At 73.2% G+C, this 56,563-nt stretch carries 51 protein-coding genes (1 of these 51 cut by a window edge); 27 read left to right on the top strand and 24 right to left on the bottom strand.

Annotation, left to right across the window (positions count from 1 at the left end; translation table 11 throughout):
* Window positions 1-660, bottom strand: the 5' portion of a protein-coding gene (gene pucL / locus ASL10_RS02115) for a factor-independent urate hydroxylase (protein WP_056043854.1). Its footprint begins 234 nt before the window's first position; the window shows 660 of its 894 coding nt (coding positions 1-660); its start codon is at window positions 658-660; the stop codon falls past the left edge of the window.
* Between the two features lie 113 nt (window positions 661-773).
* On the opposite strand from pucL, the gene ASL10_RS02110 reads away from it, so the two are divergent.
* From ASL10_RS02110 to ASL10_RS02085, 6 genes are all read left to right on the top strand, one after another.
* Complete coding sequence (locus ASL10_RS02110; protein ID WP_056044549.1) at window positions 774-1,919, top strand: acetamidase/formamidase family protein; 1,146 nt, start codon at window positions 774-776, stop codon at window positions 1,917-1,919.
* On the top strand, window positions 1,912-3,570 hold the full coding sequence (locus ASL10_RS02105; protein ID WP_235452299.1) for an AtzH-like domain-containing protein: 1,659 nt from the start codon (window positions 1,912-1,914) through the stop codon (window positions 3,568-3,570). Before ASL10_RS02110 ends, ASL10_RS02105 begins: the two co-directional genes overlap by 8 nt.
* Window positions 3,571-3,681: 111 nt before the next feature.
* Window positions 3,682-4,884: an alanine--glyoxylate aminotransferase family protein gene (locus tag ASL10_RS02100; RefSeq protein ID WP_056044545.1), complete on the top strand. Its 1,203-nt coding sequence runs from the start codon at window positions 3,682-3,684 to the stop codon at window positions 4,882-4,884.
* A complete protein-coding gene (locus ASL10_RS02095; RefSeq protein ID WP_056043849.1) occupies window positions 4,881-6,137 on the top strand; it encodes an allantoate amidohydrolase in 1,257 nt (418 codons plus the stop codon). The genes ASL10_RS02100 and ASL10_RS02095 overlap by 4 nt, the downstream gene beginning before the upstream one ends.
* On the top strand, window positions 6,134-7,084 hold the full coding sequence (locus tag ASL10_RS02090) for a MurR/RpiR family transcriptional regulator (RefSeq protein WP_233568466.1): 951 nt from the start codon (window positions 6,134-6,136) through the stop codon (window positions 7,082-7,084). Before ASL10_RS02095 ends, ASL10_RS02090 begins: the two co-directional genes overlap by 4 nt.
* 196 nt (window positions 7,085-7,280) lie before the next feature.
* The gene (locus tag ASL10_RS02085) at window positions 7,281-8,495 is read left to right on the top strand and encodes a cell wall-binding repeat-containing protein (protein WP_157485186.1); all 1,215 of its coding nucleotides are present in this window, start codon (window positions 7,281-7,283) and stop codon (window positions 8,493-8,495) included.
* A 70-nt stretch (window positions 8,496-8,565) separates the two neighbouring features.
* On the opposite strand, the gene ASL10_RS02080 is transcribed toward ASL10_RS02085, so the two are convergent.
* The 4 genes from ASL10_RS02080 to ASL10_RS02065 all read right to left on the bottom strand — a co-directional run bounded on the left by ASL10_RS02080 (window position 8,566) and on the right by ASL10_RS02065 (window position 13,113).
* Entirely contained in the window at window positions 8,566-9,297 is a 732-nt protein-coding gene (locus tag ASL10_RS02080; protein WP_056043843.1) for an MBL fold metallo-hydrolase, read from the bottom strand.
* Between the two features lie 34 nt (window positions 9,298-9,331).
* A complete protein-coding gene (allB, locus tag ASL10_RS02075; protein ID WP_235452288.1) occupies window positions 9,332-10,750 on the bottom strand; it encodes an allantoinase AllB in 1,419 nt (472 codons plus the stop codon).
* On the bottom strand, window positions 10,743-11,492 hold the full coding sequence (locus tag ASL10_RS02070; RefSeq protein WP_235452286.1) for a DUF1275 family protein: 750 nt from the start codon (window positions 11,490-11,492) through the stop codon (window positions 10,743-10,745). Before ASL10_RS02070 ends, allB begins: the two co-directional genes overlap by 8 nt.
* Window positions 11,493-11,706: 214 nt before the next feature.
* Window positions 11,707-13,113: a carboxylesterase family protein gene (locus ASL10_RS02065; protein WP_082460074.1), complete on the bottom strand. Its 1,407-nt coding sequence runs from the start codon at window positions 13,111-13,113 to the stop codon at window positions 11,707-11,709.
* Window positions 13,114-13,153: 40 nt separating this feature from the next.
* On the opposite strand from ASL10_RS02065, the gene ASL10_RS02060 reads away from it, so the two are divergent.
* The 3 genes from ASL10_RS02060 to ASL10_RS16290 all read left to right on the top strand — a co-directional run bounded on the left by ASL10_RS02060 (window position 13,154) and on the right by ASL10_RS16290 (window position 15,996).
* Entirely contained in the window at window positions 13,154-13,375 is a 222-nt protein-coding gene (locus ASL10_RS02060) for a DUF1653 domain-containing protein (RefSeq protein WP_055975322.1), read from the top strand.
* Between the two features lie 126 nt (window positions 13,376-13,501).
* A complete protein-coding gene (locus ASL10_RS02055; protein WP_235452284.1) occupies window positions 13,502-14,725 on the top strand; it encodes an AI-2E family transporter in 1,224 nt (407 codons plus the stop codon).
* A 374-nt stretch (window positions 14,726-15,099) separates the two neighbouring features.
* Window positions 15,100-15,996 (top strand): hypothetical protein, encoded by an 897-nt coding sequence (locus tag ASL10_RS16290; RefSeq protein WP_082460073.1) that lies wholly within the window; start codon window positions 15,100-15,102, stop codon window positions 15,994-15,996.
* 169 nt (window positions 15,997-16,165) lie between these two features.
* Here the strand turns inward: ASL10_RS16290 and ASL10_RS02045 are convergent, their stop codons facing one another.
* Together ASL10_RS02045 and ASL10_RS02040 are read right to left on the bottom strand one after the other, a co-directional pair.
* On the bottom strand, window positions 16,166-16,465 hold the full coding sequence (locus ASL10_RS02045; protein ID WP_157485185.1) for a hypothetical protein: 300 nt from the start codon (window positions 16,463-16,465) through the stop codon (window positions 16,166-16,168).
* 62 nt (window positions 16,466-16,527) lie between these two features.
* On the bottom strand, window positions 16,528-16,824 hold the full coding sequence (locus tag ASL10_RS02040; protein ID WP_043596776.1) for a hypothetical protein: 297 nt from the start codon (window positions 16,822-16,824) through the stop codon (window positions 16,528-16,530).
* A 113-nt stretch (window positions 16,825-16,937) separates the two neighbouring features.
* Between ASL10_RS02040 and ASL10_RS02035 the strand changes: the two genes are divergently transcribed.
* Window positions 16,938-17,768, top strand: coding sequence for a transglutaminase family protein (locus ASL10_RS02035; RefSeq protein ID WP_056043838.1), 831 nt, complete (start codon window positions 16,938-16,940; stop codon window positions 17,766-17,768).
* A 181-nt stretch (window positions 17,769-17,949) separates the two neighbouring features.
* On the opposite strand, the gene ASL10_RS02030 is transcribed toward ASL10_RS02035, so the two are convergent.
* A complete protein-coding gene (locus tag ASL10_RS02030; protein ID WP_082460072.1) occupies window positions 17,950-19,398 on the bottom strand; it encodes a glucose-6-phosphate dehydrogenase in 1,449 nt (482 codons plus the stop codon).
* A gap of 87 nt (window positions 19,399-19,485) precedes the next feature.
* Here ASL10_RS02030 and ASL10_RS02025 point away from each other — a divergent pair, with 87 nt between their 5' ends.
* Complete coding sequence (locus ASL10_RS02025; RefSeq protein ID WP_043596779.1) at window positions 19,486-19,698, top strand: hypothetical protein; 213 nt, start codon at window positions 19,486-19,488, stop codon at window positions 19,696-19,698.
* Window positions 19,699-19,869: 171 nt separating this feature from the next.
* Here ASL10_RS02025 and ASL10_RS02020 read toward each other — a convergent pair whose 3' ends face one another.
* Window positions 19,870-20,544, bottom strand: a complete 675-nt coding sequence (locus ASL10_RS02020; RefSeq protein ID WP_056043834.1) for an SDR family oxidoreductase — start codon at window positions 20,542-20,544, stop codon at window positions 19,870-19,872.
* A gap of 57 nt (window positions 20,545-20,601) precedes the next feature.
* Window positions 20,602-20,931 (bottom strand): DUF3140 domain-containing protein, encoded by a 330-nt coding sequence (locus ASL10_RS02015; RefSeq protein WP_056043833.1) that lies wholly within the window; start codon window positions 20,929-20,931, stop codon window positions 20,602-20,604.
* A gap of 74 nt (window positions 20,932-21,005) precedes the next feature.
* On the opposite strand from ASL10_RS02015, the gene ASL10_RS02010 reads away from it, so the two are divergent.
* Entirely contained in the window at window positions 21,006-22,046 is a 1,041-nt protein-coding gene (locus ASL10_RS02010) for a glycosyl hydrolase family 18 protein (RefSeq protein ID WP_056043825.1), read from the top strand.
* A 68-nt stretch (window positions 22,047-22,114) separates the two neighbouring features.
* On the opposite strand, the gene ASL10_RS02005 is transcribed toward ASL10_RS02010, so the two are convergent.
* Window positions 22,115-22,558, bottom strand: coding sequence for a hypothetical protein (locus ASL10_RS02005; RefSeq protein WP_043596785.1), 444 nt, complete (start codon window positions 22,556-22,558; stop codon window positions 22,115-22,117).
* Window positions 22,559-22,736: 178 nt separating this feature from the next.
* On the opposite strand from ASL10_RS02005, the gene ASL10_RS02000 reads away from it, so the two are divergent.
* The 5 genes from ASL10_RS02000 (at window position 22,737) to ASL10_RS01980 (ending at window position 29,878) form a co-directional block, all read left to right on the top strand.
* Window positions 22,737-23,420: a hypothetical protein gene (locus ASL10_RS02000; protein WP_056043822.1), complete on the top strand. Its 684-nt coding sequence runs from the start codon at window positions 22,737-22,739 to the stop codon at window positions 23,418-23,420.
* A 25-nt stretch (window positions 23,421-23,445) separates the two neighbouring features.
* The gene (locus tag ASL10_RS01995) at window positions 23,446-24,336 is read left to right on the top strand and encodes a hypothetical protein (protein WP_056043817.1); all 891 of its coding nucleotides are present in this window, start codon (window positions 23,446-23,448) and stop codon (window positions 24,334-24,336) included.
* Window positions 24,337-24,873: 537 nt separating this feature from the next.
* Complete coding sequence (locus ASL10_RS01990) at window positions 24,874-26,949, top strand: glycosyltransferase (RefSeq protein ID WP_235452281.1); 2,076 nt, start codon at window positions 24,874-24,876, stop codon at window positions 26,947-26,949.
* Window positions 26,946-27,677 carry an efflux RND transporter periplasmic adaptor subunit gene (locus tag ASL10_RS01985; protein WP_056043811.1) on the top strand — a complete coding sequence of 244 codons (732 nt, stop codon included), beginning with the start codon at window positions 26,946-26,948 and terminating at the stop codon, window positions 27,675-27,677. The genes ASL10_RS01990 and ASL10_RS01985 overlap by 4 nt, the downstream gene beginning before the upstream one ends.
* 179 nt (window positions 27,678-27,856) lie before the next feature.
* Entirely contained in the window at window positions 27,857-29,878 is a 2,022-nt protein-coding gene (locus tag ASL10_RS01980) for a glycosyl hydrolase (RefSeq protein ID WP_056043808.1), read from the top strand.
* A 64-nt stretch (window positions 29,879-29,942) separates the two neighbouring features.
* On the opposite strand, the gene ASL10_RS01975 is transcribed toward ASL10_RS01980, so the two are convergent.
* Window positions 29,943-31,601: a PQQ-binding-like beta-propeller repeat protein gene (locus ASL10_RS01975; RefSeq protein ID WP_056043805.1), complete on the bottom strand. Its 1,659-nt coding sequence runs from the start codon at window positions 31,599-31,601 to the stop codon at window positions 29,943-29,945.
* Window positions 31,602-31,831: 230 nt separating this feature from the next.
* Here ASL10_RS01975 and ASL10_RS15805 point away from each other — a divergent pair, with 230 nt between their 5' ends.
* Both ASL10_RS15805 and ASL10_RS01970 read left to right on the top strand, forming a co-directional pair.
* On the top strand, window positions 31,832-31,987 hold the full coding sequence (locus ASL10_RS15805) for a hypothetical protein (protein WP_156155614.1): 156 nt from the start codon (window positions 31,832-31,834) through the stop codon (window positions 31,985-31,987).
* 67 nt (window positions 31,988-32,054) lie between these two features.
* A complete protein-coding gene (locus ASL10_RS01970; protein WP_162234587.1) occupies window positions 32,055-32,576 on the top strand; it encodes a GNAT family N-acetyltransferase in 522 nt (173 codons plus the stop codon).
* Window positions 32,577-32,606: 30 nt separating this feature from the next.
* On the opposite strand, the gene ASL10_RS01965 is transcribed toward ASL10_RS01970, so the two are convergent.
* Window positions 32,607-34,415, bottom strand: coding sequence for a PQQ-binding-like beta-propeller repeat protein (locus ASL10_RS01965; protein ID WP_157485183.1), 1,809 nt, complete (start codon window positions 34,413-34,415; stop codon window positions 32,607-32,609).
* 110 nt (window positions 34,416-34,525) lie between these two features.
* On the opposite strand from ASL10_RS01965, the gene ASL10_RS01960 reads away from it, so the two are divergent.
* On the top strand, window positions 34,526-36,073 hold the full coding sequence (locus ASL10_RS01960) for an APC family permease (RefSeq protein ID WP_056043796.1): 1,548 nt from the start codon (window positions 34,526-34,528) through the stop codon (window positions 36,071-36,073).
* Between the two features lie 228 nt (window positions 36,074-36,301).
* Here ASL10_RS01960 and ASL10_RS01955 read toward each other — a convergent pair whose 3' ends face one another.
* On the bottom strand, window positions 36,302-36,994 hold the full coding sequence (locus ASL10_RS01955) for a peroxiredoxin-like family protein (protein ID WP_056043793.1): 693 nt from the start codon (window positions 36,992-36,994) through the stop codon (window positions 36,302-36,304).
* A 197-nt stretch (window positions 36,995-37,191) separates the two neighbouring features.
* Between ASL10_RS01955 and ASL10_RS01950 the strand changes: the two genes are divergently transcribed.
* Window positions 37,192-37,656 (top strand): MSMEG_6728 family protein, encoded by a 465-nt coding sequence (locus ASL10_RS01950; RefSeq protein ID WP_056043790.1) that lies wholly within the window; start codon window positions 37,192-37,194, stop codon window positions 37,654-37,656.
* A gap of 89 nt (window positions 37,657-37,745) precedes the next feature.
* On the opposite strand, the gene ASL10_RS01945 is transcribed toward ASL10_RS01950, so the two are convergent.
* From ASL10_RS01945 to ASL10_RS01930, 4 genes are all read right to left on the bottom strand, one after another.
* Complete coding sequence (locus tag ASL10_RS01945; protein ID WP_056043787.1) at window positions 37,746-38,456, bottom strand: peroxiredoxin-like family protein; 711 nt, start codon at window positions 38,454-38,456, stop codon at window positions 37,746-37,748.
* Window positions 38,457-38,765: 309 nt separating this feature from the next.
* Complete coding sequence (locus ASL10_RS01940) at window positions 38,766-39,542, bottom strand: DNA-formamidopyrimidine glycosylase family protein (RefSeq protein WP_056043786.1); 777 nt, start codon at window positions 39,540-39,542, stop codon at window positions 38,766-38,768.
* 3 nt (window positions 39,543-39,545) lie between these two features.
* Entirely contained in the window at window positions 39,546-44,477 is a 4,932-nt protein-coding gene (locus tag ASL10_RS01935) for a DEAD/DEAH box helicase (RefSeq protein ID WP_056043783.1), read from the bottom strand.
* A 43-nt stretch (window positions 44,478-44,520) separates the two neighbouring features.
* Window positions 44,521-45,720, bottom strand: a complete 1,200-nt coding sequence (locus tag ASL10_RS01930; protein WP_056043780.1) for a Fic family protein — start codon at window positions 45,718-45,720, stop codon at window positions 44,521-44,523.
* A 141-nt stretch (window positions 45,721-45,861) separates the two neighbouring features.
* Here ASL10_RS01930 and ASL10_RS01925 point away from each other — a divergent pair, with 141 nt between their 5' ends.
* From ASL10_RS01925 to ASL10_RS01920, 3 genes are read left to right on the top strand one after another with little or no spacing between them, the layout of a single operon-like run.
* The gene (locus ASL10_RS01925; RefSeq protein ID WP_056044538.1) at window positions 45,862-46,506 is read left to right on the top strand and encodes an FMN-dependent NADH-azoreductase; all 645 of its coding nucleotides are present in this window, start codon (window positions 45,862-45,864) and stop codon (window positions 46,504-46,506) included.
* Window positions 46,507-46,556: 50 nt separating this feature from the next.
* Window positions 46,557-46,733, top strand: coding sequence for a hypothetical protein (locus tag ASL10_RS15800; RefSeq protein WP_157485182.1), 177 nt, complete (start codon window positions 46,557-46,559; stop codon window positions 46,731-46,733).
* 50 nt (window positions 46,734-46,783) lie between these two features.
* Window positions 46,784-47,782 carry an aldo/keto reductase gene (locus tag ASL10_RS01920; RefSeq protein WP_056043777.1) on the top strand — a complete coding sequence of 333 codons (999 nt, stop codon included), beginning with the start codon at window positions 46,784-46,786 and terminating at the stop codon, window positions 47,780-47,782.
* Between the two features lie 27 nt (window positions 47,783-47,809).
* On the opposite strand, the gene ASL10_RS01915 is transcribed toward ASL10_RS01920, so the two are convergent.
* A complete protein-coding gene (locus ASL10_RS01915; protein WP_056043774.1) occupies window positions 47,810-48,382 on the bottom strand; it encodes a phosphatase PAP2 family protein in 573 nt (190 codons plus the stop codon).
* Window positions 48,383-48,516: 134 nt separating this feature from the next.
* Here ASL10_RS01915 and ASL10_RS01910 point away from each other — a divergent pair, with 134 nt between their 5' ends.
* Window positions 48,517-49,410: an SDR family oxidoreductase gene (locus ASL10_RS01910; RefSeq protein WP_056043770.1), complete on the top strand. Its 894-nt coding sequence runs from the start codon at window positions 48,517-48,519 to the stop codon at window positions 49,408-49,410.
* A gap of 269 nt (window positions 49,411-49,679) precedes the next feature.
* Here the strand turns inward: ASL10_RS01910 and ASL10_RS01905 are convergent, their stop codons facing one another.
* From ASL10_RS01905 to ASL10_RS01895, 3 genes are all read right to left on the bottom strand, one after another.
* The gene (locus tag ASL10_RS01905; RefSeq protein ID WP_056043767.1) at window positions 49,680-50,537 is read right to left on the bottom strand and encodes an NAD-dependent epimerase/dehydratase family protein; all 858 of its coding nucleotides are present in this window, start codon (window positions 50,535-50,537) and stop codon (window positions 49,680-49,682) included.
* Window positions 50,534-51,529, bottom strand: a complete 996-nt coding sequence (gene pip / locus ASL10_RS01900; protein ID WP_056043764.1) for a prolyl aminopeptidase — start codon at window positions 51,527-51,529, stop codon at window positions 50,534-50,536. Before pip ends, ASL10_RS01905 begins: the two co-directional genes overlap by 4 nt.
* Window positions 51,530-51,648: 119 nt before the next feature.
* Window positions 51,649-52,074 (bottom strand): DUF1810 domain-containing protein, encoded by a 426-nt coding sequence (locus ASL10_RS01895; RefSeq protein ID WP_056043763.1) that lies wholly within the window; start codon window positions 52,072-52,074, stop codon window positions 51,649-51,651.
* 126 nt (window positions 52,075-52,200) lie between these two features.
* Between ASL10_RS01895 and ASL10_RS01890 the strand changes: the two genes are divergently transcribed.
* Entirely contained in the window at window positions 52,201-53,340 is a 1,140-nt protein-coding gene (locus tag ASL10_RS01890; protein ID WP_056043760.1) for a GNAT family N-acetyltransferase, read from the top strand.
* A 70-nt stretch (window positions 53,341-53,410) separates the two neighbouring features.
* Here the strand turns inward: ASL10_RS01890 and ASL10_RS01885 are convergent, their stop codons facing one another.
* On the bottom strand, window positions 53,411-54,088 hold the full coding sequence (locus ASL10_RS01885) for an SIMPL domain-containing protein (RefSeq protein ID WP_056043759.1): 678 nt from the start codon (window positions 54,086-54,088) through the stop codon (window positions 53,411-53,413).
* Between the two features lie 52 nt (window positions 54,089-54,140).
* Window positions 54,141-54,854, bottom strand: coding sequence for an alpha/beta hydrolase (locus tag ASL10_RS01880; RefSeq protein ID WP_082460069.1), 714 nt, complete (start codon window positions 54,852-54,854; stop codon window positions 54,141-54,143).
* Window positions 54,855-54,952: 98 nt separating this feature from the next.
* Between ASL10_RS01880 and ASL10_RS01875 the strand changes: the two genes are divergently transcribed.
* A complete protein-coding gene (locus ASL10_RS01875) occupies window positions 54,953-55,501 on the top strand; it encodes an NUDIX hydrolase family protein (RefSeq protein WP_056043756.1) in 549 nt (182 codons plus the stop codon).
* The last annotated feature ends 1,062 nt before the right edge of the window (window positions 55,502-56,563 follow it).

Raw genomic sequence — 56,563 nt, 5'->3', positions numbered from 1 at the left:
GGTCTGCTGCAGGGCGAGCGACTGCAGGGTGGCGAACTCGCGGACCATCAGGCGCTTGACCTCGGCGTACGTGGCCTCCCAGTCGACGTCGGTCGTGCCGAAGCGCCACTTCGCGTCGAGCGCCGTCGCCATGACCCGGTCGTGCGTCTCGGGCAGGGTCGTGAACTCGTCGGTCAGGAACCCGGCGAACTCGGAGCCGGTCGACTTGAGCAGGACCAGGTCTTTCAGCCCGCCCACGACGTACTCGCCGGTGCCGTCGACCGTGACGGCGGCGGTGCGCACCTCTTGACCCGAACGCAGCCAGGTGTGGTCGTGCTCGCTGCCGTCGACCACGGCCCGCTGCCAGTCGTACTGCTCGATCTCGATGCGGGCACCCGTCACGGGTTCGACGTCGTGGACGAAGTGGCGGGCGAGCTCGAGCCCGAAGCGCTCGACGGCTTCGACGCCCTTCGACTTCGCGAACGCGAACGCAGTGTTCTTCTGGGTGTCGGTCGGCAGGACAGCACTCTGGTCGCCGCGGAGGTACGCCGCGTCGAAGGGGCCCCGCAGTGCCGTCGTGACGTTGACGTCGCGGATCTCGTGTCGGGGCCCGTCGCGGTAGAAGCGCACGAGCCGCGACTCCGCCTTGCCGTACTGGTTGTCGCCGAGGATGATCGCCATGCGGCGATGATCACACAACCGTGTGAACGACTTGTTTCACGATCGGCGATTTGTGAACAACTCGTTTCAGAGGGCTTATCGGGACGAGGCGTCCACTCGCTACTGTGCTGGGCATGGCGAACTCCGAGGCGACCCCCGCACCTCCGTCGGGCCCCGTTCCCGCGACCCCGATCCTGCAACCCCTGTCGCCGGACGACCGTGGCGATGCCCTCCCCTACGTGCCGGCGACCCTGGCCACGACCCTGTGGGGGCGCCTGCCCTGTGCCTCTGACGAGCCCGTGCTCACCATCGACCCGGGCACGGCCGTCCTCATCGACACCCTCAGCCACGAGGGCGTGCTCGACGACCAGGGCCGTGATCCTCAGGCCTTCTTCGCCCGCCACGGGGTGCCCCCCGAGCACGTGCTCGACGACGCGGTCGCCCTGGCCGCCGCGAGCGACGACCAGCACGGTCGCGATCCGGGTGCCGACGGCCCGCACGTCGTGACGGGCCCCATCGCGATCCGCGGCTCCCAGCCCGGCGACGTCGTCACGATGACCCTGCTCGACGCGACACCTCGCGTGCCGTACGGCGTCATCTCCAACCGCCACGGTCGCGGGGCCCTCGCCGGCGAGTTCCCGCTCGGCGCCGATCCGGTCAGCGTCTTCGCGGCCGTCGACCACGAACCCGACGGCTCCCTGGTCGGCACGTTGCCGCTCGTGCCCGGTGCCGGCCATACGGTGCGGTTCCCGCTGCACCCGTTCCTCGGCATCATGGGGGTCGCCGTCGCGGGCGACGAGCGACCGCACTCGGTGCCACCGGGTCCGCACGGGGGCAACGTCGACATCGCCCTGCTGACCGAGGGTGCGTCCCTGCACCTGCCCGTCCAGGTGCCCGGGGCCCTCGCCTACGTGGGTGACCCGCACTTCGCCCAGGGCGACGGCGAGGTCGCACTCACCGCGATGGAGGCCAGCCTGCGCGTGACCGTCCGGTTCGACCTGGTGCCGCGCGCCGAGGCCGTGGCGCTGTTCGGCGAGATCTCCGGGCCGCTCGCCGAGACCGCCGAGTCGCTGGTGCCGACCGGCCTCGACGAAGACCTCGACGAGGCGGTCCGCGCCTGCGTCCGAGCGGCGATCGACCTGCTCGAGGCCCGCTACGGCATGGACCGCAGCCTCGCCTACGCCTACCTCTCGGCGGCGACCGACTTCGACATCTCGCAGGTCGTCGACCTCGTCAAGGGCGTCCACGCCCGCATCCGCAAGGCGGACTTCGGTGGCTGACGCGACCGGTACACCGCCGGGCCACCCCGAGGAGGCACGGGTCGGCTCGGGCACCGTCCCCACCTCGGTCGAAGGAGAACTGCCCGACGGCCTGCTCGAGGCGTTCGACGCCTACGAACGCGCACTCGCCGCCGACGACCAGGCCGCGCTCGCCGCGGCCTTCGAACCGACCGCCACCGTCATGCGCGCCGACGCCGGTGGGCTGCTGGTGGGGCACGACGCGATCACGGCCTTCCGGGGGAGGCGCGGGTCCGGTCCGGTCCGACGGGTGGTCGAGTGCCACGTCCGGGTCGTCACCGCCGACGTGGCGATCGTCGTGTCGGTCAACGCCCCGGCCGCCGGGGGTCGTGGTGTCATCACGCAGCTCTGGCGCCGCGATCCGGATGCGGGTCCGGTGGGTGCCCGCTCCTGGCGGATCGCCTCGGCCCAGGTGCAGGCGTCGCCGCCGGCGATCGACCGCCGGGTCTGGCGGGTCGTGGGCGAGCCGCTCGTCTCGGGAAGCCGAGGGGACGACTCGACCGGCACGGCGCCTCCTGCCCTCTCGGGCGAGACGGTCGCCGTGAAGGACTTGTTCGCGGTCGCAGGCCACGCGATCGGGGCAGGCGTGCCTGCCCGGCTCGCGGGTGCGGCCCCCGAGTCCCGGCACGCGGCCGCGGTGCAGCACCTGCTCGACGCCGGGGCCGACCTGCGCGGCATCGCGCAGACCGACGAGTTCGCGTACAGCATCGCCGGACGCAACTCGGCCTACGGCACCCCTCCCAACCCGGCCGTGCCGGGTGCGATCCCCGGCGGCTCGACCAGTGGCCCGGCGGCGGCCGTGGCCCTCGGGCAGGTGAGCATCGCCCTGGGCACCGACACCGGCGGATCGCTCCGCGTGCCCGCGTCCTACCAGGGGCTCTGGGGCATCCGCACCACCCACGGGGCGGTCGATCGCGCCGGGCTGCTCCCGCTCGCGCCGAGCTTCGACACGGTCGGCTGGCTGACCCGCGAGGTCGACACCCTCCGTCGGGCGGCCCGGGCGTCGCTGCCCCTGGCCGACCAGATGTCGGTCGAGCCGTCGTACGTCGTCGATCCGCGGGTGCTCGCGTCGGTCGAGCCCGGCGTGCGCGCCGAGTTCGTGAGGGCTCTCGACGAGGCGACCGCCGCGGGGCGGGTCGAGCGTCCCGAGGAAGTCGTGCTGGGCGACGTCGCCCACCTCTTCGAGCTGTTCCGCGTGCTGCAGGCCTTCGAGGCCTGGCAGTCCGACGGCGACTGGATCACCGAGCACCCGGGCGAACTCGCCGCCGACGTGTCGGCCCGCTTCGCGTTCGGCGCGACGGTCTCGCCTGGGCAGGCCGAGGAGGCGCGGGTCGCCCTCGGCCACGAACGTCGTCGTCTCGAGGCCCTGCTCGACGGCCGGGTGCTGCTCCTGCCCAGCGCGTCCTCGGCCGCGCCCGCGCTCGGTGCGACCGCTGCCGAGGTGGACGCAGTGCGCTCGGCGACCCTCGGGCTGACCTGCATCGCCGGCGTGCTCGGCGCCCCCGCCGTGTCGGCGCCGGTCCTCGAGGTGCCGCTCGCCTCCGGGCGGAGCGCGCCCGTCGGGCTGTGCCTCGTGGGCCCCCGCGGGGCGGACTTGTCCCTGCTCGATCTCGCGGCGACCTGGGCGACCTGATGCCCGCCCCGGCCTGTGCCCGACGAGTTCACCTGGCTGAAACACGGGTTGCGTAGGGTGGGACGGGTGAAACGCGTCTTCCAGCCGATCGACCCGCCCGCCCGCCTCCTGATGGGCCCCGGCCCGATCAACGCCGATCCCCGGGTGCTCCGGGCGATGTCGGCGCAGCTCGTGGGGCAGTACGACCCGGCCATGACCGCCTACATGGACGAGACCCAGGCGCTCTACCGCGAGGTGTTCCAGACCTCGAACGAGCAGACCCTGCTCGTCGACGGCACCTCGCGCGCCGGCATCGAGGCCTCGCTCGTGTCGTTGATCGAACCGGGCGACAAGGTGCTCGTGCCCGTCTTCGGTCGTTTCGGCCACCTCCTGCGCGAGATCGCGGAGCGCTGCGGGGCCGAGGTCCACGTCATCGAGGTGCCCTGGGGCCAGGTCTTCCCGCTCGAGACCATCGTCGAGGCGATCGAGCGCGTCCAGCCGAAGCTGCTCGCGGTCGTGCACGGCGACACCTCGACGACGGTCGCCCAGCCCCTCGAGGGGCTCGGCGAGGTCTGCGCCCGTCACGGCGTGCTCTTCTACACCGACGTCACGGCGTCGATCGTCGGCAACGCCTTCCGCACCGACGAACTCGGCCTCGACGCCGTCAGCGCCGGCCTGCAGAAGTGCCTCGGCGGCCCCTCGGGCTCGTCTCCCGTCACCTACGGCGAACGGGCGGTCGAGGTCATCCGGGCCCGCACGTCGATCGAGGCGGGCATCCGCACCGACGGCGACACGACCAGCAGCCGACGCATCGCGTCGAACTACTTCGACCTCGCGATGATCTTCGACTACTGGGGTCCTCAGCGCCTCAACCACCACACCGAGGCGACCACCATGCTCTGGGGCGCCCGCGAGTGCGCCCGCCTCGTCGTCGACGAGGGAGTCGACGCCGTGGTGGCACGACACGAGCTGCACGGCCGCGCCATGCTCGCCGGGGTGCAGGGGCTCGGCCTCGAGACGTTCGGCGACCTCGCGCACAAGATGAACAACGTGGTCGCCGTGGTCATCCCCGACGGGGTCGACGGCGACCGGGTGCGCGGTGCCCTGCTCACCGACTTCGGCATCGAGATCGGCACCTCGTTCGGCCCGCTGCACGGCAAGGTCTGGCGCATCGGCACGATGGGCTACAACGCCCGTCGCGACACCGTGCTCACGACGCTCGCCGCGTTCGAGGCCGTGCTCCGCCGCGAGGGTGCACCGATCACGAGCGGGGGCGGCGTCGGGGCCGCGTACGACGTCTACCTCGACGCCGACCGGGCAGGAGGCGCGGCGTGAGCGACGAGGCCCGCCTCGTCCTCGAACGCTGCGACGCCCTGGCCACGGTCTCGAGCAGCCCCACCGGCATCGAGCGCGTGTACCTCTCGCCTGAGCACGCCCGGGTGAACGCGATGGCCGGCGAGTGGATGCGACGGGCCGGCATGACCACCTGGCAGGACGCGGCCGGCAACCAGCGCGGCCGCTACGAGGGCACCGAGCCCGGCCTGCCCGCCCTGCTGCTCGGCTCGCACCTCGACACGGTGCCCGACGCCGGCCGCTACGACGGCATCCTCGGCGTGCTGCTCGGCATCGCCCTGGTCGCGCGGCTCGAGGCGTCCGGCACCCGTCTGCCGTTCGCGATCGAGGTCCTCGCCTTCGGTGACGAAGAGGGCACCCGTTTCGGCACCGCCCTGCTCGGTTCCCGTGCGGTCGCCGGCACCTGGCTGCCCGAGTGGTGGTCCCTGGCCGACGCGTCCGGCACGACGCTGCACGAGGCCTTCGTGGCGTTCGGCCTCGACCCGGACCGGGTCGGCGAGGCCGCCTACGAACCGGCCGACGTGATCGGCTACCTCGAGACCCACATCGAGCAGGGCCCCTACCTCGAGGAGGCCGACTTGGCGCTCGCCGTCGTCTCGTCGATCGCCGGGGCACGACGTTTCGAACTGACGCTGACCGGGGTCGCCGGTCACGCGGGGGGCGTCCCGTTCCACCGTCGGCACGACGCGCTCGCCGGGGCCAGCGAGATCGTCCTCGCGGTCGAGCGACTGGCCCGAGAGGCCGACTGCATCGCCACGGTGGGTCGCCTGCAGGCGTTCCCCGGCGGCGTCAACGTCATCCCCGGTCTCGTCGAGTTCAGCCTCGACCTCCGCGGCGAACACGACGACCGACGCGACGAGGTCTGGGCCGGCATCCAGGCCGTCGCGGCCGAGGTCGGCGAGCGTCGAGGGCTGACCCTCGCGGTGGACGAGACCCACCGTGCGCCGGCCGTCGTGGCCTCACCGCGCCTCCGGGGGTTCGTCCGCGAGGGCATCGCCGCCACCGGCGACGCCGACCCGATGGTGCTGTTCTCGAAGGCCGGGCACGACGCCATGGCCGTCGCCGAGCTGACCGAGTGGGCCATGCTCTTCGTCCGCTGCGGCAACGGCGGCATCAGCCACCACCCCGACGAGATCGTCACGATCGACGACGTGGCCGTCGCGCTCGACGCCTTCGAGGCCGCCGTGCACGCGGTCGCCGCGGCGCACCCGGTCGCGGCGCGGGCGTCCGCGTGAGCGGCCGCCGCGGAGACGGTGCTCACGGCGACGACACGCACGGCGATGTCGCCGCTGCCACCGCTGCCGCCGGCGCGGACGCGGCCGAGGGTGAAGGAGGCGCGGGCCCGGTCGAGGGGGCGGGCATCCGTGACCGCATCGACTCGGGCTACGGCCGCCTCTCGCCGCAGGAACAGCGAGCGGCCGACTTCATCCTCGACCACCTGGACGATCTCGCCGTCTACACCGCCACCGAGATCGCCGAGCAGAGCGGCGTCTCGAAGGCGACGGTGTCGCGGCTGTTCCGGCGGCTCGGCTTCACCGACGCGCAAGAGGTGCGCGACCAGGCGAGGGCGTCGCGCAGCCGTGGCGTCCCGGTCGGGCCGACCCGCGCCTCCGGTGGGCTCGCCGAGCACGCCGAGGCCGAACGTCACAACCTCGACGTGATGCTCTCGGGGCTCTCCGACGGCCGACTCGAGCGTGCCGCGGCGTTGGTCGCCGGGGCCGAGCGGGTCGTTGTGGCCGGGTTCCGCAACAGCTACCCGGTGGCGCTCCACCTGCGGCAGCAGCTGGTCCAGGCGCGGGACGACGTGCGCGTGGCGCCGCAGCCGGGCCAGTCCATCGGCGAAGAGCTGGTCGGGCTCGGGGCGCGCGACGTCGTCGTCCTGGTGGGGTTCCGTCGTCGGCCGGCCGGGTTCGCCGGCGTGCTGTCGTCCCTGGCTGCGCGCGGCGTGCCCGTGGTGCTCGTGGCCGATCCGTCGCTGCGTGGCGTCGACGTGACGGTGAGGCTCGACTGCCCGGTCGAGACCCCTGCCCCGTTCGACAGCTACGCGAGCGCGATGAGCCTGGCCGCCCTGCTGGCCGGGGCGGTGCTGACCGAGACCGTGCGCGCCGGCCGGCCCGAGGGTGGCCGCAGCCGCGTCGCCGAGATCACCGAGCTGTACGCCGAGCTGTCCGAGCTCGAATGAGCCTGACGTCAGCTCACGGGGCTGACCTCACGACCTCGGCTCGCGTCCAGAGTGGCCTGGGCCGGGTGGGTGGCACGCCGGGCGGCCGGGCGGCGGGGCGGCCTGCTCGGTGCCTCGCGGGTTCGCCCGGGCGCTATGTTGTCGGACGGAAACACCGGTCTCGGCTCGAGCGGTGGGGGTGACGAGAGGCGACGAGATGAACGAGATCGTGACGACGCGGCGGACGATCGGGGCATTGGTGGCCACGGCGGCGCTGACCGCCGTGTTCTGCACGTCGATCCCCGTATCCGCCCGGGCTGCGGAAAGCGACGCGGTCGTCGTTCGTGTCGCCGGCGACGACCGTTTCTCGACGGCCGTCCGCATCAGTCAGAGCGTCTTCTCGGACGACGAGACGCCCGTCGAGCCCGTCGGGCCTGCGATCGACAGGACCCGGGAGGCGCGGGTCGTCTACCTCGCCTCGGGACGCGGTTTCGCGGACGCCCTGAGTGCCGCCCCCGCGGCCGCACACCTCGGCGGGCCGTTGCTCTTGTCCGACACGACTGAGGTGCCGGCGGTCGTCCTCGCCGAGATCGCGCGGCTCGACCCCGAACGCGTCGTCGTGGTCGGTGGCGAGACGTCGCTCTCGCCCCGGGTCGTCGACCAGGTCGAGCGCGTCGTTCCCGGCGCCACCGTCGACCGTGTGTTCGGAGCGGACCGCTTCGCCACGTCGCGCGCCATCTCGATCGACGCGTTCGTGGACGACACCTGGCAGGCGCCGGCCGTCGGGAGGCCGCGAGACGTCATCTCCCTCTACGACCCCGCCGACCACACCGGCTACGACGTCAGCTTCGACGACGGAGCGCTCTTCGTCGCCACGGGTCGATCGTTCCCCGACGCCCTCGCGGCCTCGGCCGCTGCCGGCGCCCACGACATGCCACTCATCCTCGTACCCGGAGAAGCACCGTCACTCGACGAGCCGACCCGAGACCTCATCGCCGCCGTCGATCCGGGCTACCTGTATCCGGTCGGCGGTCCCGCGGTCATGAGCCAGGGCATCGTCGACGACCTGAGACGCGTCGCGCCCGTCGACGGCACGGCCCATGAAGTGGAGAGGCTGTCGGGTGGCGACCGCTACGAGACCTCGCACTGGACAGGGTCGACCGCTTTCTCGACGCACTGGGGACTGCCCTACGGCGTCGACCACTTCACCGAGACGAGCGTCTTCGTGGCGAACGGGGAGAACTTCCCCGACGCCCTGGCCGGTGCTGCCGCTGCGGGGTACCTGCGCCAACCCCTCTTCACGTCGCGCGCCGCGTGCATGCCCAGCGCGACGTACCATGCCGTGGACTTCCAGCAACCCGACGAGGTCGTGCTGCTCGGCGGTCCGTCCGCCCTCGCAGATCGGGTCGCGGACCTCAGCCGGCTCTGCTGACCGGGATCGCGCGCGTCGCCATGACCGGGGCCGGCGGCCGGCACGAGCCGGACGGCCCCGTGCTGTGTCGTCAGCGGCGCAGCACCGGCCCGTGACCCGGCAGCACCACCCGTGCCCCTCGGTCGACCAGCCGCCCGTAGGTGCGGCCCGCCTCGGCGAGGTCGGAGTGGAAGATCGGGTGCAGCATCTGCACGCCGTCGAGCCGTGAGGTCGGGTGGCCGGTGACAAGGGCGTCGCCCGTGATCAGGACGTCGTCGTCGGGTAGCGCGAAGACGGTGTGCCCGGGGGTGTGACCGACCGCGGCCGTCGGCACGACACGGTGACCGCTGAACGTGCGCGACGCCCCGAGGTCGAGCGGCACGACGTCGGTCACGGCCACGTCGCCCAGGCCTCCGGCGCGCACCGCGTGCAGCACCCAGCGGGCGAACCGCGGCTTGTACAGGTGCGGCAGGACGTCGCCGACGGTGACCTGGTGCAGCTGCTCGCGGGTCACGTTCGGCACCTCGGCGTGCGCCGCGAAGACCTCGAAGCCGTGCCGCCGACGCAGGGCCGAGACGGTGCCGATGTGGTCGCTGTGCCCGTGCGTCACGAGCGCCGACGTGAGCCGGGCGTCACCGGCGCCCGTCGCCGACGCCACGGCCCGGAGCGACGACTCCACCAGCTCGAGGTCGGCCGGGTAGCCGGCGTCGACCAGCGTCAGGGTGCCGTCGCCCGCGAGGATCGTCCAGTTCGACGCGGGACCCTCGACGAAGTGCACGCCCGGTGCGACCTCGACGGGAGCCGCCGCCTTCGTCGGACTCACGCCGCGACCTCGGCGAAGGCGCTGGGGCCGCCCCTCACGAGGCGACCCCGGTGTCGGGACGGACGAGCAACCGCGCAGGAGGCGCGCTCGGCCCCGCCAACCGGCCGCCCACCCACGTCGCCGCGACCTCGCCGAACAGGCGTGCGTCGTCGTACGCGGTCACGGGGTTGCGGTGCGAGAGGTCGTCGACGTCGATCGTCACGGGCGTCTCGGGGGCGAAGGCGACGAGGTCGGCGTCGGCGCCGACCGAGATCCGCCCCTTCGTCGGCAGGCCGACGAGCGCCGCCGTGCCCCGGGACATCCATCCGACGACGGCCTCGAGGGGGATGCCGCGCTGCCGTGCCCCGGTCCACACGGCGCGGAAGCTCAGCTCGAGGCCCGAGATGCCGCCCCACGCCACGTCGAAGTCGCCGTGTGCGGCGTCGGGGCCGCCGGCGAACTTGAGCTCGCGGGTCGACGGCGAGTGGTCGCTCGCGACGACGTCGATCGTGCCGTCGACCAGCGCCTGCCAGAGCAGTTCGCGGTTGGCCTCGCCGCGGATCGGCGGGCAGCACTTGAACTGCGTCGCCCCGTCACCGATGTGCTCGGCGTCGAAGGTCAGGTAGTGCGGGCAGGTCTCGACCGTGAGTCGCAGCCCCTCGGCCTTGGCCGCCCGGATGGTGTCGAGCGCCGTCGCCGACGAGAGGTGCAGCACGTGGGCGCGTCCACCCGTGGCACGCAGGGCGTCGACCACGTGCTCGATCGCCGTGCGCTCGACCACGTCGGGACGCGAGCGGACGAACGCGTCGTAGGCCGCGCCTCCTGCTGCGGGCGCCTCGGGCGCCCCGGGCGCCTCGGTCGGCGAGGCCGCGGCGGCGTCGAGGCCGTCGGGGTCCTCGGCGTGCACGATCAGCAGGCCGTCGAAGACCGCCAGTTCGGCCATCGCCTGGTGCAGCTGCTCGGTCGACAGGTGCGGGAACTCGTCGACCCCCGACGGTGACAGGAAGGCCTTGAACCCGAAGACGCCGGCCTCGTGCAGCGCCCGCAGGTCGCCCGTGCCGAGGTTCGCAGGGATCGCCCCGCCCCAGAACCCGACGTCGACGACCGACTGGGGGCCCGCGGCGGCGCGCTTCTGCTCGAGGGCCTCGACGGTCGTCGTCGGCGGGATGCTGTTGAGGGGCATGTCGACGATCGTCGTGACGCCCCCGGCGGCGGCGGCACGGGTCGCCGTCGCGAAGCCCTCCCACTCGGTGCGTCCGGGCTCGTTGACGTGCACGTGGCTGTCGACGATGCCGGGCAGCAGCACCTGGTCGTCGGGGAGGGTCACGTCGACGGTGGCGTCGACCTCGTCGGTGAGGCCGCCGATCGCGACGACGCGGCCGTCACGGACGGAGACGCTCGCCTCGCGCCAGACGCCGTCGACCCAGGCGCGACGGGCCCGGACGACCAGGTCGTGCCGCACGGCGTCAGCCACGGGTCGCCCCGGCCGTCGCCGCGGCCGCGGCCGCGGCCGCCTCGGCCTCGCGCCCCTCGAGCTCCCTGCGTCGCTCGCGCAGGAGGTGCCCGGTCAGCGCGACGAGCAGCGTCAGCCCGCCGGCGACGCCCATGCCCACGCCGATGTGCACCTGCAGCAGGAGGGCACCGACGCCCGCACCGGCGAGGATGAGCACCACGGCGAGCACGCGCCGGGGGAAGTTCTTGCCCGTGCCGCCGGCGAGCTTCGACTCGGACGCGAGCCCGACGATGGTCGACGTGACCACCACGGTCGTGACGTCGGCCACGGCGATCTTGCGCGCGGCGGCGGCCTGCAGCCCCATCGCGGCGCCCAGCAGGCCGGTGATCGTGAAGGCCCACGGCGTGTTCTCTTCGGGCACGACGAAGAAGGTCGAGATGCCGAGCCCGAGCAGCACGCCGCCGGTCACGCCGAACGAGGTCGTGCTGCGGCCCGACCACCCGGCACGGCCGCCGCGCAGCACCCGACCGCCGATCGCCGCTCCGAGCAGGAACGCGGCCAGGGCCACGATCGGGCCCACGATCGGCAGACCATCGGCCTGGGCGATGGCCATGCCGAGGATGACCACGTTGCCGGTCATGTTCGCGGTGAACACCCGGTCGAGGCCGAGGTAGCCGACGGCGTCGATGATGCCGGTGGTGAACGTCAGCGTCAGCATCATGACGAGGTGCATGCGCGCCTGGTTGCGGCGGAACTTCTTCACGGGGGTCCTCAGGTGCTCGGCGCCGGGGCACGGCGGGGCGGGCGAGTACGGCGACGTCGGCGCATCGGTTCTGCCGTCGATCGTATTGTCGCGGCTCGCTCGCACGCGAACCCCGGGCCGCGCCTGTGGATGAGAGGAGCCGCGCCTGTGGACGCGAGGAGCCGTGCCCGGGGACGAGAGGAGGCGCGGGCGAGGGCACCCAGGACGGACCGGCTCAGCGGCGGTGGACGACCAGGGTGTCGGCGAGGCCGGCCGTCGCGTCGGCGGCCACCGTGCCGGTGCGGGCGAAGTCGGCCCAGATCTGGCGCACCTTGCGGCCGCGGCGGTCGACGTCCTCCCAGTCGGTGGTGCCGACCAGGCGGGTGTGCGCCCAGGCCTCGCGGCCACCGAGCAGCAGCGGCAGCTCGGTGATGTGGGCGGCGCCGAACGCCGTTCCCTCGGGCTCCCAGGTGAACTCGAACGTCGAGACGCGCCCGCCCGCGGCGCGGTGCCGCTCGGCGAAGGCCCGACCGGCCCGGTGGTAGACGGCCTTCGTCGTGGCGTCGATCATCAGGCGTCGGATCGCCCGGCCGACCACGGGCAGGCCGAACATCCGCTGCAGCAGGGGGGAGAACTCGGCGAACACCGCGGTCTCGTCGGCCGTCGCGCCGATCAGCAGGTCGATCTCGGGCGCGACCTCGCGCCACGCGGCGTCGGCGGCGGACTCGGTCGGCAGCGGTGCCCGCCCGTACTGCAGCCCGAAGGCCATGCCGCCGCGCAGGCCGAAGCGCTTCGCCGCCCGCTCGGCCACGGACTGCCCGGCGAGCAGCTCGTCGAGCGGAGCGTCCTTGCGGGGCGTGCCCACCGCCTCCGTCATCGCCTTCACCATGCGGCTGCGGCCGCGCACGATGCCGAGCGGCGCGCTCTGCACGATGGCCCGGGCGAAGAGCCCCCGGGCGCCCTCGCTGATCATCAGGTGCGCGATCGCGTCGCCGCCGGCTGACTGGCCGAACAGGGTGATGCGGCTCGAGTCGCCCCCGAACGCCTCGATCGTCTCGTGCACCCAGCGGACGGCCGCGAGCTGGTCGAGCAGTCCGAGGTTGGCGGGCAGCTCGTCGCCGACGCCGAAGAAACCGAGCATGCCCAGCCGGTAGGTCACGGTGACGACGATCACGCGCTGCTCGGCGACGAGGGCGCGCGGGTCGTAGACGCGCAGGTCGCCCGCCCCCGAGACGTACGAGCCGCCGTGGATCCACACCATGACCGGCACGCGCTCGTCGGCGAGGAGGTCGGCGGGCAGGGTGATCGAGAGGCGCTGGCAGTGCTCGTCGTCGACCATGCCGACGGCGGCGCCCTCGATCAGGGCGTCGAGCCCGGGCGACGCGACCTGCGGTGAGGCGGGGGCGCGGTCGAAGGCGAGCAGCGGGGAGGGCCAGGGTGCGACCGGACGCGGCGGCTCGAAGCGGTCGGCTTCGGCGTAGGGCACGCCGAGCACCCGCACGACCTCGCCGTCGACCCGACCCACGATGCGGCCCGACGGGGTGTCGAACTCGCGGCGGGCGGCGCGGTCGTCGGTGTCGACGACCGGTTCGCCGGGGGCGGTCGGCGTGCTGGCGGTGGGGCGGGGGGCGTCCTGGGTCACCCGACCATGGTGCCCCTCACCGCCCGTCTAGGCTCGCGGGATGACCGCCGACACCCCTCCCGCCCCCGGGTTCTACCGCCACTTCAAGGGCGGCCGTTACGAGGTGCTCGGCACCGCCCGCCACAGCGAGACCGACGAGCCGCTCGTCGTCTACCGCGCGCTCTACGGCGAGCAGGGCCTCTGGGTTCGGCCCCTCGCGGCCTGGTCCGAGCACGTGCGACGCGACGGGTACGACGGCCCGAGGTTCGCGCCCGAGGGCTGACCGGCCCACCCGGTGGCCGGTGGCCGGTGCGCCCACCATGCGGTGGTCGAGGGCGAGCCGAGGAGGCGCGGGGCGGGTCAGCGAAGTCACAGCCGGTTGATAGCCACGCGGCCGGACACTCGGCTCATGAAGTTCTCACGTCGCTCCCAGCACCCCCAGGGTGCAGCCACAGACGGGGGCGTCGCGGACGACGCGACCCGCACCGCCGACCCGGCCGCGGCCGAGACGCCCTCGGCCGTGCCGCCCGTGGCCGTGCTGCCCCCGGCCACGCTGCCCCCGGGCATGCTGATCGCGGGGGCCTGGGCCTGGCGCCTGCTCGCGGTCGCCGCCGCGCTGGCGGTGCTCTTCTGGCTGATCGCCACGCTCGAGGAGATCGTCGTGCCGCTGTTGATCGCGATCCTCGTGTCGGCGTTCCTGGTGCCGGTCGCGGGGTTCCTGCACCGGCACCGGTGGCCGCGGTGGCTCGCCATCGTGGCCGCGTTGCTGGCCGGGGTGGTCGTCGTCGGGGGCCTCGTGCTGCTCGCCGTGACGCAGATCCGGGCCGGACTGCCGCAGATCGAGAAGCAGTCCGTCGCGCAGTACGACCAGCTGACGACCCTGCTCCAGGGGCCGCCGTTGAGCCTCACGAACGCCGACGTGACCGGCTACCTCAAGGACGCGCAGAACGCACTGCAGACCGAGAGCAAGGCGATCCTCAGCGGCGTGCTGTCGATCGGCACCGCGGCCGGGCACCTGCTGGCCGGGGGACTGCTGACCCTGTTCGCCACGATCTTCCTGATGATCGACGGTCGCGGGGTCTGGGCCTGGACCGTCCGCCTCTTCCCGAAGGCGGCGCGCCCCGCCGTCGACGGGGCCGGCCAGGCCGGCTGGCACACGCTGACCTCGTTCGTCCGCGTGCAGATCGTCGTCGCCGCGGTCAACGCCGTCGGCATCGGCCTCATCGCGTTCTTCCTCGGGCTGCCGCTCGCCGTGCCGATCGCGATCCTCGTCTTCCTGGCGTCGTTCATCCCGGTCGTCGGGGCCATCGTGACCGGCGCGCTCGCCGTGATCGTCGCCCTCGTGTTCGCGGGGCCGGTCCAGGCCGTGGTCATGCTGGCCGGAGTGCTCGTCGTGCACCTGCTCGAGGCCCACGTGCTGCAGCCGCTGGTCATGGGTTCGGCCGTCCGCGTGCATCCGCTCGCGGTGGTCTTCGCCGTGGCGGGAGGGTCGTACGTGGCCGGCATCCCGGGCGCGCTCTTCGCCGTGCCGACGGTCGCCGTGCTCAACGTGATGGTCAAGTACGTGGCGACGGGGGCCTGGCGTCGAACTCGCGTCGCGGACGACCTCGTGGCGGCACCCGAGACGTCGTGATCGCGAGCCGCTGACCTGCCCGGCCCGCGCCTCCTTCGCTCGGATGAGCGAGGCGCGGGCCGATGTCATCCGCTGGGATGATGCGCCGGACTGCCCGGTTCGACAGTGCATTGTGTGGTTCTACTCAGGAAGTCTCTGCATACTCGTCACTTCGCCCGGGCGCGTGCGCCCCTCCCGATCGAGTCCCGACTCGGCAGGGCAGCTGCGGCGGACGAGTCGGGGCCCCACGGCCTCGCGAGACCGACACCGACCTGTCACGGCTTCCCCCGCCTCTGCCGCGGGGCCCCGCCGCCCCGAGCGCCCCGCGCCCGTGCGGCATCGCCGTGTGCGCCCTGCCCGAACGGAGGCGCGGGTCGGCCGAGCACGAGGACCACATGACCCCCGAGAACACCCCTGCCTCCGGCGCGGACGCCGCGACCGCCGCCGAGGCTCCCGCCACGCGCCGCTCGCTCTCCGCCGGACGCCGTCGCACCGCCCGTCGTCGCCTCTCGCTGATCGGTGGCGTCGCCGCGGTCGCCCTCGTCACCGGCACCGGCTTCGCGGTCACCTCGATGTCGGCCGCCGGTGCCGACACCATCTCGGCCGAGCAGCACGCCGCCGACGTCAAGCAGCAGAAGGCGGACATCGCCACCTCGTTGGCCCAGGCCAAGGCGCGCTCGACGATCCAGATCGCGAACCAGGTCGTGGCCTCGACCTCGAGCCGGACCGACGCCAGCGACTTGCAGACCCAGGTCGCCTCCCTGGCCGACTACGAGAAGCTCGACGCCTCGACGCTGAACGACCGCGTCGAGAAGACCGCGCTCTCGGCGCAGACCGTCCAGTCGGCCGCCGCCGAGGCCGACCGACAGGCCGCTGCCGCCGCCGCTGCCGCGCAGGCCGCCGCCGAGGCCCAGGCAGCCGCCGAGGCGAAGGCCGCCGCCGACGCCGCGGCCGCCGCCGAGGCCGCCCGCGCCGCCGCCGACAACTCGGTCGACGGGGCCAAGGCCACGGCCCAGTCCCTCGCGTCGTCCCAGTACGGCTGGGGCAGCGACCAGTTCTCGTGCCTCGTCTCGCTCTGGACGAAGGAGTCGGGCTGGAACTACAAGGCCTACAACCCCAGCGGCGCGACCGGCATCCCGCAGGCGCTGCCCGGCAGCAAGATGGCCTCGGCCGGGAGCGACTGGGCCACGAGCGCCAAGACGCAGATCACCTGGGGGCTCGGCTACATCAAGTCGGTCTACGGCACCCCGTGCGGCGCCTGGTCGCACTCGCAGTCCGTCAACTGGTACTGAGCGGGTCGGCCCGGGGCCGGGTCGCCTCGCCTGCCGGACGTCGCACCGCCTCCTGAACGTCGCACCGCGGAAATCCGCGGTGCGACGTTCAGTTCGTGGTGCGATGCCGCGCCACGGGGGCGTACTGCCGCGCCACGGGCCTGCACTGCCGCGCCACGGGGCGCGACCGCTAGTTCTGCGGGGGGATCGTCTGCCGGTCGGTGGGCTTGTCGGTGGTGACCGGTGTGGGACGCGGGCTGGGGCTGGTCGGGCCCGGCGAGGGCGTCACGATGCCGTCGGTGGGAGGCGCGGGCGCCGGTGTCGGGCTCTCGGGCGTCGCCGACGGGCTGACGCTCGGGCTGACGGTCACCACGGGGTCGTCGTCGCCGTCGCTACAAGCGGTCAGCAGCCCCGAGGCGAGCAGGACCATCGCTGCGGCCACCCCCGTGCGAGCAGTGGTCGTGAGCAGCGTCCGCGTCGTCGTCCCCATGTCGGGAGCCTACGCGCGGCGGGTGCCGGGCATCGCGGACCGCCGGCCCGACCTCACCCGGGTCAGACCGCGCCCACCAGCGTCCACGCCCCGCCGTCGCGGCGCGTCACGCGTCCCTGGACCACGTCGGCCAGCTCGCCCACGGTCGCCTCGACGACGGCCCCGATGCGGTGCGCGGGCTCGTCGGCGGCGCATTCGTAGCGCACCACCAACCGTGGCTCACCGCGCACGAGCGTGACGTCGCTGGCCTCGACGGTCGTCAACCCGGCCGCACTCGCGGCGGCCGCGGGCAGCACCGAGTCGGGCCGCACCCCGGGTCGCAGGGTGCCGACGGTGAGCGTGACGCGGTACGAGGGCATGCGCTCATCCAACCCGCCACCACCGACATCGAGCGACGGTCCCAGCAGGGTCGCAGCCGCTTCACGGCGGACCCCGAAACACGTTCGACTCACGACCGTGCCACCCTCTGGTCATGAAGCGCACCGCGTCCGCCCGGCTCGAGTTCGACGTCGACGGCCCCGCCGAGTTCGTCCTGTCGATCGCCGCCTCCCGCGCCTACGCCGCGCCCGACGCGGTGGCGCAGGCCGGCACCGCCCGCATCACCGAGGAGGCGCTGGCCGTCACCCAGCACGGCGCACCCCTCGAGGTCCGCGAGCTGCACGACCACCACGGAACCCTCCTCCACCTGTGCGAGGTCGGGGCCGGCCGGGTCACCGTCGACTACCGGGTCGTCGTCGACGGACGACTCGACGAGCCCGCCGTCGACGACCTCGACCTCGTGCGCTACCGGCGCCCCAGCCGCTACTGCGAGTCGGACACGCTCAGCCCCACCGCCCGCGCCGAGTTCGGCGGGCTCGAGGGGCGCGAGCTGCTGGCCGCGGTCGCGACGTGGGTCGGCTCGCACCTCGCCTACGTGCCCGGGGCCAGCGCGCCGACCGACGGCGCGGTGCAGACCCTGCTCGACCGGCAGGGCGTCTGCCGCGACTACGCGCACCTCGTGATCGCCCTGCTGCGGGGGCTCGACGTTCCCGCGCGGCTCGTCAGCGTCTACGCCCCGGGCCTGTCCCCGATGGACTTCCACGCCGTGGCCGAGGCCTTCGTCGACGGTGCCTGGCACGTGGTCGACGCGACCGGGCTGGCCCCGCGTCAGACGCTCCTGCGCATCGCGACCGGACGGGACGCCTCCGACACCGCGTTCCTCTCGAGCCACGGCGGCCGCGTCACGGTCGCGGGGATGCAGGTGGGAGCCGTCGCCGACGAGCTGCCGCGCGACGACGTGAGCACCTTCGTCAGCCTCGGATGACCGCCCGCCGGCACCGCGCCTCCTGCACTCGCGCCGCCCCTGCCTGCCGCCCCGCCCTGGCCCCGACCCACTCCGCCACGAAGTAAACACGCCGCCACACGATCGCGTGGCGGATCGTTCACCTCGTGGCGGCGTGCGCGGGGCGGCGTGCGCGAGGCGGCGTGCGCCTGCCGGGTCCGGCTCAGTCCTCGCGGTGCGCCAGCTTCGCGCCCTCGCGCGCGCGGACGGCGGGCTCGTTCTGGTGGACGCCTGCGGGCCAGGACGTCGGTCCGGCCGACCCCGCCGGGTACTCGTCGATCGCGACCTCGCCGGTCTTCCAGGCCTTGACGACGGGGGCGACGATGCGCCACCCCTCCTCCGCCGAGTCGCCGCGCACCGAGAGCGTCGGGTCGTCGTCGAGGATGCCCTCGAGCACCTCGCCATAGGCCGTCAGGTCGGCCGCGCCGAAGTCGGCGTGCAGGGAGGCGCGCGACAGGTCGTACGAGTCGCCCGGGCCGTTGACGTTCAGCTCGAGCGACATCTCGTCGGGTGAGATCGCGATGCGCAGGCGGTCGGGGGTGCCTCCGCCGACGAACTCCTTCGGGACGTGGGTGGGCGGGCGGAACGTGATGACGATCTCGCGGCGACGCGAGGCCAGGGCCTTGCCGGAGCGCAGCAGGATCGGCACGCCGGCCCACCGCCAGTTCGCCACCTCGACGACGACCTCGGCCAGCGTCTCGGTCTCGAGCGACGCGTCCACGCCGTCCTCGTCGACGTAGGCGGGCAGGGTGCGGCCGTCCACCTCGCCCTCGCCGTAGCGGGCACGGCGGGAGTTCGCGACGGCGTCGTCGTCCCAGACGTGGGTCGCGCGCAGCACCAACTCCTTCTCGTCGCGCAGGTCGGCCGCGCCGAGCGTGGCGGGAGCGTTCATCGTCAGCACGGCCATCACCTGCAGCAGGTGGCTCTGGATCATGTCGACCATGGCGCCGGCGTGGTCGTAGTAGCGCGCGCGGTTCTCGAGGCCGAGTTCTTCGTCGTAGACGATCTCGATGCTCTCGACGTGCTGGTTGTTGAGCATGGGCTCGATCAGGCGGTTCGCGAACCGCAGGCCGAGCAGGTTGAGCACGGTCGAGCGGCCCAGGAAGTGGTCGACACGGTGCACCTGGTCCTCGTGCACGAGCTTCAGCACCTCGCGGTTGAGCTTCTTCGCACTGGCGAGGTCGGTGCCGAACGGCTTCTCGAGGGCGAGCGCCGTGCCCTCGGGCAGGTCGACCTCGCGGAGGGCGGCACAGGCCTTCTCGGTGATGGCCGGCGGCAGCGCGAAGTAGATGGACGGAGGCGCGTCACAGGCCTCGAGGAGGCCGCGGAGGCCGTCGGCCCCGGTCACGTCGGCCGTGATGTACGTGGTCGACTCGAGCAACGCGTCGACGGCGGGGCCGCTCGCGTGGACGCTGTCGAACGACGTCTTCACGCGTGCCTTCCACTCGGCATCGGTGTACTCCTCGACGCCGGCGCCGATCAGCTGCACGCGCCGGGGAGGTTCGATCGACAACAGGCCGCCGAGGCCGGGCATCAGGAGGCGCGCGGCGAGGTCCCCGCTCGCGCCCAGGATCAACAGGGTCGCCGGCTCGGGGGCCTTCTTCGCACTCATGCCGTGAACGGTAGTGGGCCGCGCCCGGCCGCGCCCGGGAGGGGGTGCGACGGGCCGCCTCGGAGCACCCGGCGTACCGTCCACGCCATGAGCGACCAGACCTACACCGCCCGCTTCGTCGGCCACGACGAGACCACCACCGAAGAACTCACCCTCATCGACGGGCTGCCGCAGAAGAGCGTCACGCGTCCCGGGGCCTCCGACGGCGAGGACCTGATGTGGGAGCTCGACGACGACGCCAGCGAGGGCGGCGAGTACGTCTACCGGTCCCTCGGCGTCTCGGGCCACGACTACAGCTGACCCACCCGCGGTCGGCACCACCCGCGGTCCGCACCGCCCGCGGTCCGCACCACCCGCGGTCCGCACCACCCGATGGGCGTCGCACCGCCTGATGAACATCGCACCGCCGAAGTGGGCGGTGCGATGCTCGTTCGGCGGTGCGACACCCGTCCGGCCTCGCTGCCCGGCGGGTTAGGCGCGGCGGGTGGGGCGCACCGAGACGACCTCGGCGGTCGCCCCGTGCGGCAGGTCGACCACGAGCCGCACCGCGTCCGCGACGGACTGCGGTTCGAGGTAGAGCGACGTGTCGTACGTGCCGCCCTCGGCCGTGACCAACTCGTGCTGCATGTCGGTGTCGACGCGGCCCGGGTGCACCGAGCTGACCCGGACGCCGTGCGGACGTTCCTCTTCGCGCAGGGCGTCGGTCAGCGCGCGCAGGGCGAACTTGCTCGCCGCGTAGGTGCTGCCGTCGGGCCCTGCCGTGAACCCCGAGCCGCTGTTGATCGACACGACCGTGCCCTGCGCCGCCCGCAGCGCCGGCAGCAGCTGCCGCGTCACCTCGGCGACGGCGAACACGTTGACCTCGAAGACGCGCCGCCAGTCGTCGCGCTCCGTGTCGGCGACGGCGCGCCCGCCGATGACGCCGGCCGCGTGCACCAGCACGTCGAGCCCGTCGAGCTGCGGCACCGTGAGGGCCGGGCCCGAGAGGTCCGCGGCCCACGCCGTCGCGGACGGGAGGTCGGCGGTGATCGCCCGCAGCGCCTCCTCGTCCCGTCCGTGGACGATCACGTGGTGGGTGCGGGCGAGGTCGCGGACGACGGCGAGGCCGATGCCCCGCGAGCCCCCGGTGACGAGTGCGGTCTTCATCCGACCAGTCTGCCGGTCCCGCGGGCCGCCGGTCGGCCCGGTCGGGCCGGTCGCCGGTCAGGCCAGCGGGTCGTGGCCCCAGTTCATGAGCGACCAGCGCCACTTCGTGTCGGTGACGTCACCCGAGGGGCGCTGCTTCGAGTGGCGCGCGACGTAGCCGTGGACCTTCTCCATGTGCTTCCAGTCGGCGTCGGTCAGGTCGGCCTTCTTCTTCTCGAGGATGCGCACGATGTGCCGGCCGCTCTCGTGCCCGACGGACTCGCCGCCGTCCTTCTGCCCCACCTCGCGCGACTCGTCGGTGTCGAGCCACTCGCGCAGCGTCGAGGCCGTCATGTTCACGTCGTCGTGGAACTCGTCCCAGGTCTGCTGTCGTCCGTCGTCTGCCATGCGACGAGCCAAGCACGCCCCGGACGGGACCGCCCCGCACCGCACCGCTCCGCCGGATCGACGAAGATGGCACGGTGCGCACCCTGACCGCCGGCACCGCCGCCCTGCTGCTCGCCGCCTCGCTCGCGGTCACGATGTCGTCGTGCTCGGCCGACGGGAACAACCCGACGGTCGCGCCGCAGGCGAAGATCCCGGCAGGGCTCGCGGTCGAGGGCTACGCCATCGCCTCACCCGACGCGACGACGGCCGCCGTCGAGGCGCTCGACCGCAGCGGGTCGGCGATCGACACGGTCGGCGTCTCGGGCGTCGCGATCACGACCGGCGGGGCCGGGGTCGCACCGAGCGACGAGTCCGCCAACTCCCTCCGCGAGGCCGCCCAGTCGGCGGGCGGGAAGGCCGAGTTGCTCGTCGTCAACGCGGGCCAGGACGGCTTCAGCGGTGAGCTCGCGTCGCAACTGCTGTCGAGCCGGGCCAACCGCGAGTTCGTCGTGTCGGGCCTCACCGGAGAAGTCGTCAACGGCGGCTGGGACGGCGTCCAGATCGACTTCGAGTCGCTCTCCGCCGCGGACGCCCCGGGGCTGGTGGACTTCGCCGCCGAGCTCCGCGACGCCCTGCCCGACGACGCGAGCATCTCGATGGCCCTGCAGCCCAGCGCCGACCCGGCGGGATACGCGGACCTCGGCTACGACCTCGCCGCCCTGTCCGACTCCGTCGACCGGTTCGTGCTCATGGCCTACGACCAGCACGGCGCCGGGTTCAGCGAACCGGGGCCCGTCGGCGGCCTGCCCTGGGTCGGTGAGGTCCTCGACGCCGCACTCGAGTCCGTCCCGGCCGACCGCCTCGACCTCGGCGTCGCGGGGTACGGCTACCGGTGGACGGGCGACGGCACCGCAGGAGGCGCGCTGACGGTCGCCGAGGCCCGCACCGCTGCGCAGTCCACGGGTTCGTGGGACGCCGACCAGGCCGAGTACACCGCCTCGCCCGGTGACGGCTCGACCCTCTGGTGGTCGGATGGTCGCTCGATCACCGCGCGCGCCGATCTGGCCGAGTCGAAGGGGCTCCACGGCGTCGCGATCTGGCAGCTGACGACGGGGGACCCGATCCGCCGCGGCTGACGTCCGGGCGACGGGCCGCCCTGCGGCCACGGATGCGGCTCGTGCCGGATCGCCGCCGGAGGTGCCGCCTACGGCGTGACGACGCCGATCGGGCCGGTCAGCTGGGGGATGTCCCGGTCGCTCAGCAGCCAGTGTTCGCCGCGGCCGGTGATCAGCAACGCGAGCGGACCCGGACGGCAGACGACGAGCGCGCCGCCTTCTTGGTGCAGCACGCCGTCGAGGGCGCCGCCGAGGTCGCGGTCGTCTTCGGAACCCGACGCCGACAGGACGGCGCAGCGGCCCTCTGCTCCCATCGCCTGCAGCAGTCGGCGCATGCCCTCGGGGTCGCTGCGGTCGGGACCGAGCGGGTGGGCGACGGCCATGTCGACCCACTCGACCGACCCGGTCAGGTCGGCGAGGGCCTGCTCTTCGGGGCCGGCAGGGTCGACGGCGAGGTCGTGCACGGATTGTTTGCGATCGGGCGCGGCGAAGGCCTCGAGTGCGGTGATGACGGAAAGGGGGAGCGACGCCACGGGTGATCTCCTGTCGAGGGGTTCCCACAATCCTCCCACCCGAGCTGCCCTCACAGGTCCGTCCACAGGCGGAAACCGGAGCGGGCGCCGAGTCGAGCCGCCGCACTACGCTGCCGGAGAGCGGCCCGACGCGCGACGACGACCCGACCTGCCCACCCACGACGACGACGGAGACACCGTGAGCGACGCCCCCGGCCAGCAGCCCTGGCAGAACCCCCAGAACCCCCAGAACCCCCAGACCCCCCAGAACCCCCAGACCCCTCAGGACCCCCGGAGCTCCCAGAACCAGCAGGACCCCCGGTACTCCCCGCCGTACCAGGGCCAGCACCCCCAGGCGCAGCAGCCGGGGCAGCAGCCCTACCCCGGGCCCGGTGGGTACGCCGACCCGCTCAAGGGCACCAACCCCGGCGTCAGCACCTCGACGCCGTTCGTCTGGGTGCTCGTCCTGCTGCCGCTGGTGCAACTGATCGGGCTCGCCTTCTGGGACGTCGGCGACTACCTCGAGCGCACCGCCACGATCACCCCGGGCGTCTACCAGTCGCCCTTCACGCCGGGCTACCTCGCCTACATGGGCATCGGCCTGCTCGTCTACGCACTGACGGTCGTCTTCGCCTGGCTCGACCACCGGGCGTTGACGGCCCGGGGCATCGTGAAGCCGTTCCCGTGGCCGTGGGCGTTCCTCACGGTCGTCTACGTCGTCGGTCGCTCGGTCGTCGTGAAGCGTCGCACCGGTGGCGGGCTCGCGCCGCTGTGGCTCTTCATCGCCGTGTACCTGATCACGATCGTCGTCGCGTTCTCGGTGTTCATCGTGGCCTTCGCCGAGTTCGTGCAGACGATGCCGTCCCTGCCGACCGCCCCGTAGCCGGACCTGCTGCGAGGATGGTCCCGTGACCTCCTCCAGCGCACCCCGACTCGGCCTGCTCCTCGACGTCGACGGCCCGATCGCCAGCCCCGTGACCCGCAGCATCGCGCTGCCCGCGATCACGCGCGACCTCGTGGCGCTCGCCGCCCTCGGCGTGCCGATCGTCTTCAACACGGGGCGCTCGGACGCGTTCATCCGTGAGGAGGTCGTCGGTCCGCTGCTCGCGGCCGGCCTGCCCGAGGGCGCGCGGGTGCACGGCGTCTGCGAGAAGGGTGCCGTCTGGTTCACGATCGGCTCCGAGCACGGTGTCGACGGCATCGGCCCGATCGAGGTCGACTCGTCGCTCGCCATGCCCGCCGACTTCGGCGCCGAGATGCAGGCGTTGGTGGCGGACGAGTTCGCCGACCTGGTGTTCTACGACACGACCAAGCACGCGATGGTCTCGATCGAGCAGCTCACGAGCGTCGAGTCGTCGACCTACCTGGGCCGGCAACGCGACCTCGACGAGAAGGCGATGCAGGCGCTGGTCCGCCGGGGCTTCGGCGTGCGCCGACTCGACGACGTGCGGCCCGACGCCTCCGGGTCCGTGCAGTGGCGCGTCGACCCGACGATCATCTCGACCGACATCGAGTCGGTGCGGCTCGGCAAGGACCTCGGGGCCGAGCGGGCGCTCGAGCTGCTGGCGGCCGACGGCGAGCCCCCGCTCGCCTGGCGCACGGTCGGCGACTCGCGCAGCGACTACGCCATGGCCGACTGGCTGCACGCGCAGGGGCACGCGGTCGCGCACGTCGACGTCCGCCCGGCCGACGGCGTGCCGGCGACGCCGTACCCGGTGCTGACGAGCTCGACGGGAGCGATCCACGACGAGGCCGGGGCCGAGTTCCTGGCCGGCTGGCTGGCCGACCTCACCGTCTGACGCCCGGCCGCGACGCGTCCGGGCCCACGACGGGCCCTGCCACGACGGGCGCGGGCCACGACACGCCCGGGCGTGGTCGTCCTCGAGGATGCCACCCGCGCCTCCGCGGCCTACTCGCGGGGGTCGGTGCCACCCGCCCTGCGGCGTGCCCCCCGGACGGGTGAGACGGGTGAGCCTCGGGCCGGGACGGGTGTCACCTCCCCGTTGTCCATGCGGCCTGTGACCCCTTCGAGGGGGCGTACCCCCCGAACGGGTGTCGCGAATCGGCAGGAACGACCCTGTACTGTTTCGACACGTCCCCGGAACGGTCCCCCGAAAGGCCCACACCGGAGGCGAGCCCGTCGATCGAGTGGCCCGAACCGCTCGCAGTCGACGGACCCGAAACGGGAGCCCCTGGTTCCCACCCGACCGCCGCCCACCCCGGCGCGTCACCTCGAGTCGCCGCCGTCGCCGACGCCCCTCCGGACGTCCGACGGCGGTCACCCACCGCCGCCGGCGTCCGGTCGTCTCTCAGACCCGAACCCGGAGAGAACACGCATGTCCCGAACCATGCGCGTCCGCGACAGCGACGCCGAAAACCGACCCGACACCGGTGCACCCGACACCGGCCCCGCCCTCGACGTGGCTCCTCGCTCGCGCAGCGAACTGAGGCGCCTGGCACACCACGACGAGGAGCGGGGATCGCGGGCACGCCCCACGACGCGCATCACGAGCGACCACCACGCGTCGGTCGTCTCGCGCACCGAGGGGCGTGCCCACTCACCCTTCATGGTGCTGCTCGTGCTCGCCTGCACCATGGGCATCCTGCTCTACGGGCAGTTCCTGCTGAACCCCGCCAACCGCGGTGACCTGCTGCCCTACGTCGCGGTGATCATCGCCGAGGCCGTCCTGGTGCTGCAGGCCCTGCTGGCCATGTGGACGATCCTCTCGGGCGGTCAGAACCCCCGGGACTTCGACTTCCACTCGACGCAGGACACGCTCTACGACGAGGACGCGATCGACCGGCTCGGCGTCCGCGACCAGCCTCACCTGTGGCCGATCGTCGTCGACGGGAAGACCGTCGTCGTCGACGTCTTCGTCACGGTCTACGGCGAAGAACTGTCGAAGATCGCGATGACGGTCCAGGCCGCCGTCGCGATGCAGGGCGCGCACCGCACCTGGGTGCTGGACGACGGTCGGAGCGACGAGGTCAAGGACCTCACCGCGAGGCTCGGCGCCCGGTACATCCGCCGGCTGACCAGCCACGGCGCCAAGGCGGGCAACGTCAACTACGCCCTGTCGGTGGCCAAGGGCGACTACTTCGCCATCTTCGACGCGGACTTCGTGCCCAAGCCGATGTTCCTGCACGAGACCGTGCCGTTCTTCATCGACGAGAAGGTCGCCTTCGTCCAGACCCCGCAGTCGTACGGCAACCTCGTGAGCATCGTCAGCCGCGGCGCCGGCTACATGCAGGCCGTCTTCTACCGGTACATCCAGCCCGGCCGCAACCGGTTCAACGCCGCGTTCTGCGTCGGCACCAACGTCATCTTCCGCCGTGCGGCGATCGACGAGGTCGGTGGCATCGACACTGACTCGAAGTCCGAGGACGTCTGGACGAGCCTGTTCCTGCACGAGGCCGGGTGGCGCTCGATCTACATCCCGATGACGCTCGCGATCGGCGACGCCCCCGAGACCATCGAGGCGTACAGCAAGCAGCAGCTGCGCTGGGCGACCGGCGGGTTCGAGATCCTCTTCCGGCACAACCCGCTGAGCCCCCGCCGCACCCTGACGATGGACCAGCGCTTCCAGTACACGCTGACGGCGACCCACTACCTGACGGGCATCGCCCCGCTGCTGCTGATCATGGTGCCGCCGATGGAGATCTTCTTCGACCTGCGCCCGATGAACCTGCACATCTCGGTGCTGCAGTGGCTGCTCTTCTACTCGGGCTTCTACCTGCTGCAGATCGCGCTCGCCTTCTTCACGCTCGGGTCGTTCCGCTGGGAGGTGCTGATGCTCGCGTCGGTGTCGTTCCCGATCTACGTCAAGGCGTTGTGGAACGTGCTGAGCGGCAAGGACACGGCCTGGCACGTGACCGGCGGAGGCAAGGCGTCGAGTCCGTTCAACGTGCTCGTGCCCCAGGTGCTGTTCTGGCTCTTCCTGTCGCTGACCTCGCTCGTCGCGATCTGGCGGGACTGGGACAACCGGGTGCTCACGCTCGCCACGGTCTGGAACCTGATCAACACCGCCGTGCTCTCGGCCTTCCTGCTCGCGGCCCTGCGTGAGGCCGGAGCCATCAAGCGTGCCGCCCGCTCGGGGTCGAGCGCTCGCACGACCGTCGCCGGTCCGATCACGACCGGGCCCGTGGCGACTCAGACCCTCCGCACCCAGGTCGCCCGGCCCCTGCCCCGGAGCCACGACGAGTTCCTCGAGCTGTCGTCCGAGCAGCGACTCGAGCAGCGCCGACGCGACGACGAGCGGCGTCACCTGCTCGAGGCCCGACTGGCCGTGGCCGACGACCAGCACGCCCACGAGGCGCAGCACGGCGACGAGGCGTCGCACACACAGCACGCGGGACCGGTGTCCGGACCCGACCGACACGACACGAACGACCGAGAGAAGGTGGTCTCATGACCTGGGGCAACAGGATCAAGATGACCGTCGGCATCCTGGTGGTGCTCGCCCTCGTGGCCGTCTTCACCGTCATCTTCACGCAGCGGCAGGCCCAGGTCATCAGCACCAGTGCCGCCATCGCCAGCCAGGACTTCTCCGTCGGCACCGACTACAGCGGCACGGTCACCTCGACCGACGCCGAGGTCGGCGACCGGGTGAAGAAGGGCGACGTGCTCTTCTCGCTGCAGAGCCCCTCGCTGCAGAAGGACCTCGCGGACGACGTCGTCGTCCCCGACACGGACGCCTACACGGTGGACGACGACGGCACCATCACCTTCATGGCCACCGTCGACGGCACGCTGTCGCAGCTCGACGTCCGCGAGGGCGGGTTCCTCGGCTCGGGAACGTCCGTCGCGACCATCGAGAAGGCCGGCACGCTCTTCGTGGACGCCGACTTCACGCTCACTCCCCGCGACTACGAGCGCATCCAGGACGGCGCGACCGTCGACGTGATGCTGCCCAACCAGCAGGTCGTCGAGGGCAGCGTCGACCTGGTCAGCGTGCAGACCAAGGACGGCGCGGCCGCGGCCACCGTCCGCGTGGTCAGCGACCAGCTGAGCGAGGGGGCCTACAACGGCCTCGTCGCGAGCGGCACGCCGGTCGAGGCGACCATGCACCTCCGCGACGACGGCATCCTCGCCGGGCCCGTGGACACCATGCAGGACTTCCTGCGCCAGATCGGGGTCTGACGATCCCCGGCGCACGGAGAAAGACGACGGGTCGGTCCGGCCGACGGGATCGTTCGGGATCACCGATCGCTTCCGGGCCGGCTCGTCACCCCCGGGAGGCGCGGGTCGAGATCCGACCCGCCCCGCGCCTCCCGACCCTCCGCCGGGTCCTCGCCGGCGTCGCCCTCGGCACGGCCGGCGTGCTCGTGCTGGCCGGCTGCACCGGCGGCTCGGACACGGACGGGGACACCACGGGCCGCCCCGACGCCGGAGGCGACGTGTTCCCCGCCTCGCAGGTCGACCCCCTGGTCGCCGCCCTGCCCCACGAGTCGGTCGGCACCGTCCCGACCATGCGCCTCGCCGACGGCCTCGTCCCGCCCACCAACACCTGGTTCTCGGGGCTGGTCTTCGGTGACGAGCCGACGCCCGTGTTCCCGTTCCCGATCTCGTTCCAGCTGACGCAGGCCGGCTTCGCCGCGGGACTCCCGGTGCCGGTGGCCTCCGAGAAGGCGATCGTGTCGCCTGCCCTGCCCGACGTCACCCTCGACGTCCAGGCCTCGGCGACCGAGATCAGTGCCTACGACGACGTCTCGGTGACGATCGCCCACCTCGACGGCGACGCGGTGCTCGGTCACACGACCGTCGCCGAGGGCTCGCCGGTCGTCTCGTACACCGCCGCGACCGCGCAGACCGACACCCTCGGGACTGCCGTCACGACCGTCGGCGACGGGCGCGGCACGTTCACCGTCGGCAGCACGACGTGGGGCGTCGCCGTGACGGACGGCAGCCTCGACGGCACGGCGGTCCGGCTCGACGAGGGCGGCTCGGTCGTCCTCGTGCCGCTGCCCGACGGGGCCACCGACGAGCAGGTGCGGACGGTGCTCGACGCGGCCGCCTCGCCGCTGACGTCGGTGACCACCGCGCACCGCGCCTCCGGGTCCGGGTCGTCGGCGGTGTCGACCACCGAGCTCGGCTACGAGACGGCGGCCGGGGGAGACACCCTGCTCGTCCCGGCCCCGCACATGGGCGACGCGGTGACGGGTGGCGGCACCGGGCTGGGCTACGACACGATCTACGGCACCGTCCCGTTGTCGATCGGCTCGACGCTGGCGTTCGACGCACCGGTCACCACGGCCTCGACCGGGCTCGACCTCTCGGGGCTGAGCGACGACCAGAGGACGGAGCTCGAGGACCAGGTGCAGGTCGACGTCGCCCGCACGGCGGAGACGCCGGTCGACACCTACTACGGCGGCAAGGCGCTCTACCGGTCGGCGATGCTCCTGCAGCTCGCCCGGCAGCTCGGGGACGACGCGTCGGCCGAGACCCTCCGCACGTCGGTCGTCGACCGACTCGACCGGTGGACCGACCCCTCGGGCTGCGAGACGCGCGAGCAGGAGTGCTTCGTCTACGACCCCGCGGTGAAGGGCGTCGTCGGCAAGGCGGCGTCGTTCGGCTCGGACGAGTTCAACGACCACTACTTCCACTACGGCTACTTCCTCTACGCCGCCGGCGTCGTCGCGGCCGACGACCCCGAACTGGCCGAGCGCTGGCGTCCGGTCATGGACCTGCTCGCCGCCGACATCGCTTCGGGCGCCGACAACGGGTCGTTCCCCGACCGGCGCGCCTTCGACCCCTACTGGTCGCACAGCTGGGCCTCGGGCTACTCGCCGTTCGCCGACGGGAACAACCAGGAGTCGTCGTCCGAGGCCGTCAACGCCTACGCGGGCCTGTCGCTCTGGGCCGCGGCCACGGGTGACGACGCGCTCGGCGACGAGGCGTCGTGGATGCTCAGCGGCGAGGCCTCGTCGGCGTTGGCCTACTGGCTCGCCCCCGACCTGACCGGCCCGACGTCCGCCGGCTACGGACACGCGATCGTCTCGCTGACCTGGGGTGGCAAGCGCGACTACGGCACCTGGTTCTCGGCCGAGCCGTCGGCGATCGCCGGCATCCAGTTGATCCCGCTGAGCCCGACCTCGGTGTCGTACCTGACGTCGTCGGCGGGCGGAGGCGCCCGGCAGATCGCGCGCGTGGTCGACGAGGCGAGCGCCTCGGGCTTCGACCGGCCGCTCGGCGACTACGTGCTGATGTACTCGGCCCTCGAGGGGCCCGACCAGGCCGCGGCGGCCCTGACGGCACTGGCCGACCTGCCCGAGACGGGCATCGACGACGGCAACTCGCGGGCCTACGCGATGGCCTACGTGATGACCGCCGGCACGCGGTAGGGCCGAACGCAGGAGGTGCGGGTCGGCGAGGGCTGGCCCGGCTCAGCCGACGGGGCGCACCGGCTCAGCCGACGAGGCGCACCGGCTCGACCAGGCGCACCGGGTCGACGAGGCGTTGCACGCTGCCGTCGGGGTGGTTCGCGACGAGCGTGCCGCCCCAGAAGCCGAGCTGGTCACGCTCGGTGTCGAGTTGCCAGAGGCGGCGGCCGTCGGCCAGGTCGAAGGCCGTGACCGTCGAGGTGCGACCGCTCGAGGCGGTCGTGGCGTAGCCGGTCGTGCGGCCGACCAGCGCGATCTGGGACTCGCCCGGCACCACCGCCCGGGCCACCTCGTGGCCCGACGCCGCGTCGAGCAGGCGGACGGTGCGCTGGGCCGCCTCGTCCGACGTGAGGTCGCCGGACAGCGCCGCCGCGCCTCCTGGTTCGAAGGTCTGGGCGAAGACGAGCGACCCCCGGTCGCCGGCCGGGTCGGTGGTCACCCGCGCGAGCCCGTGGCGGCGGTCGCGGGGCGGGGTCGTCCAGAGCTCGGCGCCCGTGCGGCGGTCGACGCAGACGACCCCGGGCGTCGTCGAGAAGACGAGGCAGTCGCCGGTCGCCTGCACCCCGCGGTCCTGGCGGAAGCCGTGTCGCCAGAGTTCGCGCCCGTCGAGCGAGAGCGCCACCACCGTGCCGTCCGTGTCGTCGGTCGAGGTGGGGATCGCCGGGTCGAGGCCCACCACGACGAGGTCGCCGTCGACGACGAGGGTCGTGGCGGTCGGCAGGTCGGGTCCCCAGTCGTGCGTCTCGCCGGTGAGCCCGTCGACCGCGGTGATGGTCCCGCCGTCGAGGACGAGCAGACCGTCGGGGGTCAGGGCCTCGTCCTGGCTGCCGGTGGTCTCGCCCGTCCACACGGGGGTGTCGAGGTCGTCGGCGGCGTAGAGCGAGAACTCGCCCGTGCCGGGCTCCGCGTCGTAGTAGACGCGGGAGTCCTGGTACGAGAACTGCGGGTCGCTCGAGACGAGGGCCCAGGAGGCGGTGGCGTCGGTCAGGCGCGCGCGCCCGTTCGGCGAGGTGGTCACGTCGGTCAGTTCGCCGGTCCCGAGGTCGAGGCGGGCGTACGACGAGGCGAACCCGTCGCCGCCGAAGCCCAGCGTCGAGACGAGGGCCGTGTCGGTGGCGCCGTCGGCGGGCCAGACCTGGACGAAGCCGCTGCCGGCGTCGAGCTCGGTGCCGAGGTCGACCCACCAGCGGACGGTGCCGTCGACGGGGTCGACCCGTGCGAGCCGGCTGACGGCCTGCGCGGTGCTGCCGAAGCCGCCGTCGAAGCGGCAGTCGGCGCCGACGTCCGTGGCGGCGCTCGTGCCCCTGCCGTCGTCGCCCGCGGCACCGCCGGCGCTGACGAGGACGTCGCCGTCGAGCCGGTCGGGGCCCACCGCGGGCTCCGCCTGCCAGAGGAGGCACCGACCCTGGTCCGCCGGCACGCCGACGTCGGCGGGCGTCAGCGTCCACGACCCGGGGACCGGCTCGTGCCGCAGGTCGTCGCCGACGACGCCGTCGAGCGCGGCGGCCGACGAGTACCGCGGTGCCTCGACCAGGCCGACGGTGGTCACGAGCGCCGCGGCGGCGACGACCGCGGCGGCCACGAGGGCGAGACGGCGAGGGCGGGAGGCGCGGTGCCAGACGGCGGCCCCGCGGCGGCGGGCGCGCGCGAACGGGTGGTCGCTCGGTCGGGCGTCGTCCGTCACCCGGCCATGGTACGAGGCGGGCACGCGGGCGGGCCGTGAGCGGTCCCGGGGGCGGGACCCGCGCCTCCTGGGCTCCCGGGGTCGGCCGTTAGGCTGGTGCGGGCCGTCCGGTCCCGCCCACCGGTGCACGAGCGGCGCCGCCCGTTCGCCCTCTCGTCGCCCGTCCCCGAAGGAGCCGCGCCATCGAAGCCGTCGTCATATCGATCCTCGCCCTGGCGATCGTCGTGCTCGTGGTCATCCAGGTGATCTACCGTCGCCGCGTGCTGCAGCGCCGGGAGGCCTCCGGTCAGCGGGTCGTCGGCCGCGGCACCTACGTCGTGTTCGGCGTGATGGCGGCGTTCTTCCTCTTCGCGGTGTTCGTGTTCCCGCTGCTGGTGCGGGGGTAGTCCGTGTCGAACCGGGTCGTGTCGCACCGGGTCGTGTGGCACCGCACCGCGTCTCGTGCATCCCACCGTGTCTAGTCGCGGTGCCGTGCACGAACTGCGGTGTGCTGTGCCGGCCGACGTCGAGGCGTGCCTGGCCGTCTGGGTCGCGGCGTGTGCTGCACGCGACGGGCGAGCGTTCGATGGGGTCGCCGAGCGGGCCCGGCCGAAGTTCGGCGCGGGCGTCGTCTGGCTGGTCGCGGACGCGCCCGTCGTGGACGGGCCCGACGTGGACGGGCCTCGTGGCGTCGACGGGTTCGTGCTCGCGACGCGGCCCGGCAGCGGTTTGCCGGGCGACCCCGAGGACGCCCCCGTCGTCGGCCTGCTGGCTACCAGGCCCGGCGCCCAGGCGCGCGGGCTGGGGCGTGCCCTCTTGAGGGAGGCGACCCGCCAGCTCGGCGCGCTCGGCCACCACCGCGTCGCCTTGCACGCGCTCCTCGACAACGTCGCCGCGGTCGGGCTCTACGAGAGCGAGGGGTGGGTGGCCGCGGGCGACCCGTTCGAGCACTCGCTGCTGAAGCGGCCCACGCAGCGGTTCGACCGGCTGCTCTGAGCCGAGCTCGTCGGCGCCGCAGCCGTGACGTCAGCGGTCGGCCACCGCCGTCGGATCGGCCAGGCGTCGGACGACGCCGTCCTGGGTCACGACGACCAGGTGCTGCCCCCAGAACTCGTACGTCAGCACGTCGTCACGCGACGTCCGCCAGAGCTCGCGGCCGCTCGACCGGTCGAGGGCGACGATCGCCAGACGCCCGTCGACCCCGAAGGTCTGCTGGTAGACGGTCGTGCGGCCCTGGGCGAGGGGTGCCGAGTACCCCGGCAGGGTCGCCTCGAAGACCACGCGCCCGTCGTGGGCGTCGAACGTCGTCACGGTCGAGGTCTCGTCGCCGAAGTCGCTGGACGGTGAGACGGTGACCTGCACGTCGTCGAAGGCGGAGCTCGGCGAGGGGTTCCACCCCGACTGCACCGTCTGTCCGCGGGCGACCGGGACCGTGGTCGACCACACGGTCTCGCCGGTCGAGGGCGACAGGCAGGTGACCGCGCTCCGACCCACGGGTCCGTCCGCGTCGGCGGTGTCGCCCGCGTCGGCGGTGTCGCCCGAGTCGTCGGAGCCCCTCGGCCCGGCGACCACCGGGTCGCCGCTCACGACGGGGGCCGTGACCGTGACGCACCGGTCCGACACGATCAGCGAGGCGTCGCCCGACAGGTCGGCGGACCAGTCCACGGTGCCCGGCCGGTCCTGCGAGAAGGCGACCAGCTGCTGCCCGGAGGGGGCGGCGAGCGTCACGACGACGTGGTCGCCGGCCGCCTCGGGCCAGCCGTAGGTGTCGTCGTCGATCGGCAGGCGGTGCACGTCACCGGTGGCGGCGTCGATCACCCGTGATCCGTCGCCGGCCGTCGTCAGCACGTAGAACTCGTCGTCGACGAGCCTCACGGTGGCCTGCGACGGTTCGTCGGCTCGCCACGACACGGCGTCGGGGGCGTCGAGGGCACGGAGCTCGTACCCCGTCACGTCGCCCTCGTCGGTGGTCGGCCCCGAGCCGTCGGGCCCGAACCTCGTCCGGGGCTGGTGCGAGACGAGGACGGTCGTCGTCGAGACCTCCTCGATGCGCGTCACCTGGTCGGGATCTGACGACTCGACCGCAGACGACCAGTCGGTGACCTCGCCCGTCCGCAGGTCCAGCCGGGCCAGGGTCGAACCCGCGTCGACCTCGACGACCAGGGTGGCGGTGCGTCCGTCGGCGTCCGGCGTCACCCGGACCGACCGCACGGCCCGCCCCAGGGCCGTGGCCACGTTCGCGCTCCACACCACGTCACCGGTGTCGCCGTCGACCCGGGCCAGGCGCCCTCCGGCACCCCCGCAGCGGTCGGACTGCTCGGCCGACTGGGCGGTGACGAGCGCGTCGTCACCGACCATCCCGGCGAACGCGTAGTAGGCGCACCCCGAGGGCATGCCGGGCGTGGCCGCACCGGCCAGGTCGGTCCGCCAGACGGTCGCCGTGGGCTCGGACCGCAGGTCGTCGACGAGCATCGTGGGGCGCACCGGCTCGTCGTACCGCGGTTGCATCGCGAGGCCCGCGCCGGCGACGAGCGCGGTCACCACGGCGACGGCGCCGACCGTCAGCCCGAGGCGGCGAGCCCGGGAGGCGCGGCTCCACCCCCGGCGCAGCGCACGACCCGTCCGGCGTCCGACCGCCTGCAGCGGGGGTCGCCCCGCGCGCCGTCCTGCTCCGGTGGCCTCCACCCCGTCGTACCCGTCGCGAGCATCGACGTCGGCTGCGTGCTCGTCGGGGTGACCGGTCGCGGAGGCGGGCGTCGCCGGGGAGCCGGCCCGCGCCTCCCGGGCTGCCGCCGGGCGCTCGGGACGCGTCGGCTGCCACGGTCGTCCGTCCACGATGCCCCCCTCGCCCGCCATGCTACGAGACGCGGCCGGTCCGCCGGTATGCTGGCGCGTCGTCCCCCGAGACGGGGCGACCCCATCGCCCGCACCACCCAGGAGGCAGCATGAGCACCGTCCCCAAGGCCCGGGGTCTCAGCACCCTGTGGCGCACGAAGTCGGTCGAGTCGTCGCTCGCCGACTCGACGGGGCCCGAGAACGGGCTGAAGCGCTCGCTCGGCGTCACCGACCTGACCCTCATGGGCATCGCCGTCGCCGTCGGGGCCGGCATCTTCTCGGTGGGCGCCAACGCCGCCGCGAACTTCGCGGGCCCGGGCGTGACGCTGTCGTTCATCCTCGCGGCCGTCACCTGCGGCCTGGCGATCATGTGTTACGCCGAGTTCGCCTCGACCATCCCCGTCGCGGGCAGCGCGTACACCTTCACCTACGCCACCCTCGGCGAGTTCCTGGCCTGGATCATCGGGTGGGACCTCATCCTCGAGACCCTCACCGGCGCGGCCGTGCTGGCCAAGTACTGGGGCATCTACCTCAGCACCGTGTTCTCCGGCTTCGGTCTCGACGTGCCCGACACCCTGTCGATCGGGCCGCTCGAGCTGAGCTGGGCGCCGTTCGTCATCGTCGCGTTCTTCACCGTGCTGCTCGTCCTGGGCACGCAGCTCAGCTCGCGCGTCGGCAGCGTCTTCACCGTGATCAAGGTCGCGATCGTGCTGTTCGTCATCGTCGTCGGCTTCTTCTTCGTCAAGTCGTCGAACTACACGCCCTTCGTCCCGGCGTCGCAGCCCCGCCCGGCCGGCGAGGGAGACGTCTGGACGCAGTCCCTCTTCTCGTTCGTCTCGGGTGCCGAGCCCGCGCAGTACGGCGTCTTCGGCCTGCTCGCCGGCGCCTCGCTCGTCTTCTTCGCCTTCATCGGGTTCGACGTCGTCGCGACCAGCGCCGAAGAGGTCAAGAACCCGCAGAAGACGATGCCCCGCGGCATCTTCCTGGGCCTGGCCATCGTCACCGTGCTCTACGTCATGGTGTCGATCGTGCTCACCGGCATGGTGTCGTACCGCGACCTCGCCGCCGTCGAGGCCCCGACCCTGGCCACGGCCTTCGACCTGGTCGGCGTCGGCTGGGCCGCCCAGGTCATCGCCATCGGAGCCCTCATCGGCCTGACGACGGTCATCATGGTGCTGCTGCTCGGCCTCGCCCGCATCGTCTTCTCGATGGCACGCGACGGCCTGCTGCCCCGCTGGCTCGCGAAGACCTCGGCCGTCCGCAAGACGCCCGTGCGCGTCCAGGTCATCGCCGGTGTGCTCGTCGCCCTGATCGCCGGGTTCACCGACGTCGGCGTCCTGGAGGAGATGATCAACATCGGCACGCTGTCGGCCTTCGTGCTGGTCAGCATCGGCGTCATCGTGCTGCGGCGCACGCGGCCCGACCTGCCGCGCGCGTTCCGGGTGCCGCTGTCGCCCGTGCTGCCGATCCTGTCGGCGGTGCTCTGCGTCTGGCTGATGTTCAACCTGACCACGCTCACCTGGGCACGGTTCGCCGTCTGGCTCGTGATCGGCGTCGTCGTGTACTTCGCCTACGGGCGTCGGCACTCGCGGGTGGGTCTCGGGGAGGACGCCGCCGCCCCGGCACCCGCCGTCGACGCCGGTGGCCGTCCGAACTGAGCGGCACCGCCGACCGACGGAGGACCCCGTCCCGGACGATGCATCCCGATCCTTCGGGGGCCGTCGTCGGGGACGGGGTCCTTGCGCTGTGCCTTGGGGAGTGGCCGGCGGGGTGTGACCGGCGGGGCCGGGCCGGGCGCGCCTCCTCGGCCTCAGGAGGCGCGGTGCGGCGCAGGAGGCGCGGCGCCGGTCAGGAGGCGCGGTGCGGCGCAGGAGGCGCGGTGCCGGTCAGGAGGCCGGGGGCGTGTCGAGCGCGTCGACGGCGGCGACGACCTCGTCGACCTCGGTGCGGGTCGTGTAGTCGACGTGGACGTCGGCAAAGACGACCTTGCCGTCGCGGTCGACGACGAGGACGGTCGGGAACGGAACGTCGGCGGTCGCGTCGGCGTTGCTGTCGGCGACGTCGAATCCGAGGTCGGAGTGCACCGCACGGGCGGCCGCGACCGGCTCGGTCTGGATGCCCAGGGCCCGGACGAACACGTTGCCCGGGTCGGACAGCACCGGGAACTCGAGGCCGCCGTTCGCGACGGACCGTTCGCTGCCCTCGGGCGTCTGGGGGCTGATCGCGACCAGGGCGACGCCGCGCTCCCGCAGTTCGGGCAGCAGGTCGGCCTGGTAGGTCTTGAGCGTCAGGTTGCAGTACGGGCACCAGGCGCCGCGGTAGAAGACCAGGACGGCCGGGCCCTCACCGACGGTCTCCGACAGCGAGACCTCGTCGCCGGCGGTCGTCACGAGCGTCGCGTCCACGATCGTGTCGCCCACCCGGACGGCGGCCGCGGGGACGCCCGTGTCGCGGAGGGCCGACTGCTCGTCGTCGAGGACCTTCGTGGCCTCCGTGCCGATCTCGGCGGTGAACCCCTCGTTGAACTCGGTCACCTTGTCGGCGATGCGGGTGGGGATGGGGGAGTCGGCGTTCGACATGGGGTCCTCTCGACCGTGACGGGGTGCACCGGGTTCGGGCCGGTCACCTCGGTCGAGGGTAGGCGGATGCGCGCCCGGGGGACCGCACGGGGCGGGGTGGTGTTCGCAATCGTCCGGCCGCGGCCCGGCTCGGGACCGGCCGCGCGCCCGTCCTCGGCGGCCGCACGGCGCCCCGCACGGGCGTGTTGGCTGGTGCGGTGCAGACGTTCCTTCCCTACGCCGACTTCCGTGCCAGCGCCGAGGTGCTCGACGACAAGCGTCTCGGCAAGCAGCGGGTCGAGACGCTCCAGGTCATGCGGGCGCTCGTCGTGCCCGGCTACGGCTGGCAGAGCCATCCGGTCACCGCGATGTGGCGGGGGCACCGGCCGGCGCTGATGGCCTACCAGGTCGAGACCTGCGCGGCGTGGGTCGCTCGGGGCTTCGCCGACACCTGCCTGGACAAGACGCTGGCCACCCTCGACGAGGTCCCCGCCGACGCGGCGGCGTTCCGCGCGGACGAGTTCGAGCTGCCTCCGTGGTTCGGTCGGGAGGACGTCCACCGCTCGCACCGGTCGAAGCTGCTGGCGAAGGCACCCGAGGCCTACGCCGCGGCGTTCGGCGACGAACCCGCCGACCTGGACTACGTCTGGCCCGTGCCGACCTCGGGCGACGCGTCGCGGTGACCGCGCGGGGTGACCGGGCGGGGTGACCGGGCGGGGTGACCGGCGGGGTCAGGCCGTGCGCGGTGACCGGACGGGGTGACCGGGCGGGGTCAGGCCGCGCGCGCCTCCAGCAGGTCGAGGGCGGCGACGATCTCGTCGACCTCGGTCCGCGTCGTGTAGTCGGTGTGGACGTCGGCGAAGACGACGACCCCGTCGTGGTCGATGACGAGCACGGTGGGGAAGGGGATGTCGCCCGTCGCGTCGGCGTTGCTGTCGGCGACGTCGAACCCGAGCTGGGTGTGGACGGTGCGGGCGTCGGCGCTCGGTTCGGTGCGGATGCCGAGCGCGCCGCTCAGCACGTTGCCCGGGTCGGACAGCACGGGGAACTCCAGGCTGCCGTTCGTCACCGACGCCTCGGAGCCCTCGGGGGTCTGCGGGCTGATCGCGACGAGCGCGACGCCGCGCTCCCGCAGGCGCGGCAGCAGCTCGGCCTGGTAGGTCTTCAGCGTCAGGTTGCAGTAGGGGCACCAGGCACCGCGGTAGAAGACGAGCACGGCGGGCCCCTCGCCGACGGTCTCGGCGAGCGAGACCTCGGTGCCCTGGGGCGTCAACAGCGTCGCCTCGACGACGGTGTCGCCGGGTCGCACGGCGTCGTCGGGCACGCCGGCCTCGCGCAGGGTGCTCCGCTCGTCGTCGAAGACCTTCGAGAAGTCGGGGCCGATCTGCGCGGTGAAGCCCTCGTTGAACTCGGTCACCTGCTCGGCGATGGTGGTGGGGGTGCTGGCGGTGCTGCGGGTGTCGGTGGGGTTGCTGTTCGACATGGTCGTCCTCTCGCGCTGACGGGCTCGCCGGGTACGGCCGTCGGGTGTCGCTGATCGTAGGCACGTCACCTCGGACCGACGCCGATCCGCGTCACGGGGCGTCACACGCGGCCGGACGGCCGGGCGCTCGGGCTCTCAGGCGCTCGGACCCTGCCCTGCCGATCGCCCCTGCATCCCGGCGCTGCTCGGTCGCCGACCCATGCCGCCACGATGTAAACATCCCGCCACACGATTGCGTGGCGGGATGTTTACATCGTGGTGGCGTGGTGGCGTGGTGGCGTGGTGGCGTGGCGGTCGGGCAGGCGACCGTCAGCTCTGGCAGTGAGGGCACCAGTACGTGTCGCGCAGTTCGAGTTCGCTCTCGCCGAGCTCGCCCCTCATGATCTTGGTGCCGCAGCGCAGGCACGGTTTGCCCGCCCGGCCGTAGACCCAGTCGGTCGTGCCGCGGAGGTTGCCGGTCGTCGTGCGGTCGACGCGGTCTTTGTTGGCCTGGATCAGCCGGTGCGCGAGGTCGATCATCTTGGGCCGGTTCTCGACCTCGCCGACGGGACGGGTCGGGAGCACGCCCCTCAGGAAGCAGAGCTCGTTGCGGTAGACGTTGCCGACACCCGCCAGCACCCGTTGGTCGAGCAGCGCGAGCCCCACCTCGCGGGACGGGTCGGCCTCGAGGTTGGCGAGGGCGCGCGCGGCGTCCCAGTCGGGGCCGAGGAGGTCGGGGCCGAGGTACGAGACCACGCTGTCGTCGTCGTCGCGGGCCACGAGCTCGACGATGCCGAGGTCGAACCCGACGGCGACCCAGTCGGCGGTCTCGAGCACGACGCGCGCCTGGTAGGCCGGACGTCTCCACTTCGTGCCGTGCCGGTAGACGTGCCACGAGCCCTCCATCTTGAGGTGCGTGTGCAGCGTCAGGTCGCCGATGTGGTGCAGCAGGTGCTTGCCGCGGGCGATCACGTCGTCGATCACCTCACCGCTGAGGTCGACGGTCGCGAACGCCGGCACCCGGAAGTCGCTGGCGGTGAGCGTCTGACCGTGCAGGACCGCGTCGAGGTTCTTGGCGGCGCGGTAGACGGTGTCTCCTTCGGGCATCGGTCAGGCCCTTAGCCGGATGCCGCTCGGCGTCGGTGCGAACCCCGCGTCGCGCAGGGCGTCGCCGAGGGCGGTACCCAACACGAACTCGCCGTCGACCCGTTCGACCGCGAGCTTGCCGATGCGGTTGCGCACGGTGGCGGCCAGCGAACCCGCGGCCAGGGCGAGCTCGCGCTCGTCCGGCTCACCGAAGGTCAGCACCGTCTTGCCGCCGCGCTCCACGTAGACGACGAGCCGCCCGTCGACGAGCACCACGAGCGAACCGGCCTTGCGCCCCGGGCGGTGACCGGACTTCTTCTTGCCGCCCGCGCCTCCTGGGGTGTCGCTCGTCGCACGGTCGTCGCCCCCCGAGGAGGCGCGGGTCGAGCCGGCGGCGGAGCCCGCCTCGGCGCGCTCCCCGGCTCCGGTCGCCGTGGTCGCCGCCGCCGCGGTGGCGGCTCGTGCCGCCGCGCTCGCCACGGCCGCGGCCTCGTCGGCGGAGGCGCCGTCGAGCGTCTGCCCGGGCCAGGGCAGGGCCGCCCCGTAGGGGTTCGCCGGGTCGGTGGCGGCCAGGGTCACCACGGGCACGTCGCGCTGACGACCCGCGGCGACGAGGGTGTCGTCGTCGCGGCGGTCGCCCTCGTCGCGCACGAACGACCGCAGGCGGTCGACCGTGGGCCCGGTCGCGAACTGGGCCGCCCCGAGGCCCTCGACGAAGTAGCCCCGTCGGGCCCGCCCCGTCTCTTCGAAGCCGCTGAGCACCTTGTAGGCCGTCGAGAAGCCGCCACGGACGCCCTCGTTGACGACGGCGCCGCGGGTGACGACGCCGTGACGTTCGAGGAGGATCTCGGCCGTCGCGGCGGCGCGCACGGTGCCGTCGGGTTCGGCCAGCGGCAACAGCGACCAGCGGCCGCCGACGGTGGGCGGGCCCGCCTGTCGAGGCATGGCGACCCGGCCGCGGCTGCGGTACGACGAGCGCGACCGCGTCGGGGTGCGCGGCCTCGGCGTGCGTCCGCCGCCCACCTGGGTGCGCAGGGGCGCGAACGTGTCGTTGGTGATCTGCCCGGCCCAGACGAGCTGCCAGATCGCGGTGACCAGGGCGTCGTCGTCGGTGCTGCCCACGGCGTCCGACAACTGGCGGAAGAAGTACGCCCCGCCACCGGCCAGGGCCGCCAGCACCTCGCGCTGCAGGTCGTCGGTCTCGGCTCCGGACGGCTCGGGCAGGGTGACCTGGGCTCCGTCGGCGAGGTGCAGGCTGACCCAGCCGTCGTTGCCGGGCAGGGTGCCGGTGCCGGACCAGATGACGTCGCCGGTGGCCGTGAGCTCGTCGAGCATCGACGGGTTGTAGTCGGTCACGCGGGCCGGCAGGATCAGGGACTCCCAGGCCGAGGCAGGCAGCGAGACCCCGCTGAGCTGGTCGACGACCTGCACGACGCCGTCGAGGCCGCGCAGGCCCGACCCCTTGAGCCCGGTGGCGACGTGCTGCCAGGCGGGCAGGAAACGCCCGAGCGTCTCGGGGGCGACCGGCTCGACCTCGTGCCGGAGCGCGGCCAGCGACTTGCCGCGCAGTCGGCGCAGCACCTCGGAGTCGCACCACTCGCTGCCTTGCTGTCGGGGGCGGAACTCGCCCTCGACGACGCGACGCTGGGTGGCGAGCTTCCGCAGGGTGTCCATCACGACGGCGGTGCCGAGGCCGAGACGGTCGGCCACCATGGCGGGAGTGAAGGGGCCGTGGGTGCGGGCGAACCGGCCGATGAGGTCGCCCAGCGGGTCGTCGACCGGTTCGACGAAGGCGGTCGGCACGCCGATCGGCAGGGCGACGCCGAGGGCGTCGCGGAGGCGCGAGGCGTCCTCGATGCCGGCCCAGCGCACCGTGCCGGCGTGGGTGAAGCGCAGGACGCGGTTCGACCAGGCGAGGTCGGTCAGGGCGGTCTCGAGCGCGCGGTGGGCGTCGTCGCGGGCGGCCACGTCACCGGCGACGAGAGTCGCCGCGAGCCAGCTGCGGTCGATGATCTCGTCGGTGGTCAGCGGGCCGAGCAGACGCAACAGGTCGACGACGCCCTCGATGTCGCGGGCCCGGCGGTCGGGGGCGAGGCGCTGCAGTTCGAGCTCGTGCTGGTCGATGACGTCGGCGTCGAGCAGCTCGCGCAGCTCGGCCCGGCCGAGCAGCTCTTGCAACAGGCTCGAGTCGAGCGACAGGGCGGCCGCACGACGCTCGGCGAGCGGCGAGTCGCCTTCGTACATGAAGGCCGCGACGTAGCCGAAGAGCAGCGACCGGGCGAAGGGCGAGGGCACCTCGGTCTCGGTCTCGACGATGCGCACGGTGCGGCTGGCGAGGTCGCGGGTGAGGCTCATCAGGGCCGGCAGGTCGTACACGTCCTGCAGCACCTCGCGCACGGCCTCGAGCACGATCGGGAACTGCGGGTACTTGCGGGCGACGTCGAGCAGCTGCGACGAGCGCTGACGCTGCTGCCAGAGCGGCGACCGCTTGCCGGGGTTGTACCGGGGCAGCAGCAGGGCCCGGGCGGCGCACTCGCGGAAGCGTGACGAGAACAGGGCGGAGCCGCCGACCTCTTCGGTGACGATCTCGTCGAGGTCGTCGAGCTCGAACGAGAACAGCTCGGCCCCGGGAGGCTCGGCGTCGGTGTCGGGGATGCGCACGACGATGCCGTCGTCGGCAGCCATGGCCCCGCCGTCGACCCCGAGCTGGTCGCGGATGCGGGCCGAGACCGCCAGTGCCCACGGCGCGTGCACCTGCATGCCGTAGGGGGAGTGCAGGATGAGGCGCCAGTCGCCGAGCTCGTCGCGGAAGCGCTCGACCACGAGGGTGGTGTCGGTCGGCACGTACGACGTGGCGGCCTTCTGCTCGCCGAGGAACGCGATGAGGTTGCGTGCCGCCCGCTCGTCGAGCCCACCGGCGGCGACGCGCGTGGTGGCGTCGGCCTCGCTCGAGTTCGACAGCTCGCGGACGTAGCCGCCGATGGCCTTGCCGAGCTCGGCCGGGCGGCCGATGCCGTCGCCCTTCCAGAAGGGGACGCGACCGGGCTGGCCGTAGGCGGGCGAGACGAGCACGCGGTCGTGCGTGATGTCCTCGATGCGCCAGCTCGTGGCCCCGAGGGCGAACACGTCGCCGACCCGCGACTCGTAGACCATCTCTTCGTCGAGTTCGCCGACGCGGGCGGCCTTCTCGCCGACCATGAAGACGCCGAACAGTCCCCGGTCGGGGATGGTGCCCCCGCTCGTCACCGCGAGGCGTTGGGCCCCGGGGCGCCCGGTCAGGGTGCCGTGCACGCGGTCCCAGACGATGCGGGGTCGCAGCTCGGCGAACTCGTCGGAGGGGTACTTGCCGCTGAGCAGGTCGAGGGTGGCGTCGAAGGCGGAGCGCGGCAGGGTGGCGAAGGGGGCGCTGCGGCGCACGGTGTCGAACCAGGCGTCGGCGTCGAGTTCGTCGAGGGCGACGGCCGCGACGGTCTGCTGGGCCAGCACGTCGAGGGGGTTGGTCGGCACGCGCAGCTCTTCGATGAGCCCGGCGACCATGCGCTCGGCTGCGACGGCGGAGTGGATCAGGTCGGCCCGGTGCTTGGGGAACAGGACGCCGCGGGAGGTCTCGCCGACCTGGTGCCCGGCGCGGCCGACGCGTTGCAGGCCGCTGGCGACCGACGGCGGCGACTCGACCTGGATGACCAGGTCGACCGCACCCATGTCGATGCCGAGCTCGAGCGAGCTCGTGGCGACGACGCAGCGCAGTCGGCCGCTCTTGAGGTCGTCCTCGATGAGGGCGCGTTGGTCTTTCGACACCGAGCCGTGGTGGGCCCGGGCGAGCAGGGGATCGCTGCCGGCGGTCTGCCCCGAACCGCCCATGAGCTGGGCCGGCGCCCCGCCGCCGACGGCCGGGTTGCGCTGTGCGGCGGGTGCCGGGGCGAAGGGGTCGACGGCGTCGGCGGCCGCGTCGTCGCCGACGGGGCCGGCGGTGACCAGCTGGCCCCGCGCCTCCTCGGTGGCACGTTCGGCGGCTTCGAGGTCGCCGCCCTGGCGTTCGATCCAGATGTCGTTGAGGCGGGCCGTGAGGCGTTCGGCCAGGCGGCGTGAGTTCGAGAAGACGATGGTCGAGCGGTGCGCGGCGATCAGGTCGACGATGCCCTCTTCGACGTGGGGCCAGATGGAGCCCTGCGGCGCGGCGCCGGCGGCCGAGCCCTCGAGTGGGGCGGCGGTGCCGAGCTCGGTCATGTCGTCGACCGGGACGACGACCCGCAGGTCGAACTTCTTGTCGGCGCGGGGGTTGACGATGGTGACCGGTGCCGGGCCGGCGAGGAACCGCGCGACCTCTTCGGGCGGGCGGACGGTCGCGCTGAGCCCGATGCGCTGAGCGGGTTTCTCGAGCAGGGCGTCGAGGCGTTCGAGCGAGAGGGCCAGGTGGGCACCGCGCTTCGTCGAGGCGACGGCGTGGACCTCGTCGATGATGACCGTCTGCACGCCCTTGAGGGTCTCGCGCGCCTGCGACGTGAGCATGAGGTAGAGCGACTCGGGCGTCGTGATGAGGATGTCGGTCGGCGTGCGGGCGAGACGGCCGCGGTCGCTCGAGCTCGTGTCGCCGGAGCGCACGCCCACCGTGATGTCGGGAGCCTCGGTGCCCAGGCGTCTCGCGGTCTGGGTGATGCCCACCAGCGGTGAACGGAGGTTGCGTTCGACGTCGACGCCGAGCGCCTTGAGCGGCGAGATGTAGAGGACCCGGGTGCGGTGCAGCTTCTCGTCGGGCGGGGGTGACGAGGCCAACGAGTCGATCGACCAGAGGAACGACGCGAGCGTCTTGCCCGAACCGGTCGGCGCGATGACGAGGGCGTGGTCGCCCTGGCTGATGGCCGTCCAGGCGCCTTCTTGAGCCCGGGTCGGCGCGGCGAACGCCCCCCGGAACCACTCACGGGTCGCGGGGGAGAAGCGGTCGAGCACGTCGGTCATCGTTGCCATCCTGCTCTGCACCACCGACATTCCGCCGAGGGGCTCAGCTCAGCACGGTGGCCTCGCCTCGGCGTCCCGAGCGTGCCGCGAACGCGTCCAACGCCTCGAGGACATCGTCCGCGCGCCAGATGGTGCCCATCTTGTACTCGGCCTTCTCCTTCAGCACTCCCGATTCGACCAGCCGTCGGAGCAGGGGGTAGACGTTGCTCGGGGCGAGCGAGAGCCGGGAAGCGGCCGTCGTGGCGTCGAGGACGGGTTGGTGGACGAGCAGGTCGAGCAGGCGCCAGACCGACGAGTCGCTCCGCGCGGTGACGCGGGTCGACCAGGATGCCCGGACGTCGTGGAGCTCGTCGACGAGCGTCCGGGCGTTCGCGACTGCCCGGAGGGACGCCTCGGCCGTCAATCGCACGATGGGGTCGAGTTCACCTGCCCGGTACGCCGTCAAGGCTCGGTGGTAGGCATCGACGTCGGTCAGCAGGCCTGCCGAGACCGGCACCGTCACGGACCGCGTGACCCCCTTGGACCGCAGCATCGCCTGGGTGAGGGAGCGCCCCGTCCGACCGTTTCCGTCGGTGAACGGATGGATCGTCTCGAACTGGGCGTGCGTCACGGCCGCCTGGACGAGGACGGGCAGGTCGTCGCGTCGTGCGAATTCCAGGCAGTCGTCGAGGAGTCCGGGGACCCGCGCGCTGACCGGGGCGACGAACTCGGCACCGAGGGGGCTGGCACTGCTCCGACCGATCCAGACCTGCTCGTTCCGGAGGGCGCCCGGAGTGTGTCGTGGGTCCGCAGCCATCAGCGTGGCGTGCATCGTGAGGACGGACGCCCTGGTCAGTTCGTCCGCCAGGTCGATCGCGGCCGACATGGCGCGTGTGTTCGCCGCGATCAGGGTCGCGTTGCGCTTGCGTTCATCCCCGAGCTCGGCCGAGAACACGGATCGGGCGTTGGCGGTCAGGTTCTCGATGCGCGACGAGGCGAGGGCCTCGCTGCGGAGCAGCAGCGGGGCGAAGGCCGCCACTTCGCCGCCGAGGGTGGCATCGAAGCGAGTCAGTTCGAGAGAGGCGTCCTCGGCCAGAGCGCGGACCTCGGGCGACGGAGCGGGGTCGAGTGCGCCGATGAGGGGCGGCACCGCCGCGCGGAACACGGTCGACCCGAACGGCTCGGCACGGAATCCGGCCGTCGGGCGACCGGACGGCACCCATGCGACCTCTTCGTGGTCGAGCGGCGGCCAGGTGGCGGTCACGGCACCTCACAAGTCAGAATCCGAGCGCGTACTTTTATGACTTATCACCTCAAGTCATAATTCGCTGGCACGAGATTATGGTGTCTCCACCCGGTGTGCAACCTCGCCGACCGTGTCGGTCGCCCCGGCTACGGTGGGCGCATGCCGAACCTGCTCCACCTCGACTCGTCCGCCGACCTCACGACGAGCCGCTCCCGTGCGATCACCGCGGCGTTCGCCGACGCCTGGCGCGACCTCGGCACCGACCACACGGTCACCCGCCGCGACCTGCACGTCGACCCGCTGCCCCACCTGAGCGACAGCTCGTTGCACTGGCCGCCGCGGCTCCGGCAGCCGGACGACGCCCCCGATCCCGCCCACGAGGCCCTGCAGCAGGCCCTGATCGCCGAGCTCGTCGCCGCCGACGTCGTCCTGATCGGTGCCCCGCTCTACAACTACTCGCTGCCCTCGACGCTCAAGGCCTGGGTCGACAACGTCCACCTGCCCGGCGTCACCGCGCCCTTCGACGGCGACGACCAGCAGCCGATGCTCGGACGACCCGCGGTCGTGGTGACCAGCCGCGGCGGCGCCTACGACGACGGCACGCCCACGGCCGGCTGGGACCACGCCACCCCGGTCCTCGAGATCGTCCTGGGGGCCACGCTCGGCATGCGCGTCGAGACGATCGCCACGAACCTCACGCTCAGCGACCGGCTGCCCATGCCCGAGGCCGCCCGCGAGCGAGCGACGCGCGAACTGCGAGAGGCGAAGGAGGCGGCGGTCGCCTCGGCTCGTCGCCTCGGGTGACCGTGTCGTCGCGTCGACGAGGCGGCCGTAGGGCCGGGGCCGCACGCCGCGTGAAGTCGGTCGTCGCGCGCGTGTTCGGCATGCTGGCCGCGGCTCTCGCGATCGTCGGGCTCGTCCGGCTCCTGCAGGGGCAGGCCGGGTTCGGGGCGGCGTTCCTCTTCGCGGCGTTCGTCTCGGTCGTCGTCGCCTACGCGCTGGTCCGCAGCGTGAACGCGTCGCGCCGCTGAGCCCTCGCAGTCTGGGCGGGTCGACGTGCGGCGTGGCTAGGCTCGACGGCATGCAGAGCCGCACCCTCGGAACCCGTTCACCCTTCCTCGCCGACCGTCCCGTCTCGGTCATCGGTCTCGGCACCTGGCAGCTCGGTGCCGACTGGGGCGACGTCAGCGAGAGCGACGCGCTCGACGTGCTGGGCGCCTCCGTCGAGTCCGGGGTGACCTTCTTCGACACCGCCGACGTGTACGGCGACGGGCGCAGCGAGCAGATCATCGGGCGCTTCCGTGCGTCGAACCCCGACGTGCCCCTCACGGTCGCGACGAAGATGGGCCGTCGGCTCGACCAGGTGCCGTCGAACTACGTCCGCGACAACTTCGTGGCGTGGACCGATCGTTCGCGCCGCAACCTCGGCGTCGACACGCTCGACCTGGTGCAGCTGCACTGCCCGCCCACCCCCGTCTTCGAGAGCGATGCGGTCTACGACGCCCTCGACGAGCTGGTCGAGAACGGTGCGATCCGTGCCTACGGCGTCAGCGTCGAGGAGACCGCCCAGGCCCTGACCGCCATCGCCCGACCGAACCTCGCGACCGTGCAGATCATCTTCAACGCGTTCCGTCTCAAGCCCCTCGACGAGGTGCTGCCGGCCGCGCGACGGGCCGGCGTCGGCATCATCGCGCGCGTCCCCCTCGCCAGCGGGTTGCTGTCGGGCAAGTACACGACCGAGACGACCTTCGCCGAGAACGACCACCGCACGTACAACCGTCACGGCGAGGCCTTCGACCAGGGTGAGACCTTCAGCGGTGTCGACTTCGAGCAGGGCGTCGCCGCCGCGCAGGAGTTCGCCGCGGCCGTCCCCGACGGCGTCACCGTGCCGCAGGCCGCCCTCGCGTGGATCGTCGAGCAGCCGGGCGTCAGCACGGTCATCCCCGGAGCGCGCAACGTGGCGCAGGCCACGGCGAACGCCGCGGCCGGCAGCGTCGGCGAGCTCGACGACGGGCTCGACAGCGAGGTCGTCCGCATCTACGACCAGTACTTCCGCGAGGCCGTCCACCCCCGCTGGTAGACCGGGTGCCGGCGGGCCGGCCCGGGGTCAGCGCCCGCGCGGTGCCGACACGAGTCGGCCCAGCAGTGCGACGCCCGACCCGATGAGCAGCCCGCCGACGACGTCGGACGTCCAGTGCGCCCCCACGTGGAGGCGCGACCACGAGACCGCACCGGCCAGCGGCAACAAGGCTGCCGCGGCTCCCGGCGACTCGATGGCGACGCCCGTCACGAAGCCGGCGGCACAGGCCGCGTGGCCGGAGGGGAACGACGCGGACAGCGGCTGGCTGCGTAGACGTCGCTCGATCGGGACGTCGTCGATCAGGGGCCGGTTGCCGCCGAAGATGCGCTTGCCGACGATGTTCGCCATGGCACTGGCGAAACCGAGCGACAGGGTGCCCCGCACCGCGGCACGACGCTGGCCGACGAGGGCGAGTCCTGCGGCGACCGCGGCCCACAACAGTCCGTGGTCGGCGAAGTGGCTGAGGCGGCTGAGGTTGCGGTCGACGACCGGCACTCCCCTGACCGAGTTGATGCGTTTCGCGGCCCGTCGGTCGGCGCGCAGCACCCAGGCGGGCAGGACCTGACGGGGAGTCTCGGAAGGCAGTGGCAGCAGGGGCACGCGACCACCGTATCTTTCCCCGGGGGTGGTGCCGCGCCTCCTCGGTTCCTGTCGTCGCTCCGCGCCGCCGACGTCACCCCCGACCGGGGTACAAGCTGGGCCGGCACGCTCGCTCCGCCGCGTACACCGGGGGCATGGCAGACAACATGTACACCCCGCAGAACCCCGTCACCCAGTACCCCCAGCCTCCGTTCGAGCACCAGCAGCAGAGCGCTCCCGGCGACGTCCACGCCATGAAGCCCGAGCCCGACCACGGCGAGACCAGCTACGTCGGCAGCGGTCGCCTGGCCGGTCGCAAGGCCCTCGTCACCGGTGCCGACAGCGGCATCGGCCGCGCGACGGCCATCGCCTTCGCCCGCGAGGGTGCCGACGTCGCGCTGAGCTACCTCGCCGAGGAGCAGTCCCAGGCCGAAGAGGTCGCCGCACTCGTCCGCGAGGCCGGTCGTACCGCCGTGCTGTTGCCCGGCGACTTGCAGGTCGAGCAGACCAACGTCGACGTCGTCGAGAAGACGGTCGCCGAGCTCGGCGGCCTCGACATCCTGGCGATCATCGCCGGCGTCATGCCGACCGTCAGCAGCATCGACGACTTCGAGACCGAGACGCTCGACCACGTCCTCAAGGCCAACATCTTCCCGCTGTTCTGGTTGACCAAGGCCGCCTCGACGCACCTGAAGCCAGGGGCCTCGATCATCACGACCTCGTCGATCCAGGGCTTCCAGCCCTCGCCCGACCTCGCCGAGTACGCCGTGTCGAAGGCCGGCATCGCCAACTGGACCCGCGCCATGGCCCAGCAGCTGGCCGAACGCGGCATCCGCGTCAACGGCGTCGCGCCCGGCCCCGTCTGGACGCCGCTGCAGCCCGCCTTCGTGCCGAACGAGAAGATCGAGAGCTTCGGCTCGGAGGCCGCCTACGGCCGCCCGGGCCAGGCCGTCGAGCTCGCCCCGTCGTTCGTCTTCCTGGCGAGCCAGGAGTCGAGCTACATCAGCGGCGAGACCATCGCCGTGACGGGTGGCACGCCGATCCACTGATCACCCTCCGCCCTCGAGGACGCCGTCCAGTGGACCGGGCCCCGCGACACCACGCGGTGCCCGGTCCGCTGGGCGGCGTCCTCGCGCGCGAGGCGGGCGAGGCGGGCGACGTGACCCCCCAGTCCGGACCGGCGGGCGTGGGCCCACCCGGCCCGTACCGGCGGGCGTGGGCCCACCCGGCCCGCACCGGCGGGCGTGGGCCCACCCGGCCCGCACCTGCGGGCGTCGGTCCGACAGGCCCGCATCGCCTGGCCCGGGCTGGGCCCGGCTCAGGGGTGCCGCACGCCCTCGCCCGCGATCACGGCCCGGTACCCCTCGCGGAAGGTGGGGTACTCGAAGGTGAACCCCGTGCCGCGCAGTCGTGCGTTCGACAACCGCTTGTCGCCGCCCGCCTGACGACCCCGAGGAGGTGCGCTCGGCGGCACGGGCGACCCCAGTTCGTCGGCCACGAACGTCAGCACGTCGTCGAGCCTCGACGGCTCGTCGTCGACCCCCACGTACAGGACGTCGGTCGGCGCCGAGGTGGTGGTGAGGTGCACGATCGCGGCCGCCGCGTCGTCACGGTGGATGCGGTTCGTGTGGGGGGAGCTGCCGGCCGGCTCGGCCAGTCGCGCGTCACCGTCGCGCACCTGGGTGATCAGTCGCTCCCGGCCCGGGCCGTAGATGCCGCCGAGGCGCAGGACGATGCCGTCGGGACGACGCGCGTGCAGCAGGGCCTCGGCCTCGAGGATGACCTCGGCCGTGGGGGAGGCGCCGGTCGCCGGCGTGGTCTCGTCGACGACGCTGCCGTCGTCGACGTCGTACACGGCGGTCGACGAGACGAACAGCACCCGGGCGTCGGAGGCCCCCGCCTCGTCGAGCGCGTCGAGGACGTTCCGCAGGCCGTCGACGTAGGACGCCCGGTAGGTGTCGACGTCGCGGGACCCGGCCGAGAGGGCGACGACGACGATCTCGGTGTCGTCGGGCAATGGGGGCCGGGTGGCGCCGAGGTCGATCGACACGCCGTCGATCGACGCGGGCAGCTTCTCGGCCGAGCGACGAAGCCCGAGGACGTGGTGCCCCAGGGCCGCGAAGCGCAGGGCCGCCTCGGTGCCGAGGTCGCCGCAGCCGGCGAGGACGACGGTCATCGGCTCGCCTCGTCACGCGAGGGCGTCGACTCGGACGCGAAGCGGTCGGTCGCCGAGATGAGCGCGTCGAGGATGCCCGGCTCGTCGAACGCGTGGCCGGCGTCGTCGACCAGGACGAACTCGGCGCCGGGCAGGGCGGCGTGCAGGTCGAAAGCCGTCGTCGCCGGCGTGCACAGGTCGTAGCGGCCCTGCACGATGACCGTCGGGATGTGCGAGACGAGGTGAGCGTCGCGGATCAGCTGGCCCTCGTCGAGGAAGCCGCGATGGACGAAGTAGTGGTTCTCGATGCGGGCGAAGGCCAGCGCGAACGCCGGGTCGGAGTACCGCTCGACCAGGTCGGGGCGGGGCAGCAGGGTGATCGCCGAGGCCTCCCACGACGACCAGGCCACGGCGGCGGGCCCGTGGACGGCGGGGTCGGGATCGGCGAGGAGTCGCGCATAGGCCTCGATCAGCCCGCCGGGGCGTCGCTCGTCGGGGGGCACCGGGGCGAGGTAGCCCTGCCACCGGTCGGGCAGGACGTTCGACGCCGCGCCCTCGTAGAACCAGTCGAGCTCGCTCTGTCGCAGGGTGAAGATGCCGCGCAGCACGAGCTCGGTGACGCGGTCGGGGTGGGTCTCGGCGTAGGCGAGCGCGAGGGTCGAGCCCCACGAGCCGCCGAACACCTGCCAGCGGTCGATGCCCAGGTGCTCGCGCAGGGTCTCGAGATCGGCCACGAGGTGGCGGGTCGTGTTCGTCGAGAGGTCGGTGCCGAACGTGCCGGCGTGGGGTGTGCTGCGACCCGCCCCACGTTGGTCGAGCAGCACGATGCGGTACCGGTCGGGGTCGAACAGGCGGCGGTGCGCGGGTGAGGACCCGCTGCCGGGCCCGCCGTGCAGGAAGACCACCGGCTTGCCGTCGGGGTCGCCGCATTCTTCCCACCAGACCTTCTGGCCGTCGCCGACGTCGAGCAGGCCGGAGTCGTGGGGTTCGATCTCGGGGTAGAGCTGGCGCATGCGGACGAGCGTAGCCGGGGGAGCCGACACCGGCAGGGGAGGCGCGGCGCCTGGGGGCGACGACCCGCGCCTCCTCGTCCGGGGAGGAGCCGTCGCCCGACGGACGGTCGCGGACGGGCTCAGAGGCGGGCGACGGTCAGGTCGTCCTCGACGCCGTCGAACCAGCGATCGAGCACGGCCCGGAACTCGGGTTCGGCCGGGTCGGCCCGGGCGAACAGGGTCATCGACGAGCGCAGCTTGAGGGCGTCGATCCCGCCCATCAGCTCGCCGGCGCTCGCGGCGTCCGCCCGGGCCGCGACGCCCGCCGCCTCGCGCAGGCGCGGGCCGAGCAGGGGATGGGCGAGGTAGGCCCGCGCCTCGTCGAGCGATCGGATCGCGTAGGTGCGGTCCATGCCGCTGCGGCCGAGGCCGGCGATCTGCGGGAAGACGAACCACATCCAGTGCGAGGTCTTCCGCCCGCGGCGCAGTTCGGCCAGGGCCTGGTCGTGGGTGCCGCCGGCGTCCTGCGCGTCGACGTACCGTCCGAGGTCGAAGGGATCGCTCATCGCCCCGTTCTACGCGCCGCGGGTCGAGCCGTCTCCCCCCTGGCGCGGAGGCCGAGGACGGCGCTACCCTGGTCGGCTGCCCTGCCGGGCGGCGGACCACGTCCCCGCCTCGACCCCGGAGCCCCCGTGACCGACATCGTGATCGACGAGATCGTCGTGCCCGACACCCTCGAGCCCCGTTCCGACGCCGGAGCCGACGCCGATGTCGGCCACGACGCCGAACCCAACCGCGCCGCACGCGTCGCCGCCTACGTCGAGGCCATCGGCCTCGAGAACGCCGTCCAGGCCGAAGTGCTCGGCTTCGGCGACCTCGACTTCGGCCCGGCCGAACAGTTGCCGCAGTGGCACGACCGGTTCACGCCGCGGCGGTTGTTCGTGGTGCGGTCCGGTGGTCGCATCGTCGGACAGGCCACCTACGAGACGCTCGCCGACCCGACCGTCACGACCTGCTGGCTCTGGGTCGCCGTCGCCCCCGAGCACCGCCGCCGGGGGCTCGGCACGGCCCTGCTCGACCACGTCGAGGCCGTCGCCCGCGCGGCGGGCAGGACCGACGCGATCTCCTTCGTCGCGTCCGGCCAGGGCTCGCGCCCCGACCCGGGCGACCGCCTCGAGGCCTCGACCGGTCACGGATGGGTGCCCCGCGCCTCCTCGGAGGTCCGGTTCGCGCTCTCGCGCGGCTACGCGCTCGGCCAGGTCGAGCGCATCAGCCGCCTGCCCCTGCCGGTCGACGAGGAGGCGCTGGCCGCGATCCGCTCCGAGGCGCTCGCCGCGGCGGGGGACGAGTACCGCGTCCACACCTGGTCCGGCCCCACGCCTCCGCGCTGGCGGTCCGACGTCGCGGCGATGGCGACCGCGTTGAGCACCGACGCACCGACGGGTGACGTGCCGGAGCCCGAGGACGTCTGGACCGTCGACCGCCTGGTCGAGGCCGAGCAGCGACGCGCCGCGAGCGGGCGGGCCTCGCTGACCGCGGCGGCCGAGCACGTGCCGACCGGCCGACTCGTCGCGTGCTCCGACCTCGCGGTGCCCGACGACGCGTCGCGGCCCGCCATGCAGCAGATGACCCTCGTGCGGCGTGAGCACCGCGGGCACCGGCTGGGCTGGCTCGTCAAGGTCGCCAACCTGGACCGACTCGTCGTCGAGAAGCCGGGACGCCCGTCCGTGCTGACCTTCAACGCCGAGGAGAACCGGCCCATGCTCGCGGTCAACGAGGCCGTCGGGTTCGTGCCGATCGGCGTCGAGGGAGTGTGGCACCGGCTGCTGTGAGGCGGGAGGCGGGAGGCGGGAGGCGGGAGGCGGGAGGCGGGCCTGCCGGTCGGTCGGGCCCGGAGACGGGTCAGGCGACGAAGTCGGCGCTGACCTCGGCGGTGACCTCGATGTCGTCCGGGTGCAGGTCGAACGTCACGGGGCCGCCCGACGAGAACGTCGCGACGGCACGGGCCAGGCCGAACGGGCTGCCCCCACCGGGCGCGCCGGGCCGCAACCCCGGCTCGAAGACCGACTGCAGCGTCGGCCGACCGAGCCCGAGCGCCCCGGCGTAGTCGCCGGCCCGGGTGACCGCGTCGGCGATCGCGGCGACCCGCACGGCCTTCTCGACCTCGGGCCGGCGGTCGTGGCTGAGCGACCACTCGATCCACTCGACGGTGACGCCCGGTTCGACGGCGACGTCGCCCACCCACGACGCCAACGCGTCGAAGTCGCTGAACCGCACGTCGACGGCGGCCCGGGTGCGGAACCGCACCACCGAGGAGGCGCGGGTCGCGTCGGCCCCGTCGCCCCGGTCGGTCGTCGCCTCGGTCTCGACCGCGACCGTGACGCTCTGTGCGCTCCACCAGGTGGCGGCCTCCTGGCGGCGCCAGGCAGTGGCCTGTTCGGTGAGGCGGGAGTGCACCGCGGCGGTGTCGCGGACGACCTCCTCGCGGTCGTCGCCGTCGAAGCCCACGGCGAGGTGGACGACGCCGCGCTCGGCACGGTGGCGGTGGGTGGCGGAACCGGACACCGAGAGCGTCGCCATCGCGCGCCTCCTTCGTTCGTCGGGTGGTGCGGGGCCGGGTGGGGCCCGGTGGTCAGTCGGCGGAGGCGGCCTCGCCGGCCACCACGGAGGCACCGCCGTCGACCACCGGCGCGGCGGTGACGCGACCGATGAACGCGTTGAGGTCGTCGAGTTCTTCTTGCGAGATGCCGTGGGCCAGCCCGGGGTAGACGGTCTGCTCGGCGTCGGCGTGCGTCTCGAGCCAGGCGGACGTGCGCTCGACGGCGTCGGCGGGGATGACCTGGTCGACGTCGCCGCGACCGTAGAAGACGGCGGGGCGGGCGGCCGTGACGGCGTCGTCGCGTGCGGCCGCGCGCTCGAGCGTGGCGTCGTCGCCCGCGGCGGGGACCACGAACCCGGCGAGCACGGCCGCGAACGCGAACCGCTCGGGCGCGTGACGGAGCAGCTGCAGCGAGAGCGACCCGCCCTGCGAGAACCCGAGCAGGCTGACGGACGGATGGTGCGCCCCGAGCGAGTCGAGCCAGGCGAGCACGGCCTCGGCCGCGTCGTCGACGGCGCCCGGATCGGGTGCGCCGGGAGTCGACAGCGGGTACCACGAGAAGCCGTCGCCGTGGGGCAGTGGTGCCCGCAGCGACGCGACCACGAACTGCTGCGGCAGGTAGGGGGCGAGCGCGATCAGGTCGCCCTCGTGCGAGCCCACGCCGTGCAGCAACACGAGCAGGGGACGCCCGTCACGCTCGGCCTCGACGGCGGACCACTGGACGAGGGACGGGTCGATCTGCACCATGGGCCGAGCCTAGCGACGGGTGCCGACATCGGGGCCGGTGCTGTTCGCCCGTAGCGTCACGTCACGCGATCGGGCCCCCGAGCCGGTAAGAATGGCCCATGAGCTCCGTGCGGACACCCGACCCCGACCCCAATCCCGGCTGGCTCTCGGAGGACGAGCTCTTCCAGGCGCGGCAGCACCTGCCGATCCTCTACGTCGAGGCCGTGCCCGTGCGGACCGACGGCCTCGGGGTCGTGACCGAGGTCGGGGTGCTGCTCCGCGCCTCCGACGAGGGGTCGATCTCGCGCATGCTCGTGTCGGGCCGGGTGATGTACGGCGAGAGCCTGCGCACCGCGCTGTTCCGCCACCTCGAGAAAGACCTGGGGCCGATGGCCTTCCCCCAGCTGCCGCCGTCTCCGGTGCCGTTCCAGGTCGCCGAGTACTTCCCGCTGCCCGGTTCGTCGGTCTACACCGACCCTCGTCAGCACGCGGTGTCGCTCGCGTACGTGGTGCCCGTCACGGGCACGTGCGACCCGCGGCAGGACGCCCTCGAGCTCACCTGGCTGACGCCGCACCAGGCCGCCTCCGACGAGGTCGCCGCCGAGATGGAGGGCGGGCGCGGCACCCTGCTGCGCAGCGCCCTCGCCTCCGTCGGCGCCCTGCACTAGCGGCGCTCGCAACACCCCCGGCGCGGCGTGACACCCGCGGATCTCGGGGTGTCTCGCCGGTTCGGGGGTGTCGCCCAGCGCCTCTCCACAGGCGAGGAGGCGCTGGCCCCGTCCCTGACGGCGCTCGGCCAGGCTGGACCGATGCGCGACACGTCAGGCCTGCTCATCCGTCGGTCCCGGCTCGTCGACGACGGCGTGGATGCCTCGTCCATCGAGCGGGACGCGCGACGTGGCCTCGCGGTGAGGCTCGCCGCCGGCGTGTACGTCCGGACGGACGACTGGCGGTCGCTCGGCCCGGCGTCGCAGCACACCGCCCGCGTGCACGCGGTGCTGCCCCGGCTCGGACCGGACGCCGTCGTCGCCCACGAGTCCGCCCTCGCCATTCGGGGGTTTCCGCTGCTGGGCGAGTGGCCTCGGAGGGTGCACGTCGTGGCACGTCAGCGCGCTCGTGACAAGGTGACCGGGTCCGTCCACCAGCACGCGGCGCCCCTCGGCGACGGCGAGATCGACACGGTCGACGGGTTGCCGGTGGTGGGTGCCGCCCGCGCGGCCGTCGACAGCGTGCGCCGGCGCGACCTGCGCGGGGCGACCGTCGTGCTCGACCACGGGCTGCACGCGGGTGCGTACGACCGGTCCGCGCTCGAGGCCACCCTGGCCGCACGGCCCGGGGTGCCCGGGCGTCGACGGGCGGCGGTCGCCGTCGCGTTCGCCGACGAGCGGTCCGAATCGCCGGGTGAGTCGCTGAGCCGGGCGGGCATGAGGGCCGCCGGGCTCACGGGGCCCGAGTTGCAGGCCCGGTTCCCGGTGACGGGCCCCCTCATCGGCTTCGTGGACTTCTGGTGGCCGCAGTTCGGCGTCATCGGCGAGTTCGACGGCGAGGTGAAGTACCGCGACGAACGGATGCGGGCCGGGCGCAGCCCCGAGCAGGTCGTGATCGACGAGAAGCGGCGCGAGGACGATCTGCGGGCGCTGCCCGGCGTTCACACCGTCGTCCGATGGACCTGGAGCGACGCCCTGCGCGCCGAGCCCATGGTGCGGGCCCTCGCGCGCGCCGGGGTGCGC

Origin of the sequence: Frigoribacterium sp. Leaf8, assembly GCF_001421165.1 — a bacterium.
Lineage (GTDB): Bacteria > Actinomycetota > Actinomycetes > Actinomycetales > Microbacteriaceae > Frigoribacterium.
This window is presented reverse-complemented; position numbering and strand designations above follow the sequence as displayed.

Excerpts from the sequence above, each read along its gene's own strand:
- ASL10_RS01885 (WP_056043759.1), bottom strand. The coding sequence starts at position 54,088 with ATGGCGACGCTCTCGGTGTCCGGTTCCGCCACCCACCGCCACCGTGCC.
- ASL10_RS01935 (WP_056043783.1), bottom strand. The coding sequence starts at position 44,477 with ATGACCGACGTGCTCGACCGCTTCTCCCCCGCGACCCGTGAGTGGTTC.
- ASL10_RS02110 (WP_056044549.1), top strand. The coding sequence starts at position 774 with ATGGCGAACTCCGAGGCGACCCCCGCACCTCCGTCGGGCCCCGTTCCC.
- pip (WP_056043764.1), bottom strand. The coding sequence starts at position 51,529 with ATGCGCCAGCTCTACCCCGAGATCGAACCCCACGACTCCGGCCTGCTC.
- ASL10_RS01875 (WP_056043756.1), top strand. The coding sequence starts at position 54,953 with ATGAGCTCCGTGCGGACACCCGACCCCGACCCCAATCCCGGCTGGCTC.
- ASL10_RS01990 (WP_235452281.1), top strand. The coding sequence starts at position 24,874 with ATGTCCCGAACCATGCGCGTCCGCGACAGCGACGCCGAAAACCGACCC.
- ASL10_RS02035 (WP_056043838.1), top strand. The coding sequence starts at position 16,938 with ATGAAGCGCACCGCGTCCGCCCGGCTCGAGTTCGACGTCGACGGCCCC.
- ASL10_RS01985 (WP_056043811.1), top strand. The coding sequence starts at position 26,946 with ATGACCTGGGGCAACAGGATCAAGATGACCGTCGGCATCCTGGTGGTG.
- ASL10_RS02055 (WP_235452284.1), top strand. The coding sequence starts at position 13,502 with ATGAAGTTCTCACGTCGCTCCCAGCACCCCCAGGGTGCAGCCACAGAC.
- ASL10_RS01955 (WP_056043793.1), bottom strand. The coding sequence starts at position 36,994 with ATGTCGAACGCCGACTCCCCCATCCCCACCCGCATCGCCGACAAGGTG.
- ASL10_RS01910 (WP_056043770.1), top strand. The coding sequence starts at position 48,517 with ATGGCAGACAACATGTACACCCCGCAGAACCCCGTCACCCAGTACCCC.
- ASL10_RS01880 (WP_082460069.1), bottom strand. The coding sequence starts at position 54,854 with ATGGTGCAGATCGACCCGTCCCTCGTCCAGTGGTCCGCCGTCGAGGCC.
- ASL10_RS02015 (WP_056043833.1), bottom strand. The coding sequence starts at position 20,931 with ATGGCAGACGACGGACGACAGCAGACCTGGGACGAGTTCCACGACGAC.
- ASL10_RS01945 (WP_056043787.1), bottom strand. The coding sequence starts at position 38,456 with ATGTCGAACAGCAACCCCACCGACACCCGCAGCACCGCCAGCACCCCC.
- ASL10_RS01905 (WP_056043767.1), bottom strand. The coding sequence starts at position 50,537 with ATGACCGTCGTCCTCGCCGGCTGCGGCGACCTCGGCACCGAGGCGGCC.
- ASL10_RS02025 (WP_043596779.1), top strand. The coding sequence starts at position 19,486 with ATGAGCGACCAGACCTACACCGCCCGCTTCGTCGGCCACGACGAGACC.
- ASL10_RS02020 (WP_056043834.1), bottom strand. The coding sequence starts at position 20,544 with ATGAAGACCGCACTCGTCACCGGGGGCTCGCGGGGCATCGGCCTCGCC.
- ASL10_RS02060 (WP_055975322.1), top strand. The coding sequence starts at position 13,154 with ATGACCGCCGACACCCCTCCCGCCCCCGGGTTCTACCGCCACTTCAAG.
- ASL10_RS02085 (WP_157485186.1), top strand. The coding sequence starts at position 7,281 with ATGAACGAGATCGTGACGACGCGGCGGACGATCGGGGCATTGGTGGCC.
- ASL10_RS01920 (WP_056043777.1), top strand. The coding sequence starts at position 46,784 with ATGCAGAGCCGCACCCTCGGAACCCGTTCACCCTTCCTCGCCGACCGT.
- ASL10_RS02040 (WP_043596776.1), bottom strand. The coding sequence starts at position 16,824 with ATGCCCTCGTACCGCGTCACGCTCACCGTCGGCACCCTGCGACCCGGG.
- ASL10_RS01960 (WP_056043796.1), top strand. The coding sequence starts at position 34,526 with ATGAGCACCGTCCCCAAGGCCCGGGGTCTCAGCACCCTGTGGCGCACG.
- ASL10_RS02045 (WP_157485185.1), bottom strand. The coding sequence starts at position 16,465 with ATGGGGACGACGACGCGGACGCTGCTCACGACCACTGCTCGCACGGGG.
- ASL10_RS01925 (WP_056044538.1), top strand. The coding sequence starts at position 45,862 with ATGCCGAACCTGCTCCACCTCGACTCGTCCGCCGACCTCACGACGAGC.
- ASL10_RS02100 (WP_056044545.1), top strand. The coding sequence starts at position 3,682 with ATGGGCCCCGGCCCGATCAACGCCGATCCCCGGGTGCTCCGGGCGATG.
- ASL10_RS16290 (WP_082460073.1), top strand. The coding sequence starts at position 15,100 with ATGACCCCCGAGAACACCCCTGCCTCCGGCGCGGACGCCGCGACCGCC.
- ASL10_RS02030 (WP_082460072.1), bottom strand. The coding sequence starts at position 19,398 with ATGAGTGCGAAGAAGGCCCCCGAGCCGGCGACCCTGTTGATCCTGGGC.
- ASL10_RS01940 (WP_056043786.1), bottom strand. The coding sequence starts at position 39,542 with ATGCCCGAAGGAGACACCGTCTACCGCGCCGCCAAGAACCTCGACGCG.
- ASL10_RS01895 (WP_056043763.1), bottom strand. The coding sequence starts at position 52,074 with ATGAGCGATCCCTTCGACCTCGGACGGTACGTCGACGCGCAGGACGCC.